The sequence below is a fragment of the Roseburia sp. OM03-7AC genome (assembly GCF_003462625.1).
GTDB classification, from domain to species: domain Bacteria; phylum Bacillota; class Clostridia; order Lachnospirales; family Lachnospiraceae; genus Roseburia_C; species Roseburia_C amylophila.
The window spans coordinates 1-57671 of the sequence record NZ_QTZJ01000001.1; the positions used below are offsets into that span (position 1 = coordinate 1).

At 37.7% G+C, this 57671-nt stretch carries 63 protein-coding genes and 2 pseudogenes (1 of these 65 running past the window's edge); 61 read left to right on the plus strand and 4 right to left on the minus strand.

The window, feature by feature from the left end; translation table 11 throughout:
- The 14 genes and pseudogenes from DXB39_RS14695 to DXB39_RS00075 form a co-directional block, all read left to right on the plus strand.
- A partial coding sequence (locus DXB39_RS14695; RefSeq protein WP_199535103.1) for a hypothetical protein occupies positions 1-672 on the plus strand: 672 nt, incomplete at its 5' end.
- A gap of 13 nt (positions 673-685) precedes the next feature.
- Entirely contained in the window at positions 686-1102 is a 417-nt protein-coding gene (locus DXB39_RS00010) for an immunity 70 family protein (protein WP_117842384.1), read from the plus strand.
- A 133-nt stretch (positions 1103-1235) separates the two neighbouring features.
- Positions 1236-1376: a DNA/RNA non-specific endonuclease gene (locus DXB39_RS15305; RefSeq protein WP_442969660.1), complete on the plus strand. Its 141-nt coding sequence runs from the start codon at positions 1236-1238 to the stop codon at positions 1374-1376.
- A 410-nt stretch (positions 1377-1786) separates the two neighbouring features.
- Complete coding sequence (locus DXB39_RS00020; RefSeq protein WP_117842385.1) at positions 1787-2122, plus strand: hypothetical protein; 336 nt, start codon at positions 1787-1789, stop codon at positions 2120-2122.
- Positions 2123-2126: 4 nt separating this feature from the next.
- The gene (locus tag DXB39_RS00025; RefSeq protein WP_117842386.1) at positions 2127-2354 is read left to right on the plus strand and encodes a hypothetical protein; all 228 of its coding nucleotides are present in this window, start codon (positions 2127-2129) and stop codon (positions 2352-2354) included.
- 10 nt (positions 2355-2364) lie between these two features.
- The gene (locus DXB39_RS00030; RefSeq protein WP_118544594.1) at positions 2365-2706 is read left to right on the plus strand and encodes a hypothetical protein; all 342 of its coding nucleotides are present in this window, start codon (positions 2365-2367) and stop codon (positions 2704-2706) included.
- A gap of 194 nt (positions 2707-2900) precedes the next feature.
- Positions 2901-3011 (plus strand): annotated as a pseudogene (locus DXB39_RS15310) (IS200/IS605 family transposase); the annotation flags it as partial.
- A 692-nt stretch (positions 3012-3703) separates the two neighbouring features.
- Positions 3704-5200: a hypothetical protein gene (locus tag DXB39_RS00035; RefSeq protein ID WP_117901593.1), complete on the plus strand. Its 1497-nt coding sequence runs from the start codon at positions 3704-3706 to the stop codon at positions 5198-5200.
- Between the two features lie 11 nt (positions 5201-5211).
- The gene (locus DXB39_RS14855; RefSeq protein WP_117901594.1) at positions 5212-5919 is read left to right on the plus strand and encodes a PoNi-like cognate immunity protein; all 708 of its coding nucleotides are present in this window, start codon (positions 5212-5214) and stop codon (positions 5917-5919) included.
- A gap of 1287 nt (positions 5920-7206) precedes the next feature.
- Positions 7207-7446, plus strand: coding sequence for a DUF6572 domain-containing protein (locus DXB39_RS15235; protein ID WP_334294233.1), 240 nt, complete (start codon positions 7207-7209; stop codon positions 7444-7446).
- Between the two features lie 24 nt (positions 7447-7470).
- Entirely contained in the window at positions 7471-8049 is a 579-nt protein-coding gene (locus DXB39_RS00060; protein ID WP_199535090.1) for a hypothetical protein, read from the plus strand.
- Positions 8050-8441: 392 nt separating this feature from the next.
- Positions 8442-8594, plus strand: coding sequence for a hypothetical protein (locus DXB39_RS14705; protein ID WP_158565924.1), 153 nt, complete (start codon positions 8442-8444; stop codon positions 8592-8594).
- A gap of 383 nt (positions 8595-8977) precedes the next feature.
- A complete protein-coding gene (locus DXB39_RS00070) occupies positions 8978-9247 on the plus strand; it encodes a type II toxin-antitoxin system antitoxin SocA domain-containing protein (RefSeq protein ID WP_117842060.1) in 270 nt (89 codons plus the stop codon).
- 67 nt (positions 9248-9314) lie between these two features.
- Positions 9315-9989 carry a YoaK family protein gene (locus tag DXB39_RS00075; protein WP_117842059.1) on the plus strand — a complete coding sequence of 225 codons (675 nt, stop codon included), beginning with the start codon at positions 9315-9317 and terminating at the stop codon, positions 9987-9989.
- 2 nt (positions 9990-9991) lie between these two features.
- Here the strand turns inward: DXB39_RS00075 and DXB39_RS00080 are convergent, their stop codons facing one another.
- Positions 9992-10354 (minus strand): metal-dependent transcriptional regulator, encoded by a 363-nt coding sequence (locus DXB39_RS00080; protein ID WP_117842058.1) that lies wholly within the window; start codon positions 10352-10354, stop codon positions 9992-9994.
- A 219-nt stretch (positions 10355-10573) separates the two neighbouring features.
- Between DXB39_RS00080 and DXB39_RS00085 the strand changes: the two genes are divergently transcribed.
- The 5 genes from DXB39_RS00085 (at position 10574) to DXB39_RS00105 (ending at position 13811) form a co-directional block, all read left to right on the plus strand.
- On the plus strand, positions 10574-10786 hold the full coding sequence (locus DXB39_RS00085) for a FeoA family protein (protein ID WP_117699278.1): 213 nt from the start codon (positions 10574-10576) through the stop codon (positions 10784-10786).
- A gap of 19 nt (positions 10787-10805) precedes the next feature.
- Positions 10806-11027: a FeoA family protein gene (locus tag DXB39_RS00090; RefSeq protein WP_022242378.1), complete on the plus strand. Its 222-nt coding sequence runs from the start codon at positions 10806-10808 to the stop codon at positions 11025-11027.
- Positions 11028-11188: 161 nt separating this feature from the next.
- Positions 11189-13354 carry a ferrous iron transport protein B gene (gene feoB, locus DXB39_RS00095; protein ID WP_117842057.1) on the plus strand — a complete coding sequence of 722 codons (2166 nt, stop codon included), beginning with the start codon at positions 11189-11191 and terminating at the stop codon, positions 13352-13354.
- A gap of 28 nt (positions 13355-13382) precedes the next feature.
- Complete coding sequence (locus DXB39_RS00100) at positions 13383-13520, plus strand: FeoB-associated Cys-rich membrane protein (protein WP_117842056.1); 138 nt, start codon at positions 13383-13385, stop codon at positions 13518-13520.
- Between the two features lie 18 nt (positions 13521-13538).
- Positions 13539-13811: a Fur family transcriptional regulator gene (locus tag DXB39_RS00105; protein ID WP_117842055.1), complete on the plus strand. Its 273-nt coding sequence runs from the start codon at positions 13539-13541 to the stop codon at positions 13809-13811.
- A gap of 82 nt (positions 13812-13893) precedes the next feature.
- On the opposite strand, the gene DXB39_RS00110 is transcribed toward DXB39_RS00105, so the two are convergent.
- Complete coding sequence (locus DXB39_RS00110) at positions 13894-14997, minus strand: CPBP family glutamic-type intramembrane protease (protein ID WP_117842054.1); 1104 nt, start codon at positions 14995-14997, stop codon at positions 13894-13896.
- 390 nt (positions 14998-15387) lie between these two features.
- On the opposite strand from DXB39_RS00110, the gene DXB39_RS00115 reads away from it, so the two are divergent.
- From DXB39_RS00115 to DXB39_RS00210, 22 genes and pseudogenes are all read left to right on the plus strand, one after another.
- On the plus strand, positions 15388-16095 hold the full coding sequence (locus DXB39_RS00115; protein ID WP_117842053.1) for a hypothetical protein: 708 nt from the start codon (positions 15388-15390) through the stop codon (positions 16093-16095).
- A gap of 50 nt (positions 16096-16145) precedes the next feature.
- Positions 16146-17168: a hypothetical protein gene (locus tag DXB39_RS00120; RefSeq protein WP_117842052.1), complete on the plus strand. Its 1023-nt coding sequence runs from the start codon at positions 16146-16148 to the stop codon at positions 17166-17168.
- A 17-nt stretch (positions 17169-17185) separates the two neighbouring features.
- Entirely contained in the window at positions 17186-17896 is a 711-nt protein-coding gene (locus tag DXB39_RS00125; protein WP_117842051.1) for a hypothetical protein, read from the plus strand.
- A 40-nt stretch (positions 17897-17936) separates the two neighbouring features.
- Positions 17937-18629 (plus strand): hypothetical protein, encoded by a 693-nt coding sequence (locus DXB39_RS00130; protein ID WP_117901595.1) that lies wholly within the window; start codon positions 17937-17939, stop codon positions 18627-18629.
- Between the two features lie 92 nt (positions 18630-18721).
- Positions 18722-19423, plus strand: coding sequence for a hypothetical protein (locus tag DXB39_RS00135; protein WP_117901596.1), 702 nt, complete (start codon positions 18722-18724; stop codon positions 19421-19423).
- 48 nt (positions 19424-19471) lie between these two features.
- Complete coding sequence (locus DXB39_RS00140) at positions 19472-20182, plus strand: hypothetical protein (protein WP_117842048.1); 711 nt, start codon at positions 19472-19474, stop codon at positions 20180-20182.
- A gap of 63 nt (positions 20183-20245) precedes the next feature.
- A complete protein-coding gene (locus DXB39_RS00145; RefSeq protein ID WP_117842047.1) occupies positions 20246-20944 on the plus strand; it encodes a hypothetical protein in 699 nt (232 codons plus the stop codon).
- A 549-nt stretch (positions 20945-21493) separates the two neighbouring features.
- Positions 21494-21649: pseudogene (locus DXB39_RS15315) on the plus strand (RHS repeat-associated core domain-containing protein); the annotation flags it as partial.
- Positions 21650-21682: 33 nt separating this feature from the next.
- Positions 21683-22405 (plus strand): hypothetical protein, encoded by a 723-nt coding sequence (locus DXB39_RS00150; protein ID WP_243006036.1) that lies wholly within the window; start codon positions 21683-21685, stop codon positions 22403-22405.
- A gap of 161 nt (positions 22406-22566) precedes the next feature.
- The gene (locus tag DXB39_RS00155) at positions 22567-22989 is read left to right on the plus strand and encodes a hypothetical protein (protein WP_147339152.1); all 423 of its coding nucleotides are present in this window, start codon (positions 22567-22569) and stop codon (positions 22987-22989) included.
- A gap of 50 nt (positions 22990-23039) precedes the next feature.
- Entirely contained in the window at positions 23040-23678 is a 639-nt protein-coding gene (locus DXB39_RS00160; protein ID WP_117842044.1) for a hypothetical protein, read from the plus strand.
- A gap of 31 nt (positions 23679-23709) precedes the next feature.
- Positions 23710-24177 carry a hypothetical protein gene (locus tag DXB39_RS00165; protein WP_117842043.1) on the plus strand — a complete coding sequence of 156 codons (468 nt, stop codon included), beginning with the start codon at positions 23710-23712 and terminating at the stop codon, positions 24175-24177.
- Positions 24178-24354: 177 nt separating this feature from the next.
- Positions 24355-25728, plus strand: a complete 1374-nt coding sequence (locus DXB39_RS00170; RefSeq protein WP_117842042.1) for a hypothetical protein — start codon at positions 24355-24357, stop codon at positions 25726-25728.
- Between the two features lie 23 nt (positions 25729-25751).
- A complete protein-coding gene (locus DXB39_RS00175; protein WP_117842041.1) occupies positions 25752-26195 on the plus strand; it encodes a hypothetical protein in 444 nt (147 codons plus the stop codon).
- A 31-nt stretch (positions 26196-26226) separates the two neighbouring features.
- Positions 26227-26391 (plus strand): hypothetical protein, encoded by a 165-nt coding sequence (locus DXB39_RS14710; RefSeq protein WP_158565926.1) that lies wholly within the window; start codon positions 26227-26229, stop codon positions 26389-26391.
- A gap of 93 nt (positions 26392-26484) precedes the next feature.
- Positions 26485-27123 carry a hypothetical protein gene (locus DXB39_RS00180; protein WP_117842040.1) on the plus strand — a complete coding sequence of 213 codons (639 nt, stop codon included), beginning with the start codon at positions 26485-26487 and terminating at the stop codon, positions 27121-27123.
- 100 nt (positions 27124-27223) lie between these two features.
- Positions 27224-27859, plus strand: a complete 636-nt coding sequence (locus DXB39_RS00185) for a hypothetical protein (RefSeq protein ID WP_117842039.1) — start codon at positions 27224-27226, stop codon at positions 27857-27859.
- A 286-nt stretch (positions 27860-28145) separates the two neighbouring features.
- A complete protein-coding gene (locus DXB39_RS00190) occupies positions 28146-28427 on the plus strand; it encodes a hypothetical protein (RefSeq protein WP_147340198.1) in 282 nt (93 codons plus the stop codon).
- 13 nt (positions 28428-28440) lie between these two features.
- Positions 28441-28953, plus strand: coding sequence for a hypothetical protein (locus DXB39_RS00195; protein WP_117842038.1), 513 nt, complete (start codon positions 28441-28443; stop codon positions 28951-28953).
- Positions 28954-28977: 24 nt separating this feature from the next.
- Entirely contained in the window at positions 28978-30378 is a 1401-nt protein-coding gene (locus DXB39_RS00200; protein WP_117842037.1) for an SseB family protein, read from the plus strand.
- 593 nt (positions 30379-30971) lie between these two features.
- Positions 30972-31931, plus strand: a complete 960-nt coding sequence (locus tag DXB39_RS00205) for a hypothetical protein (RefSeq protein ID WP_117842034.1) — start codon at positions 30972-30974, stop codon at positions 31929-31931.
- A gap of 1 nt (position 31932) precedes the next feature.
- Positions 31933-32478: a histidine phosphatase family protein gene (locus DXB39_RS00210; protein ID WP_117842035.1), complete on the plus strand. Its 546-nt coding sequence runs from the start codon at positions 31933-31935 to the stop codon at positions 32476-32478.
- Here the strand turns inward: DXB39_RS00210 and DXB39_RS00215 are convergent.
- Positions 32473-35181, minus strand: coding sequence for a tetratricopeptide repeat protein (locus DXB39_RS00215; RefSeq protein WP_117842036.1), 2709 nt, complete (start codon positions 35179-35181; stop codon positions 32473-32475). The genes DXB39_RS00210 and DXB39_RS00215 overlap by 6 nt on opposite strands.
- 304 nt (positions 35182-35485) lie before the next feature.
- On the opposite strand from DXB39_RS00215, the gene DXB39_RS14860 reads away from it, so the two are divergent.
- Positions 35486-35635, plus strand: coding sequence for a hypothetical protein (locus tag DXB39_RS14860; RefSeq protein WP_022243978.1), 150 nt, complete (start codon positions 35486-35488; stop codon positions 35633-35635).
- A 109-nt stretch (positions 35636-35744) separates the two neighbouring features.
- Here the strand turns inward: DXB39_RS14860 and DXB39_RS00220 are convergent, their stop codons facing one another.
- Positions 35745-36683, minus strand: coding sequence for a tyrosine-type recombinase/integrase (locus DXB39_RS00220; RefSeq protein ID WP_117842070.1), 939 nt, complete (start codon positions 36681-36683; stop codon positions 35745-35747).
- A gap of 178 nt (positions 36684-36861) precedes the next feature.
- Between DXB39_RS00220 and DXB39_RS00225 the strand changes: the two genes are divergently transcribed.
- From DXB39_RS00225 to DXB39_RS00315, 19 genes are all read left to right on the plus strand, one after another.
- Complete coding sequence (locus DXB39_RS00225; RefSeq protein WP_117698030.1) at positions 36862-37221, plus strand: ArsR/SmtB family transcription factor; 360 nt, start codon at positions 36862-36864, stop codon at positions 37219-37221.
- A gap of 13 nt (positions 37222-37234) precedes the next feature.
- Positions 37235-37453 (plus strand): cation transporter, encoded by a 219-nt coding sequence (locus tag DXB39_RS00230; RefSeq protein WP_117842033.1) that lies wholly within the window; start codon positions 37235-37237, stop codon positions 37451-37453.
- A gap of 10 nt (positions 37454-37463) precedes the next feature.
- A complete protein-coding gene (locus DXB39_RS00235) occupies positions 37464-39338 on the plus strand; it encodes a heavy metal translocating P-type ATPase (RefSeq protein ID WP_117842032.1) in 1875 nt (624 codons plus the stop codon).
- Between the two features lie 189 nt (positions 39339-39527).
- A complete protein-coding gene (locus tag DXB39_RS00240) occupies positions 39528-40226 on the plus strand; it encodes an ABC transporter ATP-binding protein (RefSeq protein WP_117698032.1) in 699 nt (232 codons plus the stop codon).
- An 8-nt stretch (positions 40227-40234) separates the two neighbouring features.
- Positions 40235-42496: an ABC transporter permease gene (locus DXB39_RS00245; protein WP_334294232.1), complete on the plus strand. Its 2262-nt coding sequence runs from the start codon at positions 40235-40237 to the stop codon at positions 42494-42496.
- Between the two features lie 216 nt (positions 42497-42712).
- Entirely contained in the window at positions 42713-43330 is a 618-nt protein-coding gene (locus tag DXB39_RS00250) for a DUF3793 family protein (protein WP_117842031.1), read from the plus strand.
- Between the two features lie 12 nt (positions 43331-43342).
- On the plus strand, positions 43343-43774 hold the full coding sequence (locus DXB39_RS00255) for a flavodoxin (RefSeq protein ID WP_022243985.1): 432 nt from the start codon (positions 43343-43345) through the stop codon (positions 43772-43774).
- 149 nt (positions 43775-43923) lie between these two features.
- Complete coding sequence (locus DXB39_RS00260; protein ID WP_117842030.1) at positions 43924-45207, plus strand: M14 family metallopeptidase; 1284 nt, start codon at positions 43924-43926, stop codon at positions 45205-45207.
- 32 nt (positions 45208-45239) lie between these two features.
- Entirely contained in the window at positions 45240-46211 is a 972-nt protein-coding gene (locus tag DXB39_RS00265) for a leucine-rich repeat domain-containing protein (RefSeq protein WP_117842029.1), read from the plus strand.
- A 48-nt stretch (positions 46212-46259) separates the two neighbouring features.
- The gene (locus DXB39_RS00270; RefSeq protein WP_022243988.1) at positions 46260-47555 is read left to right on the plus strand and encodes a vWA domain-containing protein; all 1296 of its coding nucleotides are present in this window, start codon (positions 46260-46262) and stop codon (positions 47553-47555) included.
- 29 nt (positions 47556-47584) lie between these two features.
- The gene (locus DXB39_RS00275; protein ID WP_117842028.1) at positions 47585-48913 is read left to right on the plus strand and encodes an AAA family ATPase; all 1329 of its coding nucleotides are present in this window, start codon (positions 47585-47587) and stop codon (positions 48911-48913) included.
- A gap of 41 nt (positions 48914-48954) precedes the next feature.
- A complete protein-coding gene (locus tag DXB39_RS00280) occupies positions 48955-51543 on the plus strand; it encodes a translation factor GTPase family protein (RefSeq protein WP_117842027.1) in 2589 nt (862 codons plus the stop codon).
- Positions 51544-51770: 227 nt separating this feature from the next.
- Complete coding sequence (locus DXB39_RS00285) at positions 51771-52064, plus strand: hypothetical protein (RefSeq protein WP_117842026.1); 294 nt, start codon at positions 51771-51773, stop codon at positions 52062-52064.
- Positions 52065-52147: 83 nt separating this feature from the next.
- Positions 52148-53023 carry a shikimate dehydrogenase gene (gene aroE, locus DXB39_RS00290; RefSeq protein ID WP_117842025.1) on the plus strand — a complete coding sequence of 292 codons (876 nt, stop codon included), beginning with the start codon at positions 52148-52150 and terminating at the stop codon, positions 53021-53023.
- Between the two features lie 15 nt (positions 53024-53038).
- The gene (gene aroD, locus DXB39_RS00295; protein ID WP_117842024.1) at positions 53039-53812 is read left to right on the plus strand and encodes a type I 3-dehydroquinate dehydratase; all 774 of its coding nucleotides are present in this window, start codon (positions 53039-53041) and stop codon (positions 53810-53812) included.
- 61 nt (positions 53813-53873) lie between these two features.
- Positions 53874-54386 (plus strand): shikimate kinase, encoded by a 513-nt coding sequence (locus tag DXB39_RS00300; RefSeq protein WP_022243993.1) that lies wholly within the window; start codon positions 53874-53876, stop codon positions 54384-54386.
- The gene (locus DXB39_RS00305; protein ID WP_330415592.1) at positions 54386-55558 is read left to right on the plus strand and encodes a class I SAM-dependent methyltransferase; all 1173 of its coding nucleotides are present in this window, start codon (positions 54386-54388) and stop codon (positions 55556-55558) included. Before DXB39_RS00300 ends, DXB39_RS00305 begins: the two co-directional genes overlap by 1 nt.
- Positions 55536-56894, plus strand: coding sequence for an RsmF rRNA methyltransferase first C-terminal domain-containing protein (locus DXB39_RS00310; RefSeq protein ID WP_117842023.1), 1359 nt, complete (start codon positions 55536-55538; stop codon positions 56892-56894). The genes DXB39_RS00305 and DXB39_RS00310 overlap by 23 nt, the downstream gene beginning before the upstream one ends.
- A 157-nt stretch (positions 56895-57051) precedes the next feature.
- On the plus strand, positions 57052-57671 hold the 5' portion of the coding sequence (locus tag DXB39_RS00315; RefSeq protein WP_158561831.1) for a phosphatase PAP2 family protein. 82 nt of this gene lie beyond the right edge of the window; the window shows 620 of its 702 coding nt (coding positions 1-620); the start codon lies at positions 57052-57054; its stop codon lies beyond the right edge, outside the window.

The following is a 57671-nucleotide window of genomic DNA, read 5'->3' on the forward strand; positions in this document are numbered from 1 at the left end:
TCCCTGATACTGACCGGAGGAATGGCAGCAAATGCAGCAGTAAGTGCAGGAACATCCATCGGCAGGGCAGTAGTAACAGAGTATGCAAAGCAGGGACTGACGGTGGCAGCGAGCAGCTATGTGGACAAGAGAATGACAGAAGCAACCAACAGTCCACTGGCAGGCTTTGTAGTTGGATCACTAACCGGAATGGCAACATATGGAACGCTCAGTGAGACAGAGCTGGAAGTAGTAAATAATGTAAAAAGACCGCAGCAGTTGGGAAATGTTGGGGAGAGTGGTACTTCTTTAACAAAGAGACCATCTTGGAGACAAGCTGAATTAGATGCAGCAAAAGATTTCCCAGATTATTTAGAACAAAAATCATTCATAAAGGGAAAGGAAGTTCCATATGGAACAAAAGGAAGTGTTAGACCGGACTTGTATAAGGATGGATTCAGTATAGATGTAAAGAATTATCAAATTGAAACTGCATCTGGTAGAAGCAACTTGGCAAGAAATATTGAAAAACAATATTATCAAAGAATAGGTAATTTACCAGAGGGAACAGAACAGTCAGTATTAATTGATATACGAGGTCAAAATATATCGCAAAATAATCTTAATGCTTTATATAATGATATTGTGGAACGAACAAGTAATGGAATAAAAGTGAGATTTAAGGAAAGTTAAAGGAGTATATGATATGGCAGTTGGATTTAAAGTTGGTTTTTTATGGTATCAAATAGGTAGTGGAGATTTTTTACATTGTTTTTTTTCGACAGTTGCTGTAAATTTAGAGAATAATAGTTGGGGAAGTAGATTTCCGCTGATAATGAATCAATTGTATCAGGGAAGTCTTGAGAGTGAAAATGTAAGTAAAGCGTTAATAGAATTGAATACAATTAAAGAAGAATTAAGGAAAATATCACCTAATAAAGTAATTTGGGATATAGATGATATTAAAAAACTGCCACCATGGGGCGATAATATTAGTAAGGACATAACTGATTTATCAAATTATTTTGTGACGAGTGATGGTGAAGATTTTTTAACATTGTTTAAACATGCCTTAGAGAAAAGTCAGGAGTTAGGATTACCAATAGAGATAGAGTCGTTATAGATGAAAATGGTTTTATAAGTAACAAAACTATCAGAAAACTTGATTAATATAAAATTCAGATGGTTATAATAGACAGGCAATTAGAAAATGATATGTAAAAAATGTAAAGGAAAAATGAAATGAAGTATCGAAGGTGCTACGCAAGGCTGGAGATAGGTTTGGCGGTTCACCAAATTTGGATAATATAGTATCTCAATCAAAAGATGTTAATTTGAGTCAATATAAGAAAATAGAAAATCAATGGGCAAAAGCTATAAGCGAGGGAAAAAAGTAAAGGTAGATGTTAAGGTTAAAACGCATTGTTTTCAGGAAAGATTGATATTATGAGAACGATGCGTTTTGCTTATCTGGAATTATATTGTAATTTTGGTCTCCTTGATAGTGAGTGGTGTGATAAAGTTCGAGAATTAAAAAATGAACATTACAATAGATTGGAAATAGAAGAATGATAGGAAATGAAGAGTTTTTGCAGTTGCGAGAGGTGGGTTAGGCGATTTCATCATTTATGATGCAGATGTTCAATTAAAAAATCAGTTGAATGAGAAATATAATGACGAAGTAAAAAGAGTTTGGAACATTATGAAAGACTATATTTAATATTGACTTCGTATAAGAATATCTGAAATCACAACGGAATATAGTTCCTGCTCTTGCTGTGTAAACTTCAAATAATCAGCATCCTGCATGTCAAAGGAAGATGCCCAGAAATATCTTGATTTTCTTGAGAATGGAAGCAAGGAAGGGCTCACAGAGGCAGAAATAAGAGGAATCGGAAAGGTAGACGAAGCACTTGCATTAAAGAAAGTAAACCCGGAGGAGCTGTTGGAACTTAGAAAACAGCAGCTGGGGAATGTAGGGGAGAGTGGTAGAAAGACTAATTTTGATAATGAAATACCTAGAAGTGGGGCTGAATGGAATGAATATTTAAAGGAAAAGTATGGTGCAGATAATGTACATTGGAATATTAATTCTGTTGATGATATTTTTAGGGATCCAACACGTTTGAAAGGATATTGCTGATGAATTGCAGAAGGTTCTTGGAAATGATTGGACAAGAGGTGTATATGGAAGCAATGGTGGCGGTTGGAAATTAATGAATGGTGATGTTTCTATATTTTATCATCCAGGCGGAGGCAAACATGGAGGTTCATATTATGGAATATCATCTGGGGCTACTGGAAAAATAAAGGTAGTAAATCCTGAAACTTATATCCCGCTGAAAGGTGATAGAGCAACTATAATTTATGATTAGAGGTATTGAGATGATAATTTCATTAGAAGAAAGATATGAAAACTTTAAAAAAACAATTCAAGAATGTGGAAGTTATTTGTTGACAGAAAGTGATGATACAATTAAACATAATCTATTTGAGGAATTTTCGATAGATGCGATTAGTTTTCTACATGAAGATACATTAAATCTTCTTTTGGATGAAGGTATGATTAATGATGATATACTAGAAAAAAGCATAGAGTTAAGAAATTCATTTATACAATTAGAAAAAAATGTAGAGTTGCTTAGTGTAGAAGCGGTAAGAACAGTTGAAGAATGGAAAAGATTATTAAGAACATCGGATGAAATAAGAAAGTTACTTTATTGGTAAGGTGATTAATTTTCTAGGTGAAAAGCTAGTTAATAACTGTGCAGAAGTATTTGCAACTAATAATGCATTGTTAGGTGGAGCCGATATTGATAATATATTTTTAAATACAAGAAATTTTGGAGTGAAGAATATGATCCACTTTGTGATAATTGTAAAATAACTTTTGAGAATTTTAAGTTGCAAAAAAATAAATAGGATATTATGTAGAAACAATCGGTAATATCACAGACGAAGCAGTACAAAAATATATAAAAGAGCAAGCAGAGGAATCGAGAAAAGAAGATTCAAGAAGTACCGCTTTATAGCGGACCAGTAAAAATGATTGCGACACCGCCCTTTTGGGCGAGCGGTAACATAGCTCTTTGGAGGGCTTATAACAAACCATCAGTTGAACTGGTGGTTGCTGACTTAGAAAAATAACGAAATAAAAAACGAAATAGCAGCGGTATTTAAAAACGAATTAAATTTTATTTGGTACACAATCGAATGGTGGAGGTAGTAAGGCATATTAATGTGCATATAAGTGTAAGAAATAGTAACAGGAATAACATTTACAGAATAGGAATGGCATCATTATGCTGATAAAATTAGATACCAATGTTTATACATCAAAGGTAAATTCTTTTTCAACGGTATCCGGTGAGGTAGAAGGAAAATAGCTTACAGTTCCGAATTTAAATGTATCAATGGACGCCATGACAGCGTACCGGGCGGGCTTTTCACAGTTAATTGGTCTGATGAGTTATTATTAGAGCCTCCTGACGCAGGATGTCGGGAAGCTTTTCACACTGCGTGATGAACTGGTTGATGCAGAAGCTTCTTTGATGAAAATGATAAAGACAAAATAGGGAGAGTGGAGAAAGTTATGGGATTTCAGGTAAAATATGAAGAAATTACCAGCATTCGGGAACTGATTCTGGCACAGATTGACTGGTGGATAGAACAGATAGATGCGGTAAGAAGAGTATTGTAGAGATTGCTATCATGTCGGAGATGCATGGAGGGACAGGAGGAGAACATTCAGGGAGCAAGATCAGACTTTGATGTGGTAGCAGAGGAAGTGGCGGATATTGAGAGAGAACTATCTGCTTATCTTGATGTGGGCAGATTTTCTACAACCTGTATGGAAAGCTGCTTTGACAATGCGCTTGCCGGAGTGCAGAATGTCCGCACACAGATAGGGGAATATGAAGAGGCACACAGCCATGCAGATATGTATCCCATCGATATGATGGCAGGCTATCTTCGCAGTATTATTGGTGGACAGTTAGGTGGCAGTAGTGCTACAATCAGTGCATATGATGCATCGGTTGTGAATGCAACAGAGTCTTTTCAACTGGCACAGATGATGGATGGAATGTTAAGTACATATCTCGAACAGGTGAAGGACAGGGTAAACTCCTGTGAGGAGTTCTATGAACTGCAGCAACAGCAGTGGCAGGAATCTATCCGGCTGAGAACAGAAGAAGGCATTGTGAAGACGATTGCCGGAGTCGGAACCATGATTCTGGGAGGAATGCTTGTCGTAGCAACCTGTGGTATGGCACTTCCACTGGTGACAACCGTTGGAGTTGTAGCAATTGGATTAGGCACAGCTTCATATGGATGTGCAAATGCAGTAGAAGGAAGTCAGGATATATATGCGGGAGTGACAGGAGACCCAAGGCTGGTATCGGTTAATCCAATCCGTGATACAGTATTTGCCAGTAATCCGGACCTCTATTATTTAATAGGAAATGTTTTGACAATCGCTGCTTCTCTGATACTGACAGGAGGAATGGCGGCTAATGCAGCAGTAAGTGCAGGAACATCCATCGGCAGGGCAGTAGTGACAGAGTATGTCAAGCAGGGACTGACAATGGCAGCCAGCAGCTATGTGGAAAAGAGCATGACAGAAGCAACCAACAGTCCACTGGCAGGCTTTGTAGTTGGTTCATTAACCGGAATAGCAACATATGGAACGCTCAGTGAGGCAGAGCTGGAAGTAGTAAATAACGTAAAAAGACCGCAGCAGTTGGGAAATGTAGGGGAGAGTGGTATAGACTTTGTATACGATATTGTAAAGGGGGTAGAGAATGGAGATGTTCCATTAAGTAATAACATTCAAAAAGGTAATTATGGTGAGATGAAGATGGATGTGTATTTTAAAAGTCAAGGATACGAGAGAATAAGTCTCGATAGAGTGACCGATTTGAATACTCCAACGCATCATGGAATTGATGGAGTATATTATAATCCAGATGGTCATCCACCATACATAATTGGAGAGGCAAAGTATGGTAGCTCAAGGTTGTCAATACTGGCTGATGGAACTCCACAGATGAGTGATAAATGGATAATTGATAGATTAGAAAATGCTGTTGGTGAAGAGATTGCCAATGATATTAAAATGGAAATGATTTTAAATCCAGATAATGTAGGTTCTACATTGGTTCATGTCTCATCAGATGGTGGAATTGATATAACAGAATTAATTGATGGAATCAAACAATAGGAGAATGAAAAATGAGAGATAGAATGAAAGATGAACATTATTTTAACACTTTAATCCAAAAGGAAAGAAAATATATAATAATGTTCGAAGATGCCGTAAAAAAAACAGCTCTTGAAAAAGGAGAATTAGATAGAAGTACTCGTAATGGATATAGTATTTTAATTAATTCCTATGAAAAAGAAATCAATTTATTATATTCTTCAGGAGAAAATTTGGAAACGATTGAAGAATGTTACAAAAAATTATTGTTTTATTATAGCAAGATGTGGGACAGAAAATATGGCTATATTGAGTTGGTAAAAGTGCTTTCATTGGGAGTATTGTTCAAAGTTAATAGGAGTGACATATTTGAATTAGAGCAGAGGCTTATATCTGAAAAGTTTGATGACTATTTAGTCAATTTCTTGATTAAAGAAATTGATTCTACTTGGGAGAGAGAAGGAGTTGAGTTTGAATTTGAAGTATACGAATGCTTAAAAAAAATTTTGGATAATGATGAAATAATAGCTTGTGAAGCATTGAAAGAGTATTTACAGGAAAAATGGTACGAAATACATAGGGAATGTGCTTGGTATGATAGTCATAAATCAAGCAAAAATGTGTATTATGGGTATTGGAGTTTTGAAGCAGGTGCTATTGCTAAAATACTAAATCTGGATGATAGTAGCTTAAAGGATGTACCATATTATCCCTATGACTTGGTTCACTATAAAAAATAAAATTTATTATGGTTGTACAAGACAGTTTCAACTTTTGTGTAAATCATATAGTGAAATAATTAATATAGTTGGTATTATTCTGAGTATTGCCCCAATCCAAAGACAGGTGCTATATCTAAAACGAAGGGTAGAGGGCATGGACAAGCCAATATTGAGTTTTTAGAAACTAATGGACTGGAATACAATATTTCCAGATGCTACGTCGCAACCATAAAATATAAGGAGAAATTTCCTGATTTGGACATAACAAAAGATATCGATTTGGCAGAAGAGTATATTTCCGGGAGCATTACCCAGCCAGAAAGTATCTAAAGGGTAAGACCGTGGAAGATTTGTGTAAGGAATTTGTTCCAGTAAGCGATAATAAATGTTCTATAAAGATTTGCGGAACAAGTCCCCGTATGTTGGAGTTGCTAGTAAAATTTTGCCGAGGTGGGAATACGAAACAAGCCTTTCTGGATGTAAAGCTGTTCCTGCGAAAACTCAGGAGATACCTTGCCAAGCAGATTGATATTACTGCTGGTATGAACCTATATTTTTTCGGTTGAGATAATGAGTATGGAAGACTTTTTATGTGGGTTGTTAAGTAAGGAGATAGTATGTCCTATTTTTCCTGATGATTTCATTTTAGAATAAATTATTATGAAACAATATAATTTTAATTATGTGAGAGTAATAATTTTTTGATATTTTCCTTAACGCTTTAAAACACCCATGTTACAATGGTATGCAACAGATGGAATATGGGGATGAAAATTTCTCATTCTACCTAAACAAAAACACATAATAGGAGAGGTTCCGTAGCTGCTATGGGCTATGGTGCATCTCCTATTTTTCTGTTACAGGGCAATCCAGATGATACAGGTATCATCAAAGGGTATACCAAGACATTCAGCTTTTCGAGCGTATTATGAGAAACGTAAAGCAGAATGTAAATCTAGCCAGCATTGATTTGTATATCCCAACGTTTAATCGGTGTTATTTATGGGATGTTAAAGAACAGTACGGAGTACCGTATGCCGATAGTGGGAAATGATGGTGGAGATAGGTAGAGAAAATAGCAAATATGTGGTAAAATTTTAGGCAGATGCAATGGTCAGCAGAAAGACAAATTGATGTTGGTGAGGTAATAGATACTCTTAAAAGCAGAGGTTTTTTATTAACTGATAAAAATATATATTTCTTAAAAAAATATGGATTATTAGAATTTGAATTGGAAAATAGAATGAATTATTTAAAGATACAGTTCATAAAAATTTTAATCCATTAAAAGCAATTGGAAAAAATCTGTATAAAGAAAGTTTAAAATATTTAGAAGATGAATATCATCATTTGTTAGCATTACAAGAAAAAATTAATACATATATATCTTTTCTTGAAGAAAAACAGTATAATGAGATATACAAAGAGGATGATATAGAGTATGGAATTATTGAAATTCATTTTTTGTATAATATTACATCGAATGCAGAGAAGTTTTTACAGTCGGTTCAAAATGTAGTCGCAGAGCTTGGCATTAAAATATAGTATTCTATTTCAGGAGAATAAATTATGAAACTTGATAAAAATCAACAGAAATTGTTAATTAGTTCAATACGTACAATTGTAAAGAAAAAGGGGTATAGAATAAGGGATAATAGTATTTATACAACTCGGGAAAATGCATATATATTTTGTGATTTTCTTATTGTTAATTCTCAGAAAATGATATATCGGATGTATATTAAAGAATATGACTATGATAATATTTTCTGGAAAATCATGCAAATGGAAGATAATGCGAAGCATAGTGATTCTTTAAGAGCATGTGGAGCATTTAGGGCACCGTCCGTATTATTGAAAAAGGGTGAAATGGAGCTTACAAATCAGTATGATGAACAAGCAGAATACCTTGTAGGGTTATTAGATGAGTATAGTCATAAGTTTATGCAGAATTATAATATTGATGAATACATAATTCATGAAGAAAATGATGTGGACGATAAAATATTGGAGTGTTTAGCATATTTGCATATGGGAAAAACGAAAGAAGCTATAGAAATAGCACAAGATTCGATTGCAAAGGGGGATGAGGGGGAATATAAAAATGAAGGAAAAACTTTTTTTGAATGGCTTTTATTAGAAGTGTAGAATATTTAATTTTCGCAACTTTTGTTACAGTGTAGATTATTACTAATTAGGATTTTAAAATATTTAAATATAAGGGAGGAAAAGCAATGAAAAAAGTGTTTGAAGATTATTTTTCAGAAATACAGGCGGATATGGTGGCAATATGCCTGTAATATGTGGAAAAAAGAGCAGAGAGGATTTATATTTATTGTTCTTGCGAAAAAGGTATGCTATCAAGTGGTTTCTTTTTTTAAGTTAATGGTAAAATTGTAAAGAAGAATCGGCTAAATGATGTTATAGTAGAGGGGCAAAAAGAATACGATGTTTCGATACCTAGACAATCGCAAGCAGTTAATATTATTAATGATGATATCGTGGCTCTCAAAAAGGTATGTCAGGAACATCAAAAGGAAATGCCAACGCAGATTAAACTGGTATATGATGTTGCAGCTAATAGATTAAATGCAGATTATAAATATGACATAATATTTAGCAATGATAAAAAGAAGACCGCATATGATGTTTTAGAAGAATGGTATCAGTTAGAAAAAAGTAAAGAGGAATAATTCTGGAAAGTTGGCACGGAAAAATGGACAATCCTCTTGATCCCCAAAGATATTGTAAACTGTTTTCCATTGTTGTAAGTCAATACAAGAATAAAACATTTATATATGCTACTGATAAAGAGGAAGTGTTTATGAAATGGTATGATGAAATAGCACACCGGAATTAAAAAATATTTTGATAGAGAGAGTATTTGTTAAACCAAAATGGTGAATACAGATACTCTTTTTTGTGCTGGAAATAAGGAGTCTATCCATTTATTTAATTATATTATTACAAATTTGGGGGAGGTTCCCCCTCTTGCATTAGAAAAATTATTAGCATTTTCGAATGGCGTTAATTATGCGTTAAATGGAAAGAGATTATTATTAGAGGAGTGTCAGGCATGAATGCATGCATGTTATCGAAGCTTACTGCTGATGAAATAAAAGCAATAGATTTAGTAATTAAAACATTTGGAGTTTATTCACCAAAAACACTTGAATTAATCAGTCATTCGCAAGCCCCCTGGATTGAAAAAAGAATTGCATATAAAGATGATGAGCCGGGGAATGAAGTAATAGATGAAACATCTTTAAAAAAATATTTTGTGGATAAGCAACTGAATACAGAAGAAAAAATAGTTTCGTATATTATGGCTACGTTAAAGATATAGTTTGAATCCCACCCCTTGACACCCATAGTATAATAAGAAGAAAACCAAGGATGAGAGGATGATAATTATGAGGCGTTCCAGACAGATGTCGGAATCAATAGAACTTGGAATCGTGCTGGCGTTGGCTGGAGGATTTATGGATGCATATTCCTATATGTGCAGGGATGGAGTATTTGCTAATGCGCAGACGGGAAATATGTTATTGCTCGGAATCAATTTATCGGAGAGAAACTGGGGAATGGCATTGCATTATCTGTTCCCGGTGCTGGCTTTTGCAATCGGAATAGCATTGGCAGATGTGGTGCGGATGCACGCAAAAGATAAGAGCCTGTTTCACTGGCGGCAGCTTTCTGTATTGTGTGAAGCACTGGTACTATTTGTGGTATGCTTTTTTCCACAGAGCATGAATCTGGCAGCCAACAGTCTGACTTCACTGGCATGTGGCATACAGGTGGAGAGCTTCCGGAAGATTCATGGAAACGGAATTGCAACCACGATGTGCATCGGAAACTTAAGAAGCGGGACACAGAACTGGTGTGACTATCATTATACGAAGAATAAAGAATCCGCATTTAAGGGAATGCTGTATTATGGCATTATCCTGATGTTTATAATAGGGGCGATTATTGGAAATGCTTTTGTGAAATTACTGGCAGAAAAGGCAATTCTGATATGTGCAGCCGTGTTGTTCATGGCATTCATTATGATGTTTGTAGACAAAGAAAAAGCTTTGGAGCAGTAGTATTACTGCTTCAAAGCTTTTTTGATTGCGGTAAAGCTTTCTTTACTGATAACATGTTCCATTTTGCATGCATCTTCTGTTGCGATTTCCTTTGGCACACCAAGACTTACTAACCAGGTAGAAAGAAATTCATGACGTTCATAAATCATTTCTGCAATTTCACGACCGGAGTCGGTAAGATAGATGAAGCCGGAATCGGTTACCGTAATATGATTCTTTTCTCTTAAATTCTTCATTGCAATGCTGACACTGGATTTCTTAAAGCCAAGTTCATTGGCAATATCTACAGAACGAACCACAGGAAGCTTTTTGCTCAGCATAAGAATAGTCTCAAGATAATTTTCTGCTGATTCATTTGTTGCCATATAACAACACCCCCATTAACGTTTTTTCTATAATAATACATGAATTTAGGTAAGTATAACATATTAAGCCGAACATATCAAATCATAAAGTGAATCTAAAAAATGTTTCTTAATGATAAAAATTTCTCAAAAACGTTCTTGACAACTAATGGTAGTTAGAATATACTAACCAATGAAATGAGAAAAAATTAACAATAGCACAATAGAAAAGAGGAGAGTATGATGCCTTTATCTATGGTAAAAGAAGGAGAGCCGAACGTAATTAAGAAGGTCGGTGGTAAAGAAGAAACAAGAAGATTTCTTGAGAACCTTGGCTTTGTTGCCGGTGGTACAGTAACAGTAGTATCTGAGGTAAATGGAAATATGATTGTAAATGTCAAAGAATCCAGAGTAGCAATTGGAAAAGACATGGCAAATAAGATTATGGTGTAACAGCCAGAAGGAGGAAATTATGAAGACATTAAAAGAAGTAGCCTGCGGTCAGACCGTAAAGGTGAAAAAGCTGTCCGGAGAGGGACCGGTAAAGAGACGTATCATGGACATGGGTATTACCAAGGGCGTGGACGTTTATGTAAGAAAGGTTGCTCCACTCGGTGATCCGGTAGAGGTGACAGTTCGTGGCTATGAGCTTTCTCTTCGTAAAGCAGATGCAGAAATGATTGAAGTAGAATAAATTTTTTTTGCATATAGGTTAGTAAATGCTAACATAAGGAATGCTAAGCTAACATTGAAACAGCCCGACTAACAAAAGAAATATCGGACTAACAGCATAGAAAGGCTCTATGCAGGAAATTCAAAAATGATAAAAGAAAGAAGAAAAGAGGAGTAAAAAAGATGGCGATTAAAATTGCATTAGCAGGAAATCCCAACAGTGGAAAAACCACATTATTTAATGCTCTGACAGGTTCTAACCAGTTCGTAGGTAACTGGCCGGGCGTAACTGTAGAGAAAAAAGAAGGAAAGTTAAAAGGTCATAAGGATGTAACAATCATGGACTTACCAGGTATCTATTCCTTATCACCATATACACTGGAAGAAGTTGTTGCAAGAAACTACCTGATTAACGAACGTCCGGATGCAATCTTAAATATTGTAGATGGAACAAATATTGAAAGAAACCTTTATCTTTCTACACAGTTAATGGAACTGGGAATTCCGGTTATCATGGCTGTAAACATGATGGACTTGGTAAAGAAATCCGGAGACCAGATACATATCGACAAGCTTTCTAAAAAATTAGGATGCGAAGTAGTTGAGATTTCTGCATTAAAAGGAACCGGAATCATGGCTGCAGCAGAGAAGGCAATCGAAGCTGCAAAACAGAAAGCCGGAGCTCCGGTACATGAGTTCTCGAAAGAAGCGGAGGACATCATCCGCAAAGCAGAAGAAAAATTAGGAAGTGACATTCCGGAAGAACAGAAACGTTTCTTCGCAATCAAACTTCTTGAGAAAGATGATAAGATTGCAGAGCAGATGAAACAGAAAGCAGATGTATCTGCAGAAATCAAAGAAATGGAAGATGTATTTGATGATGATACCGAAAGTATTATCACAAATGAAAGATATGTATATATTTCAAGCATTATTGGTGAGTGTATTACCAAGAATGGCAAGAAAGCACTTTCTACTTCCGATAAGATTGACCGTATCGTAACAAACCGCTGGCTGGCACTGCCAATCTTCGCAGTAGTTATGTGGATTGTATATTATGTATCTGTAACAACAGTAGGTTCCATTTTAACAGACTGGACCAATGATACTCTCTTTGGTGAGTGGATTATCCCGGCAGCACAGAACTTCTTTGAAAATATCGGATGTGCAGACTGGCTGACAGGTCTTATCGTAGATGGTATTATCTCCGGTGTTGGTGCGGTTCTCGGATTCGTACCGCAGATGCTGGTATTATTTATCTTCCTGGCATTCTTAGAGTCCTGCGGTTATATGGCTCGTGTCGCATTTATCATGGACCGTATCTTCCGTAAATTCGGTCTTTCCGGAAAATCATTTATCCCGATGTTAATCGGTAGTGGTTGTGGTGTTCCTGGAGTTATGGCATCCAGAACCATTGAAAATGACAGAGACCGTAAGATGACAATCATGACAACAACATTTATCCCATGTGGAGCAAAACTTCCAATCATTGCATTGATCGCAGGTGCATTATTTGATGGAGCTTCCTGGGTAGCACCAAGTGCATATTTCGTTGGTATCGCAGCAATCATCTGCTCCGGTATTATCTTAAAGAAAACAAAGATGTTCGCTGGAGATCCGGCACCATTCGTTATGGAGTTACCGGCATATCACTGGCCAACAGTTGGAAATGTATTAAGAAGCATGTGGGAGAGAGGCTGGTCCTTTATTAAGAAGGCTGGTACCATCATCCTCTTATCAACTATCGTAGTCTGGTTCTTAATGAACTTTGGATGGACAGACGGAAGCTTCGGAATGTTAAGCTTCGACGGACTGGAAGGAACCGCTCTGGAAGCAGCTCAGGCAGAATGTATCTTAGCTAAGATTGGTAATGCAGTTGCATGGATTTTCGCACCTCTTGGATGGGGCAACTGGAAGATGACCGTTGCAGCAATTACCGGATTAATCGCAAAAGAGAACGTAGTAGGAACAATCGGACAGTTATTCGGATTTGCAGAAGTTGCAGAAGACGGAGCGGAAATCTGGGGTAACCTTGCAAGCAGCATGACTGCACTTGCAGCATATTCTTACTTAGTATTCAACTTACTGTGTGCACCATGTTTCGCAGCAATGGGAGCAATCAAACGTGAGATGAACAATACAAAATGGTTCTGGTTCGCAATCGGATATCAGTGCATTCTTGCATATGTTGTATCCTTATGTATCTTCCAGATTGGTTCTTTGATTACAGCAGGAACATTTGGTGTTGGAACAGTAGTAGCATTCCTTTTAATCATCGGATTCATTTATCTTCTGTTCCGTCCTTATAAGGAAAGCCAGACCTTAAATGTAACAGTAAAAGCAAAATAATTCGCCATAACAGAAAGGAGTGATTACGGTGGGTACAGTTATTGTAGGAGCTGTAGTTGTAGCAATCGTTGCACTTATAATTCGAAGCATGGTTAAAGACAAAAAGGCAGGAAAATCACTGCAGTGTGGTGTGAACTGCAAGCACTGTGATGGACATTGCCATTAATCTAGATTGGAGGCAGGCATGACGCAGACGACACAGACCAGAGACAAGATAATTAAGATGCTGAAAGACCGGGGATGCCGGATGACAAAGCAGCGTCGTATCCTTTTGGATATTATCTTAGAAGATAACTGCTCCAGTTGTAAGGAAATTTATTACAGAGCGTCCAAGAAAGACAAAAGCATTGGAACAGCAACCGTATACCGTATGCTCAATGCATTGGAAGAGATTGGCGCAGTTACAAGAAAAAATATAATCGTAGTAAATCTGGATGACAAGGCAGAAGAAGCATAGCCCTCGTATCCGAAAAAATTTAAACAATGTAGACAATGTAGAAGAAAAGCCCGGAGCAATCCGGGCTTTTCATGTTGAACTTTTACATAAACTGCGTCATCATATCACTGGAATAGACCACGCTGAGAAGAACCACAGCAATGGCAGAAAGGATAATTCCTATGATGGAAGTAATCATTCCGGCAGTAGCCATAGAGTTATTATATGGCTTGGCTTTCTTGGAAAGAATTGCTGCAAAAATGCCCACAATACCAAGCCCAATCAGATAGCCGATGCAGGAAAGTACCAGACTGATAATGCCAAGAACAAGAGATACAATGGAAAGCATCTTAGCTTCGTGTTCATCATCATAAATCGGAACGTTGTTGTAGAGCATCTCTAAGCGGATGCGTCTGGATTTACGCAGCATGACAAACATCGGAATCGCCAGCATGATAAATGACAGGGAATTAATTGCGGAGAAAGTATTGATCTGGGACACAATATTTCCAGCATCGAAAATTCCGGTGGAAAGCAGGCTGGCAAAATCAACAAGGGCATGGAAAATGACAAGCATCCAGAAATTGCGGGTAGATGCATATATCGTACAGAATAAAATACCCATCAAAGCAGCAGAGATAACCTGAATCAGCGCACTTGTAAATTTCACTCCGGAAAGGATATTTACAAAATGCATCAGACCAAAGAGGACGCCGCCTAAAACAATGGCACCGGTAATTCCTTTTCTTGTTTTTGGAAAACTGTTCAGTAACAGATTAAAAATGACACCTCGGAAGACCAGTTCTTCTACCAGTCCAACCAGAAAAATAGCAACTATATAGAATATAATTTCCAAAGCAGGTCTTACATTTCCAACTTTTGACATACCGCAAAGATAAATCTGTGCAATAAGGCTGAACAGACAGTAAACCACAAAGAAACCGCCGGTATATAAACTTCTGAGCCAGCCGGCAACATTTTCCGTAAAGATGCGGGTATAACCAATCACAAGGGTTATAATCAGGAAAACAATCAGAATGATAAATTCTGCGATTGCCTGAAGCAGGTAGTCGTTTTGTTCATTTAATCCCGGAATTTTTCCTAAAACAAAGCCAAGCCCCAACAATAACCCGGTAAAAAGAATAACCGCTACAATAGACAGCACAATTCCAACGGGTGCTGACAGATTTTTAAATTTTTCTTTCATTGTAAAATACCTCTCCTTAGTAAATGAATCAAATATGCGTCCATTATAGCATATATTTCCGGAAGTACATAATGAAATGTAAAAGTTATATAATTCGCTTTTGTGAAAATTATACAAATACAATAGTGTGTTTTATCTAAAATGCTAATTGACAGAAAAAAGTAAAATGTTTAAGCTATTAAGTGATTGTTGAGTAAACAATGGGAGTGTGGGCTATGAAAATAACACTTACATCTTTTATAGAATAAGGAAGTTCATATATGTCGGAATTCTCCGGCAAGTATCCCAAATAATTTATAAAACAATTTAATATAACATAATTGCAAAAATAAGTTGGGAGGATTGCCTGTAAAAAACAGGCAGTTCTTCTGATAAAAGAGGAGCTTAAACATGAAGAAAAGTAATGTGGCAGGGTTAATTGTTATAGCATTATTTGTAATCGGAATAGCTGTTGCATTGATGCAGTATAAAAGAGAACAGACATATTCGGATGAACAGAAAAATGTTCTGGCGTCAGAAAAAGTAGTATTGAGTGCAGATGAGAATTTGTTTGGAATGACAACAACAGATGCACCGGAAAATTATGATATTATCAAGGATTATTATGAGAATTATGATAACGCAGGATTGGAAAAGTATGTTATTCCAATTGCGTTTATGGATGAAGAATCATACATATTTGGAATAAGAGAAACAAAGTATTGCCAGTATGTTTATATAGATGATAGTCAGGATATAGTAGTAGAAATGACTAAGGAGCAAAGGGAAAAATGGATAAGTAAGTTAAAAGAAAAAATAGATGATATATTACAGCAACAAAAAGAAAGTAAAGTATACAATTTTAATTTTGAGAAAGATTATAAAACTTTGCAAATTGATGTTACAAAAGAAGTATTAGACCAAGAGAAAATGACTTCTTTTATGTCTTATCTTACAGCATTGTTATATCATTCGGAGATATATCAGGTCCTTAATGGAAATACAGATTGGGCAGTTCAGGTTATTACAGAGGATTGGGACACCGGAAAAGAATTAATTAATATAGAATATCCGGATGAAGGATTCCGTTTATCGGATGAAAATTGGGAAAATATATAAATTGCTTAGTATGATATTAAGAATGTTTTGATATAAGAGGAAAGAAAAATATGACGAGAGATTTTTCGCCAGGGGCAAAAGAACTGTTAATGCAAATTTTTTCAGATGTGCAGCAGGTTGATACCAGATATATCGGAACAGTTGCAGGACTGGTAACAGCAGGAAATGCAATAATTACATATTTTACAGATTTAGCAGATAATATTAATCCGAATGGTGGAAATCTTGATATAGAAAAATTAAGAACAACACTGGAGGCTGACAGGGAACGATTAGACCAGATGCAGCAGAGTGTTGTAAGAAATTTAATGAAAGATGGAAAGGCAGAAGAAGCAGCAGAGTATATTATTTCCGTTTCAAGATTAAATCTGACGTATGATGAATTTGAAGCACTTTCTAAAAAGGAGCAATTAGAGTATATAAACCGTATTGCAGCATGGGTACTATCAATCATTCCGGAAGTAGAATTAGAGGATGGATTATATGAGGTTACAGTTCCACTAGGGGTAGATATGACGGCAACCTATTGTGTCAGCGTGAAGGGAACAACAAATTTTGGAAACCAATCAACGATTAACTTTGCAATAGAGAAACAACAGATAATGCTACAGTCTTTTAAAATATCAAGTGAATATTTGTTTGATAATAAACTTTCAGTAGCAGGAGAATTGAGCGAAGATGGTGAGGCTTCAGTTTCAATTATTGCAACCGAAGGAAATATGGAAGTGTCATTAGGACATGGTATATCACTAGGAACATCAAGTGTGAAGTATGAAATTGAAAAAACTCTTGAAGATAATGTAAAAGTAGCTTCATCTATTGAAGTAAAAAAAGCAAACAATACAGAAATGCCAGAATGGGAGGCAATTCCAATAACGGTAAAAGAAACAGCTATGGAAAGGAATCCTATACCAGAACATGAGTATCAGATAGATGGAGAAAAGGTTCGCGATTTAGCTATAGTTTTAGGAATAGCATATGGCTTGTATTTTTTGACAAAATGGGCAGTTGCAGTGGCATTTATGGCACCCACGGGTGGAGCGTCAATAATGGGGGCTTTGGTAGCTCCATAAGGATTAGGAAAAGAAAAATGAAAAAGAAAAACATAGTAAGAATAATCATTATAGTATTATTTGTAATCGGAATAGCTGCAGCGCTGATGCAGTATAAAAGAGAACAGACAGCATTGGAACAGCCAAAGGTTGGGGAAGAACCGGAGACAGTAGTATTAAGTACGGATGAGAATCCGTTCGGAGTAGAAATAAAAAAGATAAATGAAAATTATGACCTGACAAGGGATTATTATAAAAATTACGATGATACAGGATTGGAAGAATTTAAAATAACAGGGATTTTTACAAATGAAAGAGAATATATCGTAGAATTGCGGAAATCAGGATATTGCAAGTATGCCTGGCTAGATGAAGAAGAGCAAGTAGTATATATTGAGATGACTCAAAAGCAAAAAGAAGAATGGATTGACAGAGCCATAGATGAAATTGATAAAGAGTTGAATTCACTGGAAAGCGAAGAGCTATATAAATTTACAGTTGAAGATGATTATACAGTTATCAAGTTGGATATAGACCAAAGTGCATTGATTGATGAAATGGGAGAAGCACTAATAGTATTAATTTATGATTCTGAACTATATCAGATTTTTAATGGCAATGAGAATTGGTCGATTCATATTATGGTAAATGATATGGAGACACAGAAAGAGATGATGAATATTCAATTTCCAAAAGAAAAATTTCGTCTATCACCAGATATGTGGGAAAAAGTAAAAACAAACGAATGATAAGGAACATATATTTTGAAAATATAGAAGGAAAAGAAAAATGAAAAAGAAAAACATAGTAGGGATAATTATTATAGCATTATTTGTAATCGGAATAGCTGCAGCATTGATGCAGTATAAAAGGGAACAGACAGCATTGGAACAGCCAGAGGTCAGGGAAGAACCGGAGACAGTAGTATTAAGTGCGGATGAGAATCCGTTCGGAGTAGAGATAAAAAAGATAAATGAAAATTATGATCTGACAAAAAATTATTATAAAAATTATGATAATAATGGATTGGAGAAATTTGTTATACCTAATATTGCAATAGATGAAAGGACATATATTGCCGAGTTAAGGGAATCAGGATATTGTCAATATGGTTATATAGATGAGGAAGATAATATAATAGCAGAAATGACAGAGCAGCAGAAAGAAGATTGGATTGGCAATACAGAGGCGGTTATTCATAAAACAGTATTATCGGCTGATGGAGAAGATTTGTATAAATTTGCTGTATCAGAGAATTATACGATGATTGAAGCTGATGTATCAATTAATGCACATGCTACGAAAGTTATGGATAATATAATGCGTTTGCTGGAGGAGATTGAAATATATCAGATACTTAATGGAAACGATAATTGGACAGTTAATATAGTGACAAAAGATTTTGAAACGGGGCGAGAACTTTCTAATATCAATTTCCCTAAGGAAGAATGGAATTTGTCAGCAGAAATGTGGGATGAATAAAATAAAATGCAGTAACAGAATAATCTTAGTTTATTAAAGATAAGCGAAAGGTTTGAAATATAACAATTATATACTTTAGAAGGAAAAGAAGAATGAAAAAGAAAAACATAGTAGGAATAATCATTATAGTATTATTTGTAATCGGAATAGCTGCAGCGCTGATGCAGTATAAAAGAGAACAGACAGCATTGGAACAGCCAAAGGTTGGGGAAGAACCGGAGACAGTAGTATTAAGTGCGGATGAGAATCCGTTCGGAGTAGAGATAAAAAAGATAAATGAAAATTATGATCTGACAAAAAATTATTATAAAAATTATGATAATAAGGGATTGGAGAAATTTGTTATACCTAATATTGCAATAGATGAAAGGACATATATTGCCGAGTTAAGGGAATCAGGATATTGTCAATATGGTTATATAGATGAGGGAGATAATATAATAGCAGAAATGACAGAGCAGCAGAAAGAAGATTGGCTTAATTATACAGTAAATGATATCAATAGAATTATAGGACAAGGTGAAGAAGGTTTTTATAGTTTTAAATTTACTCGTAACTATGAAGAACTTCAATTGGAAATTTCAAAAGAAATACTAAATGGAAAAACAACAACACATACAGCACTCGTTATGTCATTGATATATGATTCTGAAATATATCAGGTATTGAATGGAAAAACAGATTGGGCAATACACATTGTTGGAAAAGATTTAGAAACAGGTGGTGAATTAATGAATATAAATTTCCCGGAAGAGGGATATCATATATCTATTGAAAATTGGGACAATATGTAAAATGGTAATTATTTTATACAAAAGATAGGAAAGTGAAGATACATAATAATGAAAAAGAAAAATGTAGTGGGGATAATCATTATAGCATTGTTTGCAATTGGAATAGTGGCTGCACTGATAGTATATAAAAAGATGCAGATGGTGCCGGAAAAATCACAGGTCGGGGAAGAACCGGAGACAGTAGTATTAAGTGCAGATGAGAATCCGTTTGGAATAGAGATAAAAAAGATAAATGAAGACTATGATTTGACAAGAAATTATTATAAAGATTATGACAATACAGGACTACAAAAGTATATCATTCCAGTTATTTTTACAGATAAAAGGACGTATATTGCCGAGATGAGAGAATCCGGATATTGCCAATATGGATATGAAAGTAAAGAAGAGGGACTGGTTGCAGAGATAACAGAGCAGCAGCGAAAAAATTGGCTGGAATTGACAGAAAAAGATATGAAACGGGTAATAGAGCAAAGTCAGGATGAAGAGCTATATCGTTTTAATATTAGTGATGATTGTAAAACGCTATATATGGAAGTGTCAAAAGAAATATTAAACCATCAAAATATCGCCACGATACATTCGGGTTTACTTATGACATTAACATATGATTCAGAAATATATCAGGTGCTGAATGGAAACAAAGACTGGTCATTACAGATTATCGTAACTGATATGGAAACAGGAAAGGAATTGGAAAATATAAAATTCCCAGATGAGGATTATAACTTATCAATTGAAACCTGGGACAACTTGTAAAAATAGGTGGAGTATCAATAGCAACTTCAGTGGTATTATCATAAGAAAGTGGAGAAAATAAGAATGAAGAAGAAAAACATAGCAGGAATTATAGTAATAGCCATATTGGTAATAGGAATTGTGGCAGCACTTGTAATACATAAAAGGGTGCAGACAGTACCGGAAAAAACAGAAACAGGAGAAGAAGAGGATACAATTATATTAAGTGCAGATGAAAATCCGTTTGGAATGGAAATAAAAAAAATAAATGAAAATTATGATTTGACGAAGAATTATTACAAAAATTACGATAACACAGGATTACAGAAATTTGAAATTACAGCTATATATACGAATGCAACAGATTTTATAAAAGAAATACGTGGAGCAACTGAGTATTGCCAGTATATATATTTGGATGAAGAAAAGAACATTATTATAGAGTTGAATGAAAAACAAAAGGAAAAATGGATAAAGAAAGCCGAAGAAAATATTAGTAATGAATTAGAAAAAACAGATGAAGATGAATTGTATAAAATATCGGTTTCGGATGATTATACCGAAGTTAATTGTCAGGTAGCTCAGAAGGCAAACGGACTTACATTTACGGCAGAACTAATGATTATATTTTTTAATTTAGAAATGTATCAGATATTAAATGGGAATGCAGAGTGGTCAATTCATGTTGTTGCAAAGGATTTATCTACAGGAGGAGAGTTGGTAAACATTGATTATCCGAAAGAGGTGTTTTCTATAACAGAAGAAACCTGGGACAACCTGTAAAAAATGAAATTGAATGGGAGAGAAAAATATGATGAGAGATTTTTCACCAGGGGCAAAAGAACTGTTAATGCAATATGTTGATGATGTTATTGCTTCCGGTGTATGGGAAACAATTGGGAATGGAAAAGGAGAGTTTAATTAGGCGGGACAGGACTGGTTGAGCAAACTTGGTATTTCAGACTATTTGGATAATATGGAAGGATATTATCAGAATATTATAAGCAAGCATTCTACAACAAAAGAAGAGATTGAGCAAATTTTTTCAGATGTACAGCAAGTTGATACCAGATATATCGGAACAGTTGCCGGACTGGTAACGGCAGGAAATGCAATAATTACATATTTTACAGACTTAGCAGATAATATTAATCCGAATGGTGGAAATCTTGATATAGAAAAATTAAGAACAACACTGGAGGCTGACAGGGAACGATTAGACCAAATGCAGCAGAGTGTTGTAAGAAATTTAATTAAAGATGGAAAGGCAGAAGAAGCGAGGAGGTCTACGGATTTGACGAATTTGGTAATGATATCAGGACGGCAAAAGATATCTTTAAAGATTCTTTACAAAGCTTCGGATTTACCGGTTATCAGATGGACAGCGTTGGTGTACTATACTTTGCACAGGCAAGACGATATGATGCTGGAGTTGGCAGATTTATCAGTGAAGACTTTATAAAGGGACATATTGCTGCACCATATACAATGAACCATTATAACTATTGCTGGAACAGACCGTTGGATTTGGTTGATTTGAATGGAATGGCACCAGTAATGAATATAGTAGACGAGTTTAATAATATAGGAAAAAGTAAGTCGGAAGAAAAAAGCTTGATAGATTTTCCTGACGAATTTTTGGGTGGAATGAACAAAGAGGAGAATTCAATTCCAGAGGAGTATGATATTAAGAAAATATTAGAAATCCCGATGAATGAAATCAATGAGCAGGAAAAAGCAAGTAATAATGATAATGAGAGTAATAATACGAATAAAAATGCTGATAGTGAAAAAGATATTCCAATTGGTGTGCTGGGATTATCAGGAAGTATTGGGGCTGGAGCATATATGAGTGGAAGTGTGCAAGTTGTGTGGGATTTAAATGGTAATATTGCATTACAGGTTTCTGGTGGAACTGGAGCAGAAATCGGTCAATCCGGAAATGGAAGTATTTTTTTTGGGGTGTACAAGGCACAGGCAATAAGTGAATTGAATGGTTATGGGTTAGAGGAAGGTGGAACAATAGGTGAAGGTTTAATCATTGGCGGAGGCGCATGGCAAGCGTGTGATGATAATGGAGATGTAAAACATAATGGAGGATATATAAGTGTTGGACTAGGGGAAGAGGGTACTTTGGCATCTGGTCATGTAACTATGTCTAACACTTGGACAGTCTGTTCAGGTAATATATTTGAATGGTGGAATAGTTTGTGGGAAGGAGAAGAACAAGGATGCTTAGAATAAAAAACAGGAAAGAGCAACTCATGAAAAGATTTCGTTGTTTTTCAATAGAAATAGCAATTTTTTGGACAATTATTTTAATATATACTTTAATAAGTAAACATTATGTGCAGTATTATCAGATACATTTGTCACAGGTTGCTGCAAGCATACCGAAGGAATATATGAATAGTGAAGAGTCTGAGCGTTACAAAACGGATAATGAATTTCTGATACAATCAAAGGAAAACACCTATATGATTTATGGAATTGAATTGTCCAATGTTGATGAAAGCAGCTTGATAACTTTCCTGGATGAAGAGGATTTAAAAAAGTTAAAGTCAGCAAATTCATTCAGTCAGATATTAGAGGGAATCCAGGATGGAGTAGGATTCCTGTGGGGAGATGTGACCGCAGGAAATACGGAGAAACCATCTTATATAATTTATTATTTCTCTTCGGTAGAAAAAGGGCAGGATGAAGATTATCAGGTATACATTATGTTTTATATAAAGGGAGACTTGAAATATATGGAGATATGTATAATGGATGAAGAGCATGCTTTATCAGAAAAACAGAAAGAACATATGGAATTGTTTACCAGATGATGTTAAAAGGTGACTTGGTCAGTTGCAGACTTCAATATGGAGATGAGGCTATGGTGAAAAAGGGCAAAGCAATTTTAAAACAAACAGGAGCAGGAATTTTTTCATATGTTTTGTTCTGTTTAGGTGGAGCATATGAGAGTTATTATCGTGGAGCCAATATGGGCTTTACAGCATGTATAGCAGTGTGTGTAATAGCTTTTATTATTTTGGGGGCAGTAGTTTCATTTATAAGAAAAGAATATGATTATAGAAAATACAATGCACATATATGTTTATTTATTTCGCTGGGACTTTTGATACAAATAATGGTGCAGGGAAATTTGCCGCCTGAAAAAAGCACAGCAATTTGTATTATAAGTTATGTGATTTCTATAATATTGGGAATTTGGGGGGCATTATTAACAACTGGAAAAATAGTAATAAAAAATAAAAATGTAAGAAGTACGTTAAAAATTATAGAAACAATGAGTTTATTTTTATTAACGTGTTTGTGTGTGGTAGGAAGACGATTTTTTGGACGCAGAGGAGCAGTATTATTCAATGCATTAGGAAAACAAAAAAGTTCAGTATTTTTTTGGTGTTGTATTATGATTGTAATGATGGTTGCAGCATTTATAAGTGCATTTGTAAAAGTAGATATAATTGTGAGACCAGACTTTTATAAATCCAGAAATGAAAATAGTAATTAAAACATTACTTTTATAGAATGGGGGAAAAAAGATGGTAAAGAGTAAAAGAAGAGCAAAGGTAGTTATAAGTATTATTGTTCTTATTTTTATAGTATTAGTTATATTTCTTAAAATGAAATACGGTACATATGGATTACATGATTTTAATTGTTTTTTCCGTCAAAGCAAACAGGAAATTTTAGAAAAAGAAGGTGACCCTGTTAGCAGAGAAAAACTATATGGAAACTGCGAGGATATTAAATTTGAAGATATAGAATATACCTTTATTGGAAATTATATGGAAAGTGTTAGAATTACGGATCCTGATATTCGATTTGGAATACTGCAAATTGGGGTAGGCTCATCAAAAAAAGAAGTTATGCTGGCATATGGATTAAAGGAAACTTTAAGTAATGAGGAAGAAAACGAATATGCGGTTCAAAATGGTATTTATTCAACATCATTCTATTTTGATGAAAATGACAGAGTATATAAAATTGCATGTGGAACAGGAGTATAGCGCGGAATGAATTCAAGGGAGAAGAACAAGGATGTTTAGAGTGAAATATATGGAGATATGTATAATGGATGAAGAGCATGCTTTATCAGAAAAACAGAAAGAACATATGGAATTGTTTACCCGCTGATAAAGAAAAATGCAAATACATTAGGACAAGCGGCAAGGGGATGAATGGAGATGGCAACATATTATGCTTTTGTTATTTATTGTATGGAAGTGATTGCTCTTTTAGGATGGATAATAATTTTATGTAAAGCCAATGGCGGAATTATATTTGAAGTGCAAACTTTTCGAAATAGTCAAAAAGAGATAGAGGTATCACCAAGAGGAGTCAGAATTTTTTCTAAGTGGGTTGGAGGAATATCCGGGATAATTATGATTGGCATTTTGGGAAAGGTGATTATGCCGGACATTCTATGGATACCGAATATATTGAAAGAAAAGTCTGCTGCAATGCCAAAAGAATCTGCTATGCTTACGGGAGTGATATTTTCGAATTATAAAGGAAAAATAGCATTTATTTGGATAGTAATTATTATTATGTTATTTGTTATGATAGAAAAAAGGGTGTTACGAACATTAACAAAAAGAGTGAAGGAAAAGAAAGAGTATACCGAAATCTATTTATGGGGAAGGGAATACTCAATTTTGCTTTTGCTGCAGGCATTTGTAACATCTGTATGTTTGCTTATATTGGTAGGCTGCCTTACAGGGGGCTATACAAAATCTGTTGAGAAAATATGGAAAGTTTCTGTATGGGTTGCGTATGTTCTGGTATTCATTAACGGAATGTATGCACACCAGAAATTATTCATTTTTAAGAATGGAATTGTTACATATCATAAGTATCGAAAAGAAAATTTTGGTATAAAAGAAGATTTGGAAATTGTTATAGAAAAAAGTAATAGAGTACAAGTCAAATTTAAGGGGAAAGAAATATCGATATTAGAATGTACAGCAAATTCAAAAAGAGAATTAGTAAATGTGCAGGAAATGCTGTTGGCAAGCAGAAAAGAGCGTATAGAAGAAATTGGAACAGATGCGAAAGTGGCTGCAGAAAAGGAGAATGATACAGTTGATGAAACGAAAAAGCCAGAGCGAAAAATAGATTTTACTAGTCTCCCAAATAACGGCAAAGTGCAAGTAGCAAAAGAGCGATTTATGATATACGAAGAAAAAAACAATAAGAAGATACTTTATTTATGTAAGGGAACTGAGAATTGGTATATAAAGAGTGCAAAATGGAGTATAGAGAGTAATGGTAATACTTTAAATATTAAGAAAAAAATTACATTTGCTCAAGCATTCTATATCTCCTTTATGACAGGTTATATTATAATTGCGGTATTGGCAATGATGTTGGGGATAGTTGCACTTTTTAGTCAGGATATGGTTTTTACGGAGAAAGCATTATTTGTTTGTATGGCTTTAGTAATGGATTCTTTGTGTATTTTTTTATGCTATATAGTGAATAAGACTTTTAATATAGAGCCTATTAAGTATCTATATAAATATTTGGACGATATTCAAAGGGAGTATAAAGGTGTATAAATTCAAGGGAGAAAAATTAAGCAATGCAGAACAGATATATTATTATGTTAATAATTACAACAATTGTAATGATTTTAGCATGTAGAGTGAGAAACTGTGATGAGAGATTTAGGAGAATAGTGATTAATGGGAAAATAAGGAATTTGTTTCTATTTCCAGTAGCAGTTTACAATCAAACGACAATTTTTTCCATGGTTGTTTGTGTGAGTTATGAAATGCTAATTGGTGTGGCATTATTTTCTATCTATTTGCTTAATGCAAAAGCATCAACGGTATGCTTTTTTTGGGGAGCTTTTCAAATATTTTTTGCATGTGTGGCTGCGACAGTGGAATGCTTTGCAGAGTGGAAAAAACAAGAAGAAATGAAAGAAAAAATCAAATACTTTATATTATCCATTTGTTTTATGATTGCATCCATTGCTTATTTAGTAATGGAAATTTGTGAATATTTAGAGCCGGTAAACTGAAAAATTGCATGCGGAGAGGTTAGGAGAACAAATGCAAAAGAGTAAACAAAAAGTGGGCCTTATCTACCAGAAAGATGTAATTGATGAAATAATGGAAAAATACACAGGAAATATATATATTACAAAGTCGCTATATCTAAATTTTAAAAATGAAATAGATGAAAGAGCAGCAACAAAGTCAATACATATTATTTGAATTATGATGAATGGGATGGAAATGTATTTGAAGCACAAACTTCTGTGAATAGTTAGAAGGAGATAGAGGCATCGCCAAGAGGGGCAGGATACAATGGAAAAAATACAGGCTTTTTTAAAGACAAAAAAGAAATACGAAGCTAATTTATGGAATGATCAGATAGGATTTTTCCTAATAACAATTATCTTTTTAGGGGTGCAAATATTGAATTCATGGAAGGTATTGGCAGTCTGTACCATAATAGAAATTTGTCTTCTGATTCTTTGTTGGAGGATGGAGAGGAAAAAATATGGAAGTGTATTTTGCAGTTTTGTTCATGGAGAAATTTTAGGGCTGATTTTTTTAGTAGATGGATGGTGCTTTATTGGGTTAATGAGAAAACCAAATAATTATTTAATGATAGGAATAGTGGGAACAATACTGATTGCATTGTGTTATTTTGGACGCTTTTGGTTAGTAAGAAAACGAATACATGACGGATGGTATGAAAACGGAAAGAAAAAAGGATCAAATGGTAAAGAAATTGCCGCATCAGTTGCAATAATGACTTTTATGACACTAAGATTATGCAGAAACCAAACCGGGTCGAAACTGGAAAGCATGGGTCAAAATGAGACATATGCAATTGTAGTTGTACTACTTTTTGCACTTGCAATGTTCACCTCTTTGTGGGTCGATGCTGGTATGATGTATTATTATTTCAGAAAATATGAACGGGTTAATAAAAAGTAGAAACATTTTGCCTTGATAAAAATGACAGAGTATACAAAACTGTAGGTGGAACAAGAGTATAGTTCATTTTAAAATTAGTGATTAGAGCTGGTGAAAACAGATGATGAATAAACAAAAATATTATATTTCAGTAGTATATCACAATGTAATGAGAGGGCTGGCAATATATTGTGGTCTAATTTTAGGAATAATTGTTATATTAAAACTTGCTGGTGACAGATATGGAATTGTGTCAATTCTTGTCCTGCTTGAATACGTAGGGATTGCGTTCTTATTAGTTTATGGAATCGGGTTCTTCATAGATGGATATTACATTCAGGATGAGAAAATAGTTTATTATCATAATTTTAAAAGACGAAAGAAAGATTTATCTGAAGTGAAGTCAGTTATAATATCCAATATCTATCTTTATCGACGAAATTTAAGAGTAAATATATATAAAAATGGCAAATTCGTTCATTGTCCGTGGATAACACTCTTTTTTGAAGAAATTGATGCGGGATTATTGGTTAAAGATAGAAAAGAACTAAATACACTGAAGGTTGAACATCAATTATACAAGAATTGTTCTAAATATGGTTTCATTTATAAAAATAATATGGACAAGTTTTTAATGAATTTTACCGGAGAGGTATATATAGCTAAAACCGTATATTTAAATTTTGAAGAAGAAATGAAGAAATTATTTGGAGCAAAGGTGATATATATTATTTCGGATATGGGAGGAGAGAATTAGAAGAGGAAAAGTTGTTTGGTATTTTTACAAATCAGATAAACATAGTTAAAAGAAATGGAACAGAATATCGATTCTTTTTAGAAAAAAGGAATAAGGTAGTAGAGTTTTTACAGACGAGGTGATAAAGAAAATGCACTTATTCATAAAATGTATTATGTTTTCTGTCTGGATGTGGTTTATAGTTAGGTTTTCAGAAAAACCGTCAGGCAGAAGAAAAATTTGGATAGATAATCGATTCTTATATGTATTTACCTGGTTGTGGCATTCTTATGGAGAAATTTCGATTATGGGGTTGATGTATGCGATAGGTGTACAGGTAGTTGATATTATTGGAGTCGTTTTTTATTTATTGATGCCATTAAATAGAGAAATAATATGCATTTATTGGTTAAAGTTTCTTTTGGGAGTTCTGTTTTGGGCTGCTGGAATTGGAATATTTGATATGGCAAAAAATGCAGAAGAGAAAAGAGAAAAAATTCTACTGTATTTTAGTTGTTTTTCAGTTTTAGCTTTTGGAATATGGTATGCATTATATTTAATACTGGCGGATTTTATAGGATTATTTTAGACGAGGTGATAGTATGAAATATTTTTTAATTATATTAATAATTTTAGCATTTGTAATAGGAATTTTTGATTTAAAGTTTATGCTTGAATGTAAGAAAGAGCAGAAAAATAATAAAGCAGAAGCATTTATCTATGTAGGGGATAAAAAAATAATATGGATATTTGGAATTCTGTTTTATATAATTAGCGTTTTGGAATGGGTGATTCTGTTATTTTCATTAGAAATAGCGTCACTATTTCTATTTCTTTTTTGCTGCTGTATGGTTCAACTTGGTTTTGCAACATTTTTGTGTCAGCATTTTACATATTCGGCAGTATTTATAAAGAAAAATGAAGTATTTTACTATGCAGAAAGAAAACTAAAAAATATCCCAATCGGGCAAATCACCGGGGTTAGTGCAATGCCGGGAAATGTGGCATATCTGTTTTTTAATGAAAAAAAGGAAAGACTGTTTGAACTTCAAATGAAAAAAGCTAATGCGAGAAAAATGCTGGAATATATCATAGATAGACAGCAGAACAATTAGAACAACGAAAAGGAGCCGGTTGCAATGGGAATCAGGGAAAAGTTACATCTTTTTAAGAATAAAGATAATGCAGTGGAAAATAGTTCCAAAGAAGCAGCAAGAAAGTGTGTATTAAAAGTACAGGATAAGTTCCGCCTTAGAAATACAGATGATATCGTGGTTGTAGGTGAACTGAAGGGAAAAATACAGGTGGGTGATGCTGTCTACATGAGTAATTTTTCGGATGATGATGGAGAAATACTGGTGACAGTAGTGCTCGGAATAGAAGTTGGACAGGGAAAAACTGTGCGTGAAGCAGAAAACTGTCGGGTAGGATTGAAATTGGAGCAGACTGGAACTTATCCGATAAAATGCGGAACAATGATATATTCAAGAGCGACAACTGTAGAAGAAGTACATGATGCCTATATTTCTGGTCTGGGAGATACTTATGTATCGTCAAAACAACTGGTACTTTCACAGAAAGAACTTGATGAGTTAAGCATTACGGATTGTTCAGAAATCTGGCGTTTGTATGCGTGGTATAAAACGAAAGTAATTCCGGCAAAGGATGATGCTGAAAAAGAAGAAGTCCGAAAGAGGATTGGTGTAATTGCAAAAGCCCTTGTTCAAAAGGTATTGGAAGCACCTGCTATTTATTGCGTATACAGTAAAATCACAGGAGAGCCGGCACTTTTTTCCCAGACAGTAGACCGACAGGATGGCACATATATGTGTACACCACCTGATATCTGGATTCTGACTAAGGCATATAAGGATATGTTTAAAGTCAGATTTCCAGAAGAACGGTATGAAATCAGAGAGATTAAAAACGATGATTCCCATAAGGCAATTTACAATTTCCTTGGATACTGTTTTTATATGAACGGTGCCTGTGGAGTCAAAGTGGTAAATGAAAATACGGCAATAGCAGCACCGGAATTTGTTCCGGAGCCGGACTACAGCAATATACCGGAAATTAGCATTCCGGTTACCAACCCTGACCTGGTAAGATGGATGCTTCTGATTGCCCAGCTTGGACAGCCGGCAACAGACGAGCAGAAACTTATTTACAAATTATATTTTAGATTTCTGTCCATAGAAATGACAAAAGCCAGGTTTATTATTCCAACTAAAACGTCAGAAGATTTTCCGGAGCCGGATGAAAATGGCATGACAGTACTGAAAAAGGATATGCAGATTTCACTTCCGACTATAGAAGGAAAGCACAATAATGCAGCGGTCAGAATGTATACGGACTGGAAGCGGCTGCAGGATGCTATGGGGGATGGCTGGAAAGGAATGGTACAGTCGATAGAAGGAATCATTGACCAGTTTGACTGTGCCATCAATCTGACGGAGCATGAGAAAGCCGGCTGCTATGTAGACAAGGAAATGTTCCGGGAAATGCAGTCCTTTGAGAAAGATTTCCAACAAAATAATTGACAAGAAATGACAAAGAGAGTAATCTATTAACAGAAAAAGTAATTTGATGAATGGGAGTATGAGTTATAAGCGATAGTTAGTACAAATATCACATAATTCAAATATGTTGGAATTCTCCAACAGTTATCCCCATTTGAGACTAAACTAAAATACATAGGTAGTGTAACTGATGCTGTGAAATATAGTTCAGTGTTTATTTGTGTATTTGGAAAATTTGTATTCAATAATAGCCAGATGAGTGGAGAGAAATCGTTGAGGGGTCTGGTTGATATGAAAATGATGGATAATCCGGTATTATCTGTTGAATTTCATAGAGCTGCTAGATAATAAGATTTTTTTCTTTGTGTTGTTTTAGATGTGGGTGTTATGCCGAGCAATAAGGATGTAAACAATTGTAAATTATCTATAACATGTACCGAAAATTAAAATTTAAGTTACTAATTGCTAATAGAAAAGAGGGATAAACTATTAAACAAAATATTAAATATTATAATGAATCTATAAAACATTTTATAGACTTAAGTACTAAAGATGCTACTGCTAATATAGCAAAAGAACATGGGATTATAGGGCTTACGCGTTTAAATATCTGTATGGAAAAATTGGACTTAGATATTTCAAACAATTTTTTCATTGCATTGCCTGATTTCACTTATACAAGAAACGCTCTACGCTGGAATGCAGGGTTCCCGTATGGATGTATTATCAATATAGGGCAGACTATACCATTTATACCAATTGATTTTCGGCCAAATTGTTGTGGTATTATTTTTGCAGAAGTCCCAAATCAGGATTACGATATTGAACAAATCCAAAAAAAATATTTAGAGATTATAAATTCATATGATGATATTAATCCAAATGATTTTAATAAGCGTAATCATTTCTTTGGACTTTATTATAACGCAAAGAAAAATACATATTACTTCTTAATACATGGTTCTTTCTCTTTTGCAAAAAAGTCCTTATATAGCGAAAAAAATGACGATTTAATGGCAAAGGTTTGCAGCATTGATATCTTAGGCACACCTTTTCATTTTTTAAAAAATGATGACGCCTCTTTATATTATAATAAATATTTGTATTTTGAAAAAAAGTCTATGTATTACCGTGAACTAATTTTAAAAGAATTGTTTCCTGAAGCACAAATCTTATTTCATCGTACGCATGAAGGCTTTATGGATATGGGAACAATCCTCCTAGGAGCATATGCAGATAATCTTCCTTTTATGTGCCCAATTATGTTATCGCCAGAAGAAGATTTACCTATAACTAATATAAATGAACCAGTTGAAATATCCCCTAATAAAATATTGTTTTGTGCTCCTCATGGCGGGGGATATGCATTATCTTCTGTTATCAGTTCCGAAAAATGTAATGGGTCTGCTAATAATTATATAGTGACATATACCAACAAATCAAAGATGTTGACCAATAATATTATTGATATGCCTTTTTATTATAGAGGCGATTCTGCCTATAAATGGTGCAACGAATATAAAAAAGGAGTTATTGTTGACAAGCTAACACCTGTGTTCAACTTAAAAATTTAACATGAAAAAGAAATTATATGTTCTTAGACATTGTAAGACGTTATTTAATGAAAAAAATATTGTTAGCGGGCAAACGGATTGCCCGCTACTAGAGTACTCTGTTAACTACTCCATTTTAAGCAAAGAAAGTCAGTTGGAATCATATATACTGATCTCTTCACCATTAAATCGATGTGTCTTAACAGGAAAAATACTACAAACGCAATCCGGGCTTCAAATCTCTTCTTCTACAGATTCGCGTATTATTGAAAGAAATATGGGGATTCTGGAAGGTAAAAAACGATGCGAATTATTTAAAGAATATCCAGATTACTTTTTTAATGGGCATTTTAAAGAATATATGACACCTCCTATGGGAGAAAGTTTTGATGAATTCAAATTTAGAATTACCTCTTTCTCACATTCTATAGAAAAAATGCTTTTAAAAAATAATATTATAATTTGTTCACATAATCAAGCATTAAGAATGTTAACTGCTATTATAAAGGATAAGCAGTTCGAAGATATTCCTAAATATCCTAATGGATTAGTTCAGAAATTATTATAAATCATCTACATTTATTCTCAAATTTTTTAGCTCCGAAGTTATGATGCCTGCTTCTATTAGCAAGGTAGATGTAATAGCTTTATTATTATTATGTAACCGCTCAAATAAATTTTTTATGTGCTTAGATAAATATTTGCTGTATATATCACATTGTTCTAATACACTACGTTCTAAGAATTGTTTAGTCAATTCATACTGCTTTTTTGATTCATTATGTAAATCAGTATAGGTTCCTTCTGATAGGCGAACAATGGTATCAATTCGAAAAAGCAACTTTTCATTTGATGCAATACATAAACAATCATATAATAATTCTTCGATATTGATTTCTTTATAATTTATCTCATATTTCATTATATTTTTAACTAAAGTCAAATTGACAGCTACTACTTCTTTAGCTAATCCAAGTTCTTTTGCAATATTCTGTGCCTGTTCTATATAAAATATCGCATCCACAAATTCATGTCTTTTAAAATATACGTTAGCCATTAATTTATACGCATACATAATTCCTCGTTTATCGTTATAAGACTCTTTAATCGAAATACTTTTTTGTAAATAGTCTATACTCTCATCTAACTCATCCAATGCAAAGCAACATTTAGCAATACGATAATATGCAAACGATTTTCGCTTTGGGGTTATTAGTGTTTCCAATTCCGCTATTTTTAAAAAGGTGTTTTTACTTTCTGGATATAATCCTTTGCAACATTCTATCATCGCAATTCTATGTATTGTTTTTACTGCTAAAGAAGTATTATTATTAGAAATCGCAAATTGATAACTAAGCAAATATATCGTGAGAGAAGTTTCCAAATCTCCTCTAATATAGTAAACTCTTCCTATAAGAAGCAGAATTTGTATTCGAAGTTCTTCTTTCATCTGTTCAAAAATATATTTTCTGTTATCATAAAATGAGAGTAATAATTTGTCATATAAATCACAAAAATAGAAGCACCTTAATTGAACATAATATATGCTTTCCCATTGTAAAGAACAAAAATCAATATCCTTTTCTATTATTGTCAGATATTGAACACATAAATCATATTGCGACAGCCGCTCTAATAAAATTATTTTCATTTTACATAATTCTATTAAATACTCATTGTCAGTCGAAATTTCTTCCATTTGTTGAACAAGTTTTAATGTTTTCTTAATCAGCTGATGATGTAAAAGTCTAGGAAATGATTTTTCCAAAAAACAGTATGCATTTTGTAGTAGCTTATGCTCATTGTATATGCTAATAATGTCCAATACAATATCAATCTCGGTTTCAGATATTATTGTAAGATCATTTATAATTTCTTGAAAATCTTCATTATTCAAAGTATAACTTTTAAAAAATGGTTTATATTTGTCGTGAACATGATAACTATTCCCTCTATTCTCAACTAATCTTTTTTCCACTAACTGTGATAAGTTTTCAAGTAAATTCAATTTAGAAAAGTATTTTTTTTCAATTGGCAATGATGCATAAGTCAAAATAAACAATACCCTTTTCTCACTTGGGCTTAAATAATCTATAAAGCCATGCAAGTATGTATCATTTGATTCAAGATTGTTTTGGTTTGTTTGACTATCTACCAATATGGCATAACCAGGCAGACCATTATACTGATTTTTGATTAAAGCCGCAATATCTTTCCTTGATATCCCAATATGATGAATAATTATTGAATCAAGATCCTTCTCTTCTAAGCCCTCTAGTACCAATATTCTTAGATTGTTTTTAATGTTAACTGTTTTAGGAAAAATATTAAACCAACCAATAAAATAAATTCTATTTGTTTTAGCCGTTATAATAGTTTCAAATGTATTTTTTAAAATCATATTCTCGAAAGAACATTTATGAACATTATCTATTATAATAATCGGACGAAAAAGCTTTAACAAATACATTAATATGCTTATTAATTCATTTGATAAATAAAAACCATGGTTCTGTAAATAATTTTTTAGATTGCAATCATTGTAGTGTATTTCAAAAAAGTGAGATAAAGAAAAGAAAAAGGAACTGATTTGCCGTTCACTTTCTTCATCATAAATAGTATGCCAAAAAATATTTTCTCCATTTTGGTTATATACATAAGCTATATTTTTTAATAATTGTGTCTTTCCACATGCAGAAACTCCTTGAATATAATAAGCTAAATAGTCGTTCCCCATTAAAATATTTCTTTCCCATTCACGATCCGCAAGATAGTGATCTGTATATACAATTTGATTATCGTATTCTAATTCTACTAAATTCGTATGGTTTGAATTTTTTAACGAATCTATAATACGTTCCTTTAAATTAACTAAAATATCTGATTTTTCTTTTTCTAATTCTTCATTATATTTTTCTATATTTAATTCTTCTTCAAATAAAACTGAAATGCCATATTCTTTGCAAAATAAATTAATATAATCTTTAGTGGAAGGCGTTAAGTAAGGTTTAATCCATAAATATAATAATGCAGGTCGGTGGATTTTTGCCCAGTCTAGACTTGACATTATATTTTCTTTATTTACAGACTGAGCATAACATTTACATTCGACAATAACATCATAAATCATTGTCCCGATTTTATATTGTAATAATATATCCCTTCCGCGATCTGGTCCCCCATCATAATGAGAAATGGAATAAGGATTTGTGGTATACAATATTTGACATACATTACTTTCAAATTCAGTTCCTTTATCAACTGTTATCATTTTCAATTCCTCTACCTTCTAAAGCAAAGACACACATCCTACATATTTGGATAATTTACAATTGTTTACATCCTTATTGCTCGGCATAACACCCACATCTAAAACAACACAAAGAAAAAATTCTTATTATCTAGCAGCTCTATGAAATTCAACAGATAATACCGGATTATCCATCATTTCAAGCCATAACAATCCATAATTAACAATTCCAAACGGCACTCGTTTAAATTCCACTATCCTCATCTGTCATTTCGTGTTACAATAATTTCGCACAGAAAAATCCACATGAGAGGATGTGAACATCATGTGTAATTTGAGTCAGGGAATAAAAGAAGATGGGATGGCAGAAATCTTTGCACGCATGAGCAGAAAAGGTTATTCACCAGAGCAGATTGCAGAGATGACAGATACAGACGTAAGAGAAGTAAAAGCACTCCTGCAAAGAATAAAATAGAAATATAATATAGAAATATAATATAGAATAAATATCCCCCCTAAAAGGACTGTTAGAAAGGCAAAAACACCGTAAAAATACTGCCAATTCTAACAGTCCTTTTTATCTTTTACCCCACCCTGAAATCCTTCCTCGGATGCTTATTCATCAGAATGTCCCGCTGCTTTGCTGTGGAAACATGGGTGTAGATTTCCGTGATGTGGATGGAACTGTGACCAAGCATTTCCTGGATGTAGCGGATATCCACATCGGCTTCTAAGAGGCTGGTGGCGAAGGTGTGGCGGAACATATGCGGAGTGATGTGCATATCAATGGAAGCAAGGCTGCAGTATTTCCGGATGGTTCGGCGGACGTACTGGTCGGAGAGCGGACGTCCTGCCTGGTTGACGAAGAAGCGGTTGGTACGCTTAATATCAGGAAGGTAACATTTCCGGTATTCCAGCAGGGTGTGGACAACATCGTCATTGCCAATCTGGAGGAGCCGCTCTTTGGAACCTTTGCCGAAGATAAGCAGAGTCCGGTTGGAAAGGTTGATGTCATCCGGTGTGATGGAACACAGCTCAGAGATTCGGATGCCGGTGGCGAAGAGCAGCTCGATAACAGCAGCATCCCGGAGCGCATTTATACGCTGGAAATCGGTGGCAGCGTGGGAGTATTGGTGATAGATAGAAGATAAAAGCAGTTCAATCGTAGGAAGCGGGATGGTTTTGGGCAGAATCACCGGTTCCCGGAATTTGATATGCAATTTGTTAAAAGGGTTGGAGACAATGCGGTCGCGGTAGTCGAGGTAGTGGAAAAAGGCTTTGAGGGAGGCAAGCTTTCGCTTTACGGTTTTGGGCTTGAATTGTTCATGAAGGGTGGCAACATAGGACTCTAATATAGCAGGAGAGATGTCAGATATACTGGAAGCAGAAGGAAAAGCAGCCGCAAGGCTGGTACCAAACTGTGTAAGGTCGATGCGGTATGCTTTTAAGGTTTTACCATCAAGGCGTTTCTGGGTGCGGCAGTAGGTTAAATACTGGTTCATTTCAACGTTAAAATCATGCATAATAAATACTCCTTTGTATGTGGCAGGAGGCTGTCCTGCCTGAATATAGATATAAGAGTATATCATAGAAAAATTTTTTATAAAAATTTCCAACTTCATATTGACAAGTTGATATCCTAAGCGTATTATGAACATATGAACAAATGCTCATATGTTAAAACGACCTGGAGGTGAGAAGATGGCAATGAACGATGTAGAATGCTGCGAAGAAAACTGCATTCATGCAGAGCTTCTTAAGAAGGCACGGGAGAAGATGCCGGATGAAGATGAATTATATGATCTGGCAGAGCTTTTTAAAGTATTTGGTGATTCTACCAGAATCCGGATCCTGTTTGTATTATTTGGCTCGGAAGTATGTGTGTGTGATCTGGCAGAGACGTTGAACATGACGCAGTCAGCAGTATCCCATCAGCTTAAGATTTTAAAACAGGCGAAGCTGGTAAGCAGCAGGCGGGAAGGTAAATCCGTATTTTATTCACTGGCAGATGAACATGTAAGAACCATTATCGACCAGGGCAGAGAACATATTGAAGAATGAGGAGGATATTATAATGAAGAAAAAATTTAAATTGGAAGACTTAGACTGTGCAAACTGTGCAGCAAAAATGGAAGAAGCAATCAAGAAAATCCCGGGAGTCAATGATGCAGTAGTAAGCTTCATGACACAGAAAATGACCATCGATGCAGAAGATGAGCGTTTTGAAGAAATTATGGATGAAGTAGCCAAAGTATGTGCAAAGGTAGAACCGGACTGCCGGATTCTGCGATAGGAGATAGCTTATGACAAAGAATCAGAAAAAAATGCTGGAGCGTATTCTGGTTACTGCAGTGCTGTTTGTAGCACTTCTGGTATTGGAACACGTTGGTGTCTTAGAACAGATTACACAGCCAGTCCTGATTTTTATTATTTATCTGGTACCATACCTTTTGATTGGCTATGATATTATTTTTAAAGCGTTCCGGAATATCAGTCATGGACAGGTATTTGATGAGAACTTTCTGATGATGATTGCAACGTTTGGAGCATTTGGAGTACGGGAGTATTCCGAGGGTGTTGCAGTTATGCTGTTCTATCAGATTGGAGAACTTTTCCAGGGCTATGCAGTTGGAAAATCCAGACAGTCCATTGCAGATATGATGGACATTTGTCCGGAATATGCCAATGTGGAAGAGGATGGCAAATTAGTCCAGGTAGATCCGGATGACGTGGAAATCGGCACAGTCATCGTGGTAAAACCGGGCGAGCGTATTCCGCTGGATGGAATTGTAGTAGAAGGTGAGTCCATGGTCGATACCGCAGCACTGACCGGAGAATCTGTTCCAAGAAGAGCAGCAGAAGGTGATGAAATCATCAGCGGCTGTGTCAATGGAAGCGGTACTTTAAAGGTAAAAGTAACAAAAGCATTCGAAGATTCCACAGTATCCAAGATTCTGGAACTGGTGGAGAATGCCAGCAGCAAGAAAGCAAGAGTGGAGAACTTTATCACCAGATTTGCAAAATATTACACTCCGGTTGTTACCATTGGAGCAGTAATTCTTGCAATCCTGCCACCGATTATTTTAGGCGGCGGCTGGGCTGAGTGGATTCAGAGAGCCTGTATTTTCCTTGTTATTTCCTGCCCGTGTGCCCTTGTAATCTCCGTCCCATTGGGATTCTTCGGCGGTATCGGAGCATCTTCTAACTTAGGTGTTCTTGTAAAAGGAAGTAACTATTTAGAGGCAGTGGCTGAGATGACCACTATCGTATTTGACAAAACCGGTACACTGACCAAAGGCGAGTTCAAGGTATCTGAGGTACTTCCGGTAAATGGAAGCAAAGAGGAACTCTTAGAGCTTTCAGCCCATGTAGAAGGATATTCCAATCATCCAATTGCTAATTCCGTGCGTGAAGCCTATGGCAAAGAACTGGATATGAACCGGGTAACCGGAACAGAAGAAATTGCCGGACATGGAATTCATACATTTGTAGATGGAAAAGAAGTATGGCTTGGAAATGCCAAAATGATGGCAGCCCGGAATATTTCCTATACCGAAAACAGTAGTGCCGGAACCGTAATTTATGTTGCGGTAGATGGAGCATTTGCCGGAACCATTGTAATTTCCGATTCCATTAAGGAGGGCGTAAAAGAAGCTATCCATAGCATGAAGAAGGTAGGCGTGAAGAAATGCGTTATGCTGACCGGAGACCGTAAGGCAGCAGCACAGGCAGTAGCAGATGAACTGGGACTGGATGAAGTGCATGCAGAATTACTGCCGGGTGACAAGGTAAGTGAGGTTGAGGCACTTCTGAAAGAACAGCATGAGAAAGAAAAACTTGCATTTGTGGGTGATGGCATCAACGATGCACCGGTACTGACCAGAGCAGATATAGGAATTGCAATGGGAAGTATGGGGTCTGATGCGGCAATCGAAGCTGCAGATGTAGTTCTTATGGATGATGATGTGCGAAAGATTGCATCTCTTGTGAAGATTGCAAGAAAGACACTTTCCATCGTGCACCAGAATATCGTATTTGCACTTGGCGTAAAAGCAATTGTGCTGATACTCGGTGCATTTGGTATTGCCAATATGTGGGAAGCAGTATTTGCAGATGTAGGTGTATCTGTCATTGCAATTTTAAATTCCATGCGGACACTGCACATTGCAAAGAAATAGTATAAAGGCGTTTATTGAGAAAAAGAATCAGTAAACGCCTTTCTTTTACCAAACGGATAGGCTATACTAACAAAAGTTACAAAAAGCTAACAGGAAGTTGGAAATAGTACAGCATTGGGAAAGAGGGAAGCAGGAGTAACAAAATAAAAGAACTGAAAAAAGAGTTAGAAAAGAAAAAGGAGGATGAATATGTTTCTGGAGATTCAGGATTTGAAAAAAAGTTTTGGACAGGGAGAGGCAAAAACAGAAGTTTTGAAGGGAATTAATTTCTCTGTTGAAAAAGGTGAAATTTGCGTATTGTTAGGACCGTCTGGTTCCGGTAAATCAACACTTTTGAATATTATCGGAGGAATTGACAGTGCAGACAGCGGCTATATTTCCATCAATGGAGAGAAAACAGCAGATATGAACGAAAAGGCGCTGACGAATTACCGCCGCCGCCATTTAGGATATGTATTTCAGATGTATAATCTGATCCCAAACCTCAATGTGAAGGAAAATATTGAGGTAGGAGCATATCTGAGTGATAAATCATTAGACATTGACGAATTGCTTAAGACACTGGGACTTTATGAGCATCGTCATAAGCTGCCAAACCAGTTATCTGGTGGACAGCAGCAGCGTACAGCCATTGGTCGTGCCATTGTAAAGAACCCGGATATTCTGCTCTGTGATGAGCCGACAGGAGCACTGGATTACAATACATCCAAAGAGATTTTGAAGCTGATTGAGGATGTAAATCAGAAATATGGAAATACCGTTATTATGGTTACCCATAATGATGCCATCAAAAACATGGCAGACCGTGTCATTAAGCTGCGTGATGGACAGATTCGAAAGGATTACACCAATGAAGTGAAGATTCCTGCACAGGAACTTGACTGGTAAAGGCGGTGATGAAAGTGAAGAGTCCATTAAGAAAACGAATTCCAAGAGAATTGAAAACAGATTTTGGAAAATATCTTGTGATTTTCCTGTTCCTGATAGCTACTATCGGATTTGTATCGGGATTTCTGGTGGCAGGAAGCAGTATGATAACTGCCTATAATGAGAGTTTTGAAAAGTACAATATTGAAGACGGTAATTTCGAACTGATGGAAGAAGCTGACGATACGCTGCTTACAGAACTGGAAAAAGAAGGCGTAACAATTTATGAGAATTACTATCTGGAAGAAGAGGTGGTAAATGGAAAGTCAGACAGTACCCTCCGCATTTTTAAACCAAGAAACGAAGTGGATAAAGTATGTCTGATGGATGGAGAAATGCCGCAGCAGGAAGATGAAATTGCAATTGACCGGATGTATGCGGACAATAATTCCTTAAAAGTAGGAGACACCATTAAAGTAGGCGGCGAGAAAAAGACCATCAGTGGTCTGGTGGCATTATCAGATTACAGTGCTCTGTTTTCCGATAGCAAGGATCTGATGTTTGATGCCATAAAATTTGGCGTTGCCATTGCCACAGAGGATGCTTTTGATGCTTATGGCACCGGCAATCTCCATTACAGCTATTCCTGGAAATATGAAAAAACTCCGGCTGATGATACGGAAGCAAAAGAGAAAGCAGAAGATTTTATGAAAGTGCTGGGCAGTAAGGCGGTAATAGTAGCATACATACCGGCATTTTCCAATCAGGCAATTCATTTTACGGGAGATGATATGGGTGGAGACAAAACAATGGTAATGACGTTGTTATATATCCTGATAGCGATTATGGCATTTGTCTTTGCAGTTACCACCAATAATACGATTACAAAAGAAGCGGCAGTCATCGGAACGCTGCGTGCATCCGGCTATACCAGAGGAGAACTGCTGCGGCATTATCTGCATCTTCCGGTACTGGTGACAATCGTAGCAGCAATTATTGGAAATATACTTGGCTATACCGTATTTAAAAATATGGTAGCAGATTTGTACTATGGAAGCTATAGTCTGCCGACCTACCATACCATCTGGAATGGGGATGCGTTTATCCTGACAACAGTGATTCCGGCAATCATAATGATTGTTATAAATCTGCTTTTGATTTCTTCCAAACTGCGTATTTCACCACTGAATTTCCTGCGCAGGGATTTGAGCAGAAGAAAGCGGAAAAAAGCAGTAAAACTGCCGCATTTCAAATTCTTTAACCGGTTCCGTATCCGTATTATTTTACAGAACCGTGCGGGCTACCTGACTTTATTTATCGGTATTGCTTTTGCAGAAATTCTGTTAGTTTTCGGCATGATGATGTCACCACTTTTAGAGCATTATCAGGATGAAGTGCTGTCCCACATGCTTGCAGATTATCAGTATGTATTAAAAGCACCGGTTCCAACGGAAACAGATGGCGCAGAGACTTATCTTGCCGGTAGTTTAAAGACAATGCCGACAGAATTCAACAGCGAAGAGGTTAGCGTCTATGGCGTTGAAAAAGACAGTGCTTATGTTGATATTGATTTCCCAAAAGAAGGTGTCTACATTTCGGATAGTTATGCAGAAAAATACCGGCTCGCAGAAGGCGATACCATTGAGTTAAAGGAAACTTATGGAGATAAGAAATACAAGTTTAAGGTGGCTGGAATCTATGAGTATCCGGCAGCAGTGGCAATTTTTATGCCGGAAGAGGAATATCGGGATGTATTTGACAAAGAGGAGGATTATTTCAATGGATATTTCTCCGATAAGAAGATTACCGATATTGAGGATGCCTATATCATGACGACCATTACAGAAGATGACCTCACCAAGGTATCAAGACAGCTTGATGTATCTATGGGCGGCATGTTCTATCTGATGAATGTATTTTCTGTTGCACTGGCAGCAATCCTTATTTACCTGATGACAAAGCTGATTATCGAGCAGAATGCTTCATCCATATCCATGGTTAAGATATTGGGTTACAACACCCGAGAAATCGGGAAATTATATCTGACAGCCACCACCTGGATTGTGGTGATATCCGTTATCCTGGGTGAAGCAATTGCTACCGAGACCATTAATGTCATCTACCGGGCAATGATGAGTGATTACTCCGGCTGGCTGAGCATCTACTATGACCCGAACATCTACTGGAAGATACTGCTTATGGTGCTGGCAGCATACTTCGTAGTGGCATTGTTCTGCCTTCGGAAGATTCGGAAGATACCGATGGACGAAGCTTTGAAGAATGTAGAGTAGAACTTGAAAATGTAATATTGCAGCGAAACTGCTGGTATTTTTATACAAGTATATTTTCATCCCACCCAGCCAAACTAAAACCATATCAAACTAACTGAAATTCTTAATATGATAAAGAATTCTCACCACGCACATTTTATGTTGACAACAGAAATGTAATTAGTTATGATAAACACAAGTTAGGAATAGCTAACTAGAGCGAAAGGAAAAGAAGATATGAGTACAGAAATTCTGGAAATTGTACAACAGATGGATTTACACAATGCAGAGACGCAGTTAGCGTTACAATGTGCCCCATTGATCGCAGGAGTAAAGATATCCAATCTCTTAGTCGTTTCAACAGGCATGGAGGATGCGGTAAAACAGTGCCTGAGAAAATCCGGAATTTCATTCCTGCTACTGCTCAGGACCAGGGAAAAAGCTCGTTACCTTCTTTTCCGGAAGAAACCGTTGGAGGCGTATCTGATGCGTAAAGAGATACGGGAGCTGTTGCAGGAGTCCGGTTATCAGGACTTTACGCTCGGAAATATTCTCAGCACGTTTCAGAAACGTTACCAGGGTTATATGTGCGGCGAGCCGGGCTTCCCTCATGAGATGGGAGTACTGCTTGGCTATCCGGTAGAAGATGTAAGAGGATTTATGGAACAGAATGGACAGAATGCACTCTATCAGGGTTACTGGAAAGTGTACGCACATGTTCCGGAAAAGAAACGTCTTTTCGCACGCTATGATATGGAAAAAGAGACCATCATCCAGCTTCTCTCCAATGGAGTGGGAATGCGGGACATCATTGGTATTTATAATGACAGCATGCCGCAGAAAGCGGCTGTTTAGGAGGTAGAAAAAATGAGTAAGATTCAGGTAGTTTATTGGACACAGTCAGGAAACACACAGGCAATGGCTGAGGCTGTTGGAAGAGGAATTGAAGCAGCTGGCAAAGAAGCAGAGGTTGTTGATGTAAGTACAGCTGATATGGATGCATTAAAAGCTTCTTCCGTATTTGCAATGGGATGTCCTGCAATGGGTGCAGAAGTCTTAGAAGAAGGCGAGATGGAGCCATTCGTTGAAGAAGTAGAAGGCTTTGCAGCAGGAAAGAAAATCGCATTATTCGGTTCTTACGGATGGGGCGATGGACAGTGGATGCGTGACTGGGTAGACCGTATGACAAGCGCAGGAGCAACCGTTGTAAATGGTGAAGGTGTGATTTGTCAGGAAGCACCGGATGACGATGCAGTCGCTGCATGCGAAAGTTTAGGCAAACAGTTAGCAGGAATGTAAATTCCAAAAACAAAAACATTTCCGTAGGGTACAAACAAATTGTATTATATATCATAACCAGAAGAAGTCTTGCAGAAAACTGCAAGGCTTTTTCACATTTTATAAACAGCTGCATATACTGATAAGAAGGACTGGAAACAGGTGAAAGAATGAAAGTATTGAATCCGGGAGAACGCTCCGTGCTGGTACAGTATGTGCAGCTGGCATTAAACCGTGCGGGATATGATATAAGGAAAGATGGAATTTTGGGAGAGAATACCTGCAGGGCATTGCGGCAGTTTTTAAGGAAAAAGAGCGGGGAAGAATTTAACTGTAAAATAGATGATGTAGTATGGGGGAAGCTTTTTCCCTATTTAAAAGGATATACGATGCATGAAATAAAATCCGGTGATACATTATGGGGTATTGCGGCAAATTATGACACCAGTGTATCAGTGATTATGACAGCCAATCCAACAGTAAATCCGCTGGCACTGCGGACCGGAAGTATTCTTGCAATTCCATTCTCTTTTTCGCTTGTAGCAGAAGATGTGGCTTACACTTCTTATCTCAATGACTGGATATTGGAAGGGCTTACGGTACGCTATCCGTTCTTGGTTCAGGGAAATATTGGAAAAAGTGCGATGGGAAAGGAAATTCCCTATCTTCGGATTGGAACAGGAGAGCGGGAAGTCTTTTACAGTGGAGCATATCATGCCAACGAATGGATTACCACACCGGTCCTGCTTAAATTTGCGGAAGAATATGCCCATGCATTTGCAGCGGGACGCATGCTTTATACTGTGCAGGCAGCGTGGCTTTTTTATGGATTTTCCCTGTATCTTGTTCCCATGGTAAACCCGGATGGTGTGGATTTAGTGAATGGAGTATTAGAAGAGGGTGCATCCTTAGAAGAGGCAGAGCGCATTGCAGCTGATTATCCGAAGATTCCATTTCCGGATGGATGGAAAGCTAATATAGAAGGAATTGATTTGAATCTGCAATTTCCGGCGGGCTGGGAAAATGCCAGAAACATTAAATTTGCCATGGGATTTACAACACCGGCACCAAGAGATTATGTGGGAGAGGCTCCCCTTGTGGCACCGGAAAGCCGCAGTGTCTATGAATTTACAAGAGCCCATAATTTTTCGTTAATTCTGGCATATCATGCCCAGGGCGAAGTGATTTACTGGCGGTATCTTGACTATGAACCGGCAGATTCCAGAAGAATTGCAGAATATTTTGGCGAGGTCAGCGGATACCGGGTGGAAGAGACGCCCTCTACATCTGGTTATGCCGGTTTCAAAGACTGGTTTATTCAGGAATACAATCGTCCCGGTTATACCATTGAGGTGGGAATGGGGGTAAGCCCGCTTCCAATGAGTCAGTTTGCCGGAATCTATGAAGATAACCGTCTGATTTTAGAAGGCGGAATGACGGAACTTGTGCGATAACCGGGGATGTGTTATATTGTAGCAGAGAAAAGATGAGGAAACTGGAGCGTAAGATGAACACAGCATACAGCTATGAGATACAGCCGCTGGATGAATATTCCATAAGCATAGAGCGTGTATATGGGACGACACCGGTTGTTGTAATTCCAGAACAGATAGATGGATTCACAGTAAAGAGAATAGGCGCATATTGTTTTTCGGAAAGCAAACATGTTCCGGCAGATGCCGTTACCATCGGCGAAGTGGACAGTTTTATGAAGGCATTATGTGGAAATGATATCGAAGAAATTTCTTTGCCGGATTCCGTGGAACAAATCGGGAATCTGGCATTTTATAATTGCCGCAAATTACGAACACTTACCTTGGGGCGTTTCTTAAAAGAATTAGGAAGCGATGCCTTTATGAACTGCCGGAGCTTAAAGCGGCTGGTGCTTCGTTCTTCCATGGAAGAAGCCAGTGGCGCACAGCTTATCTTAAATCAGGTTCGGGCTGATTTGGAAGTGGAATTTAAGGAAGCCTTATTTTTCTATCCGGAATATTACGATTCCTATGAAGAAATCGGACCGGCACATATATTTGCACTGAATATTGCGGGGGAAGGTTTCCGGGCAAGACAGTGTTTTCACGAGCGGATGGTAGATGCCGCCGCATACGATATGATATTTGAGCGGATCTGCATTGAGGAGAAGATGTGGACTGCAGCCAGAATGGCACTTTGCAGACTGGCATATCCGGTGGAATTAAAGGAAGAAGCCCGTGAACGTTATCTTTCTTATTTAAAAGAACATGCCAGTGAGGTATGCGATGTTTTGATTCAGAAAAAAGATTTAGCATTATTAGAGTTGATATGCCGGCTTCAGGTGATGGAGCGGAGTGGAATCACTGCATTAATCGAGCAGGCGGCAGAAGCCGGCTGGGCAGAAGGCAGTGTCAGCTTAAGCAGCTGGCAGCAGAAATATTATAAGGAAGAAGCAGCTTCTTCCTGTTATGATATTGAGTGGTAAAAACAGCAGAAAATTAAGAAAATATGCAGTGGCAGAAAGGAGCAGAAGATGGCGCATATTAAGACCCAGACCGAATGGGAAAATGATATGTCTGTAAAAATCTTGCAGCATGCAAGAAGTGAAATCTATCTGGATTTGAGATATCTTGATGTGGCACTTTCTGCATTGAAGCCTCAGGCAATGGAAGGCTTAGAGACAATGGCTACGGACGGAGAGAGCCTCTTTTTCTCAGCAGGACAGGTAATACGCGTATTCCGGAATAATCCGGCATTTATGAACCGGGCGTACCTGCACACGATATTGCACTGTATTTTTTCACACTTATTTTTAAAAGGAAACAGAGATACGAAGCTTTGGAATCTTGCCTGCGATATTGTAGTGGAGCAGACCATTGACGGCATGGACAAGCCCTGTACCAGGCGCGCATTAAGCTTTCTGCGGCAGCAGACCTATGAAGCGTTGAAGGGTGAGGGGCGGATTTCTGCAGCAGTGGTATACCGCTGGCTGCGGGGAAAATCCATGGAAGAGCTTCTTACCTTAAATCATGAATTTTATACGGATGACCACCGTTTCTGGAAAGAGGAAACCGGCAATGGCGCGGCATCTGCAGCCAGAAATAAATGGAATAAGATAGCAAGGCAGACCAGTATGGCAAAGAAGCGGCATGGAGATGAGCCGGAAAAGGGAGAAGAACTTCTGATGACACAGATCAGTGCTGCGAAAAGCCGCCGGAGTTATAAGGAATTTTTACAGAAATTTTCCATACTACAGGAAGAATTAAAATGCAATCCCGATGAGTATGATTTGAATTATTATACCTATGGGCTGCGGCTTTATAAGAATATGCCCCTGATAGAACCGGTGGAGAGCCGGGAAGTAAAGAAAATCCGGGAATTTGTAGTGGTGGTAGACACCAGTTATTCCACCAGCGGCAGTTTAATCAAAGGCTTTTTAAATGAGACATTTGGCATTTTATCCCAGCAGAACAGCTTCTTTCGAAGATGCAGAATTCGGATTATCCAGTGCGATGATAAAGTGGAAATGGATGAGGTAATCAGCAGTCAGGAAGAAATGGAGCGACTGCTAAAAAGCTTTCAGGTAGTGGGCGGCGGAAATACAGATTTTCGACCGGCGTTTACTTATGTAAACCAACTAATCAAAGAAGGAAGTATCCGGCATCTGGATGGACTCTTGTACTTTACCGATGGCAAGGGCATTTATCCGGTAAAGAAGCCGGAATATAAGACCGCATTTTTATTCTTGGGAGCCTATGATGAGACGGCAGTACCGCCATGGGCAATGCGGCTGCAGCTGGAGCCGGAAGAGCTGGAACAGAATGCATGAGAGAAATAATATAGATTGGAAGAAAACAGATGAATATCAAACAGGCAAAGGAAGAAATCAAACATACCGTAACAGCATATTTGAAAAAGGATGATGAGGGCAGATATAAGATTCCTCTGATTCGTCAGAGACCGGTCTTATTAATGGGACCGCCGGGAATCGGCAAGACCCAGATTATGGAGCAGATTGCAGAGGAGTGCAAAATCGGACTGGTAGCATATACGATTACCCATCATACCAGACAGAGTGCAGTGGGACTTCCTTTTATCAAAGAAATGGAATTTGCAGGCAAAGAGTATTCCATAACGGAATATACCATGAGTGAGATTATTGCCAGCGTATACCGGAAAATCCAGGAAGGCTGTCCGGAAGGAATCCTTTTCATTGATGAGATTAACTGTGTGTCTGAGACACTGGCACCGACCATGCTGCAGTTTTTGCAGTGCAAGACCTTTGGTAATCAGGCAGTGCCGGAGGGCTGGATTATTGTTGCAGCAGGCAATCCGCCGGAATACAATAAATCGGTGCGGGAATTTGATATGGTAACCTTGGACCGTGTCCGCTGTATGCAGGTAGAGGCAGACCTTGGTGTTTGGAAAGCTTATGCCAGATCAAGACATATCCATGGTGCAATTTTAAGCTATCTTGAGCTTCGTCCAAAGAATTTCTACCGGGTGGAAGCAGATGTAGACGGCTTGCAGTTTGTCACAGCAAGAGGCTGGGAGGACTTAAGCATTTTGATGCAGACCTATGAAGAAATGGGGCTTCCGGTAGATGAAACCGTTGTAGGAGAATTTTTACACCATAAGGATGTGGCAGAGGATGCGGCAGCATATTTTGATTTATACCAGAAATATAAGGATGACTATGGAATTCCGTTAATATTGGAAGGAAAGATTCGGCCGGAAGTATTTGCCCGGATTTATGATGCAGCTTTTGATGAAAGACTCAGCGTGGTCAATCTTTTGTTGGACGGATTACAGAATCTGTTCCGAAGCTATGGAAAAGAAAAGGCTAAGACAGACCGCGACTTTGCAGCCTTGAAAGAGTACCGTAATTCCGAAGGGGCAAAGAAAGAAGTTTTTGAGGAAAAAAAGGCAGCCTTTGATATCCAGAGAAAGACATTAGAAACAATCGAAGAAAAGACCGCAGCAGCCTTAGAGCATGCGTTTGATTTTATGGAGCAGGCATTTGAGGGCGGTCAGGAAATGGTGGTATTTGTAACAGACCTTGCTACCGTGGCAGAATCCGCAAGATTCTTAGCCGAGCACAACTGCGACCGCTATTTACAGTATAATCAGGAGCTGCTGATTGGAAGCAAGCGGGCAGAGCTTTTAGCCGAGCTGAACCGGGACTAGTTGTACAGCGTAAAAAAATGTCAGAAAGGATACCTTTAAATATGAAGAAGCTGGTAATCGGAATTCTTGCACATGTAGATGCAGGAAAGACAACATTATCGGAAAGTATGTTGTATACAAGCGGAAGCATACGCCATCTGGGAAGAGTGGATAATAAGGATGCATATCTTGACAATAATGCCATGGAGCGGGAGCGTGGAATTACGATTTTCTCAAAGCAGGCAGAATTTTCCTGGAAAGATATGGCAATCACTTTATTGGATACACCGGGGCATGTGGACTTTTCTGCGGAGATGGAGCGGACCCTTAAAGTGCTTGATTATGCAGTGCTGGTCATCAGTGGAGCCGATGGTGTGCAGGGACATACCAGAACGCTGTGGCGTCTGTTAAAACTTTATCAGGTTCCGGTATTCTTATTTATCAATAAAATGGATCAGCCGGGAGCGGATAAAGAGGCTCTTTTATTGGAAATCAAGGAGCATTTGGACAGCAACTGCATTGACTTTACACAGGAGCAGAACGAAGGCTTCTATGAAGAGGCGGCTATGTGCGAAGAAGCAGCCATGGAGAAATTCTTATCGGAAGGAAGTCTTGCGTCCAATGACCTTGCACAAATGATTGCAAAGCGGGGACTTTTCCCCTGCTATTTTGGCTCTGCATTAAAGGTGCAGGGTGTGGAAGAACTGTTAGACGGGCTTTACGAATATGGCAGGACACCGCAGTATCCGGATAAATTTGGTGCTAAAATCTTTAAGATTGCAAGAGAAGAACAGGGAAACCGGCTGACTTATCTTAAAGTGACCGGAGGAACTCTTCGTGTAAAGGACATGCTTAATGGCAAAGCCGGAGAAGAAGAGTGGGCGGAAAAGGTCAATCAGATCCGTATTTATTCCGGAGAAAAATATGAGGCAGTATCCGAGGCGGCAGCAGGTACAGTCTGTGCTGTTACCGGACTGACAAAGACTTATCCGGGAGAAGGACTTGGCATTGAAGAAGAGTCCATACTTCCGGTCTTAGAGCCGGTACGCAGTGTAAAACTGGTTTTGCCGAAGGAAGTTCCGGTGGCGGTCATGCTGCCAAAATTAAAGCAGTTAGAGGAAGAAAATCCGGAATTGCATATTGTATACCGGGAAGAAACCGGAGAGATTCTCATTAAGCTGATGGGCGAAGTACAGCTTGAAATCTTACAGAAACTGGTAAAAGAACGCTACGGCGTAGTAGTGGAATTTGGAGAAGAGAAGATTATTTATAAAGAAACCATCCGCAATACCGTAGAAGGAGTTGGACATTTTGAACCACTGCGGCACTATGCGGAAGTCCACCTTCTGCTGGAGCCGGGGGAGCGCGGAAGCGGACTGTGTTTTCAGACAGACTGCAGTGAAGATATTTTAGATAAAAACTGGCAGCGGCTGATACTGACCCATCTTGCAGAGCGGGAACATAAGGGCGTATTAACCGGTTCTGCCATTACTGATATGAAGATTACCGTAGTGTCCGGCCGGGCACATCCAAAGCATACCGAAAGCGGCGATTTCAGGCAGGCAACTTACCGTGCTATAAGGCAGGGACTGATGGAAGCAGATTCTGTACTGCTTGAGCCTTATTATGCATTTCGTCTGGAAATACCGGAAGAATGTCTGGGTCGTGCAATGCATGATATGGAGCAGCGTAATAGCAGAATGGACGCTCCGCAGATAGAAAATGGAATGGCACTGCTCACCGGAAGCGGTCCGGTATCGAAGCTTTCGGATTATCAGAAGGAATTAAATACCTATGCCAAGGGGCGTGGCAAATTCTTCTGCACATTGCAGGGCTACGAGGTGTGCCAGAATCAGGATGAAGTGGTAGAAGCTATCGGTTATCAGCCGGAGGCAGATTTATATAATACATCAGATTCCGTATTCTGTGCCCACGGAGCGGGCTATCTGGTGCCGTGGTATGAAGTAAAAGAGCACATGCATATGCCATCTGTTTTAGAAGAAGATGGCGGCACAAAAGAAGAACGGATAAAAGTCCATCGTCCCGGCGTAGTAGAGGACTGGGTAGATACCGATGAAATCGATGCTATTTTAGAAAAGACCTTCTATGCCAACCGGCAGGAAGGAAAACGCAAAAACGGTGTTGTGCGAAAACGCAAAGCAGAAAACAATGCACCAACCGTCCGTACTTACCACAAGCCGGAAAAACTGGAACGCTATCTACTGGTGGATGGCTACAATGTAATTTATGCCTGGAAGGATTTACATGAACTGGCAGAAGTGAATCTGGATGGAGCCAGAGGCAAATTGCAGGACATTCTCTGCAACTATCAGGGCATCTTTGGTGGTGAAGTCATTGTGGTGTTTGATGCATACCGCCTGATCGGACATAAGACAGAACAGTTGGACTATCACAATATCCATATTGTCTTTACGAAGGAAGCAGAAACGGCAGACCAGTACATTGAACGCTTTGCCCACGAAGATCACAATCATTATGATGTAACGGTTGCAACCTCCGATGGCTTAGAGCAGATGATTATCCGCGGTCAGGACTGTAAGCTGATATCTGCCCGGGAGTTTGAACAGGAAGTAAAACGGGCGAATAGCACCATGTGGGATAATTACCGGAATGGACAGAATATTTTCTGATAAATATTGCCATGGCATGGAAAAAAAGCTATGATAGAAAAAGAGTTTCACTCGGGTGATTACGATAGAGGAAAACAGGATGCAACCATTGTATCTGCCATTTGACAGATGTTTCTTTTGTAACAGGAAATGTCATCGTTCTAAGACACTGCATTTTGCTTTTGTGATTTAGCCGGTCTTTCCAATGTTTGACAAGATATCTGTACGGTGCGCCGGAATGCGGATGCATGAAGCAGGCTGTTAGGGGCACTTGGAATTTCGTCGGCAAACCGGCAGCACTGGCACAGGGATGTGCCAGTGAGGCGCATCTTAAGCATGGATGCGAATATGCGCCGGTTGCCGGACGAATTCGTAACTTTATCGAAATTCTTAGTGCCCCTTGCAGGTTTGCTGTGGCATCCGCCTCCGGCGGACAGTGCAGATATCCCGTCAAAGCAGGTGGAAAGACAGTCTACTACAAGCAAAATGCGTATCTAAGAACGATAGGACATTTCCTGTTCATCAAAAGAAAACATCGTTAAATGGCAGCAACAATCGTTTGATCGTTGTTTTGCGTTATCGTAATCACCCGAACAGAATCATTTTTAGCAGAAGGAGAAAAGATATGGAAGGAAAAGGAAGAATAACAGGACATACAGGATTATTAGCATTAATCGGTTCCCCGGTAGGACACTCAGGCTCCCCGGCAATGTATAACTATAGCTTTGAAAAATTAGGATTAGATTATGCATACGTAGCATTCGACATAAAAGTAGAAGAAGTAAAGGCAGCCGTGGATGCCATGCGCCTTTTCCACATGCGTGGCTGCAATGTAACGATGCCATGTAAGACAGAAGCTGCAAAATATATGGATGAGCTTTCACCGGCAGCCCGGATTATCGGAGCAGTCAATACCATAGTAAATGAAGATGGAAAATTAATCGGACATATGACAGACGGTGAAGGATTTGTAGGCAATTTAAGAGACCATGGAATTGAGATAAAAGGAAAGAAAATCACAGTAGCAGGAGGCGGCGGAGCAGCCACTGCCATTCAGGTACAGTGTGCGCTGGACGGGGCAAGAGAAATCAGCATTTTCAATATCAAAGATGACTTCTTCGAAAGAACACTGGAAACAGCAGAGAAGATTAGAAAAGAAGTGCCGGGCATTGTGGTAAATGTGTATGACATTGCAGATACTGCAAAGATGACAGAAGAGATTCAAAGCTCTGACATTTTTGCCAATGCAACAATCGTTGGAATGAAACCGATGGAAAAAGAAAGCGTTGTGAAAGATACATCCGCATTCCGTCCGGGACTGGTGGTTGCAGATGCCGTTTATAATCCGGAAGAGACAAGATTACTCCGGGAAGCAAAAGAAGCAGGCTGCACCTGCCTCAATGGAAAAGGAATGTTACTGTGGCAGGGTGTTGCTGCATTCCGCCTGTACACCGGAGAAGAGATGCCGGTACGGGAAGTAAAAGAGAAGTTTTTCCAGTAGGATAAGGAGTAAGAAATGGAGCAGACGGTAGTCAGAATCAGGACATTGGAAATCGGAAGCGGAATGCCAAAGATTTGTGTTCCGGTTGTAGGAAAGACGGAAAAAGAAATATTAGAGGGCGCAGAGCGGGCGAAGGCTGCAAAACCGGATCTGGTGGAATTTCGTGTGGACTGGTATGAAGAAGCTGCAGACAGTAAAAAAGTAGTCGCACTGTTAGAAAAGCTTCGCAAATGTTTGGGAGAACTGCCGGTTTTATTTACCTTCCGAAGCAGCAGGGAAGGCGGAGAAGCTGCCTTAAGCGACGGAGCATATCAAAGCTTAAATGAAGCTGCAATTGCATCCGGGTTTGTGGACTGCGTGGATGTGGAATTATTTTTCGGGGATGCTGTTGTAAAGGCAGTAGTAGCGGCAGCACATAGCAATAATGTAAAAGTCATTGCATCCAATCATGATTTTGAAAAAACACCGGCAGCAGAAGAACTCCTTGCCAGACTTCAGAAAATGGAAGCACTTGGCGCAGATATTCCAAAGATTGCCGTTATGCCACAAAGCAGCAAGGATGTTTTAACACTGCTTACGGTAACGGAAAGCTGGAGGGAAACAGGGAAGACACCTGTTATTACCATGTCTATGGCAGGAAAGGGCTTAATCAGCCGTCTTTGCGGAGAAATCTTTGGCTCGGCAGTTACCTTTGGCGCAGCCGGAAAGAGCAGCGCACCGGGACAGATAGATGCAGAAGAACTGCGGCGGATATTGGAAATCATACATCAGAATAGCAATAGACAGTAAAAATAATAGAGAAGAATTTTAATCGATATTTGGAATCATACATATGGAAAGGAATTAGAAAATGGCAGAGAATATTTTTCTGATTGGATTTATGGGAGCCGGGAAAAGCACCATAGCAAAAGTATTAAAAGAGAAATTAAATGTTCCTCTTTGCGAAATGGATGAAATGATTGCAGAGCAGCAGAAAATGGCTATCTCTGACATTTTTGCACAGTATGGTGAAACACATTTCAGAGATTTGGAGACACAGCTTGTAAAAGATATTTCAGAAAAAGACGGTGTCATCGTATCCTGCGGTGGCGGTGCAGTGCTGCGGGAAGAAAATGTATCTTTTATGAAAGAAAATGGCAGAATCGTTCTGTTGTCTGCTACACCGGAAACCATTTATGAGAGAGTCCGCTACAGCAAGGACCGCCCGATTTTAAATGGCCATATGAATGTGGAGTACATCCGTGAACTGATGGAAAAACGCCGTAGCCGTTATGAAAGTGTTGCAGACCTTGCGGTGGCAACAGACGGCAGGAGTGCAGAGACAATCGCAGATGAGATTATTGCAAAGTTAAGAGAAGCATAATGGAAATGAGAGAGTATATAGAAGCAATCGCAGAAAGCTGCAGGAAGCTGATTATCAGTAAGCCTGCCACAAAGCAGGAAGAGTATCGTAAAATTATCGTACAGAAAAAGGAAGCCTTTTTCCAGATGGAAAAATATACGGACAAGCAGGTATTTCATGAGAATCTGTCCGTAGAAGAATTAGAGGCAGCATTGGAAGAACTGATGCAGAATCATTTTCGCCAGCTCAATGGATTTGATACAGAAGCAGAGCATATTCTTCTGGTATCCAAAAAGGGAGTGCCATCTTATAAAAGGAAAAAGCTGCAGAATGCAGTAAATGAGACTGCAACCCATAACCGGAAGAAAAATTATCTCTTAGAAGAAGGTAAGGTCATTCCGCCGTTGGTGGATATGGGAATTTTTACCACAGAGGGTAAAATTGTCCGTACCATGTATGATAAGTTTAAGCAGATTAACCGTTTTATTGAAATCATCGATGATTATGTGAAGGACTGTAAAAAAGAGAAACTTCATATCATTGATTTCGGCTGCGGTAAGTCCTATCTTACTTTTATTATGTACTACTACTTTACGGAAGTGCGCAAGATTCCGGTAGAGATTGTGGGATTGGATTTAAAGAAAGATGTCATAGAAAAATGTAATCAGGCAGCAAAAAAATACGGATATGACACCCTGCATTTTGAACTGGGAGATATCAATGGCTACAAAGCACCGTTCCCGGTGGATATTGTAGTATCTTTGCATGCCTGCGATACCGCAACGGATTTTGCCTTATACAATGCCATCAGCTGGGATGCGGAAATGATTTTCTCCGTGCCATGCTGCCAGCATGAATTAAATGAGCAGATGGAGAGCGAAAAGCTGCATCTGATGACCCGTTATGGCATTATCAAAGAGCGTTTTGCAGCACTGACAACGGATGCAATCCGTGCCAACCTCTTAGAGTGCTGCGGATACAAGAGCCAGGTCTTAGAATTTGTGGATTTGTCCCATACGCCAAAGAATCTTCTGATCCGGGCGAGAAAGGCAAAGATTTCAAAGGAGCATAAGCAGAAGCTTTTAAAAGAAGTGGATGCCATGTGCGAAGAATTCCAGTTAAAACCGTTACTCTACGGATTACTGCAAGTGGATGAAGGGAGAAATACGGATGCATTCAGAACAGGAAAATAATAGTTTCCCGGCAGAGTTTTTAGAGAGAATGAAGGAAATGTTAGGGGAAGAGTATCCTGCATTTTTTGAAAGCTTAGGGCAGGAGCGGCAGCAGTCGTTCCGGATTAATACAGGGAAAACCAGTGTATCAGAATTTTTACAACAGACAGATTGGAAGCTAAAACCGGTTCCATGGTGTGAGACCGGTTTTTATTATGGAAAAGAGATTCGTCCGGGAAAACATCCTTATCACAATGCCGGTGTGTATTATATTCAGGAGCCATCGGCAATGGTACCGGCAGAATGTCTTAAGGCACAGCCGGGGGATATCATCTTAGATCTCTGTGCAGCTCCCGGTGGAAAGAGTACCCAGATTGCGGCAGCTATGAAGGGGGAAGGAATCTTAATCTGTAATGAGATTCATCCGGCGAGAGCGAAGATTTTATCTGAAAATATAGAGCGGATGGGAATCAAAAACGCACTGGTATTAAATGAGACACCGGAGCATCTGTCAGAGCGTTTTCCAGGCTGCTTTGATAAAATCATGGTGGATGCACCATGTTCCGGGGAAGGCATGTTCCGGAAGAATGAAGAGGCCGGAAATGAGTGGAGCCTTGACAATGTGAAGCTGTGTGCCGACCGGCAGGACGGTATCTTAGACTGTGCGTATGAGATGTTAAGACCCGGCGGCAGGATGGTATATTCCACCTGCACCTTTGCACCGGAAGAGGATGAAGGGAGCGTGCACCGTTTCTTAGAACGTCATCCGGACTGCCAGATTGCAGAAGGAATTGACAGTGACGGCTTCATTCATGACAAAGAAGGCTGCATCCGACTGTTTCCGCATAAAATCGAAGGCGAAGGACATTTTGCAGCAGTGATAACGAAAGCAGGCGAAGGTTATGGCGGCTTTGGACTGACGGAAAAGGGCATAAAGGAAAAAGACTGCCCGGAATATCTTTCTTTTGTAAAAGAGAGTTTAAAAGAAAAACCTCAGGGAGCATTGCTTAAATTTGGAGAGCAGCTCTATCTGCTGCCGGAAGGATTTCCTGCTTTAAAGGGGCTGAAGGTATTACGGCCGGGACTGCATCTTGGCACCTTAAAAAAGAACCGTTTTGAACCATCCCATGCACTGGCACTTGCCATGCAGCCGCAAGAGGCATTTCATGTTGCCATGCTTTCTTCTGACAGCCAGGAAATCAGACAGTATCTGATGGGACAGACTTTTTCATGGGGAGGAGAAAAGGGCTGGTATTTAATCTGCGTAGATGGCTACAGCATCGGCTGGGGCAAGCTGGCAGGTGGAATCATGAAGAATCATTATCCGAAAGGGCTTCGTATGGTGGATATTATCTGAAAAGAGAGAATCTGAAAAAAGCTGCTTAAAATAAAACAAAATTAAGGAAATATTAATAAACACTGGGAATATCTGCTTGTGATTTAAAGGAAAATCGAATATGATTATTAAGTCGGAAAAAATAGAAAGTTAGAAAATTATGTGTGAAGAGACAAAGTTGGGAAAATTTTATCAAAAATACATAGCAAAATGGATACCATCATACGGACCACTGCCATTGGCATGGTGTGCCATTTTTAATACCATTATTTATTGGGGCACCCAGAGGCTGATGGCAAATGCAAAGCATTATGACCTGACCAGCAATCTGGACAGGAGTATTCCTTTTGTAAAAGAGTGGATTATTCTGTATGTTTTATTTTTTGCGTTCAGTTTAATAAATTATATTCTGGTATCGAGAGAAGATAAGGAAACATTTTTCCGTTTTGCAACAGCGGATATGTTGTCAAGAGTAATCTGCTGTATCTTCTTTATATTGCTTCCAACCACGAATATCAGACCGGAAGTGACAGGGCATGATTTCTGCAGCTGGCTGGTACGTTTTATCTATGCATCGGATGCACCGACGAATCTCTTTCCATCCATCCATTGTCTGGTAAGCTGGTTCTGCTTCATCGGGGTAAGAAAGAGCCGTAAGATACCGGGCTGGTACAAAGGATGTTCTTTTGTGATGGCAGCATTAATTTGTGCATCCACCCAGTTTACCAAACAGCATTACATGATTGACCTGGTAGCAGGCATTTTTCTGGCAGAATTCTGCTGGTTTGTATCAAAGCA

Bases quoted from the DNA above. Each gene is read 5' to 3' on its own strand.
- DXB39_RS00195 (WP_117842038.1), top strand. From the start codon at position 28,441: ATGAAATATTTTTTAATTATATTAATAATTTTAGCATTTGTAATAGGA.
- DXB39_RS00200 (WP_117842037.1), top strand. From the start codon at position 28,978: ATGGGAATCAGGGAAAAGTTACATCTTTTTAAGAATAAAGATAATGCA.
- DXB39_RS00030 (WP_118544594.1), top strand. From the start codon at position 2,365: ATGATAATTTCATTAGAAGAAAGATATGAAAACTTTAAAAAAACAATT.
- DXB39_RS00250 (WP_117842031.1), top strand. From the start codon at position 42,713: ATGAGTACAGAAATTCTGGAAATTGTACAACAGATGGATTTACACAAT.
- DXB39_RS00140 (WP_117842048.1), top strand. From the start codon at position 19,472: ATGAAAAAGAAAAATGTAGTGGGGATAATCATTATAGCATTGTTTGCA.
- DXB39_RS00090 (WP_022242378.1), top strand. From the start codon at position 10,806: ATGAAGACATTAAAAGAAGTAGCCTGCGGTCAGACCGTAAAGGTGAAA.
- DXB39_RS00185 (WP_117842039.1), top strand. From the start codon at position 27,224: ATGATGAATAAACAAAAATATTATATTTCAGTAGTATATCACAATGTA.
- aroD (WP_117842024.1), top strand. From the start codon at position 53,039: ATGGAGCAGACGGTAGTCAGAATCAGGACATTGGAAATCGGAAGCGGA.
- DXB39_RS14855 (WP_117901594.1), top strand. From the start codon at position 5,212: ATGAGAGATAGAATGAAAGATGAACATTATTTTAACACTTTAATCCAA.
- DXB39_RS00060 (WP_199535090.1), top strand. From the start codon at position 7,471: ATGAAACTTGATAAAAATCAACAGAAATTGTTAATTAGTTCAATACGT.
- DXB39_RS00245 (WP_334294232.1), top strand. From the start codon at position 40,235: ATGAAAGTGAAGAGTCCATTAAGAAAACGAATTCCAAGAGAATTGAAA.
- DXB39_RS00160 (WP_117842044.1), top strand. From the start codon at position 23,040: ATGGTGAAAAAGGGCAAAGCAATTTTAAAACAAACAGGAGCAGGAATT.
- DXB39_RS00225 (WP_117698030.1), top strand. From the start codon at position 36,862: ATGGCAATGAACGATGTAGAATGCTGCGAAGAAAACTGCATTCATGCA.
- DXB39_RS00215 (WP_117842036.1), bottom strand. From the start codon at position 35,181: ATGATAACAGTTGATAAAGGAACTGAATTTGAAAGTAATGTATGTCAA.
- DXB39_RS00135 (WP_117901596.1), top strand. From the start codon at position 18,722: ATGAAAAAGAAAAACATAGTAGGAATAATCATTATAGTATTATTTGTA.
- DXB39_RS00155 (WP_147339152.1), top strand. From the start codon at position 22,567: ATGAATAGTGAAGAGTCTGAGCGTTACAAAACGGATAATGAATTTCTG.
- DXB39_RS00020 (WP_117842385.1), top strand. From the start codon at position 1,787: ATGTCAAAGGAAGATGCCCAGAAATATCTTGATTTTCTTGAGAATGGA.
- DXB39_RS00305 (WP_330415592.1), top strand. From the start codon at position 54,386: ATGGAAATGAGAGAGTATATAGAAGCAATCGCAGAAAGCTGCAGGAAG.
- DXB39_RS00255 (WP_022243985.1), top strand. From the start codon at position 43,343: ATGAGTAAGATTCAGGTAGTTTATTGGACACAGTCAGGAAACACACAG.
- DXB39_RS00240 (WP_117698032.1), top strand. From the start codon at position 39,528: ATGTTTCTGGAGATTCAGGATTTGAAAAAAAGTTTTGGACAGGGAGAG.
- DXB39_RS00235 (WP_117842032.1), top strand. From the start codon at position 37,464: ATGACAAAGAATCAGAAAAAAATGCTGGAGCGTATTCTGGTTACTGCA.
- DXB39_RS00125 (WP_117842051.1), top strand. From the start codon at position 17,186: ATGAAAAAGAAAAACATAGTAAGAATAATCATTATAGTATTATTTGTA.
- DXB39_RS00080 (WP_117842058.1), bottom strand. From the start codon at position 10,354: ATGGCAACAAATGAATCAGCAGAAAATTATCTTGAGACTATTCTTATG.
- DXB39_RS00085 (WP_117699278.1), top strand. From the start codon at position 10,574: ATGATGCCTTTATCTATGGTAAAAGAAGGAGAGCCGAACGTAATTAAG.
- DXB39_RS14860 (WP_022243978.1), top strand. From the start codon at position 35,486: ATGTGTAATTTGAGTCAGGGAATAAAAGAAGATGGGATGGCAGAAATC.
- DXB39_RS00105 (WP_117842055.1), top strand. From the start codon at position 13,539: ATGACGCAGACGACACAGACCAGAGACAAGATAATTAAGATGCTGAAA.
- DXB39_RS00165 (WP_117842043.1), top strand. From the start codon at position 23,710: ATGGTAAAGAGTAAAAGAAGAGCAAAGGTAGTTATAAGTATTATTGTT.
- DXB39_RS00010 (WP_117842384.1), top strand. From the start codon at position 686: ATGGCAGTTGGATTTAAAGTTGGTTTTTTATGGTATCAAATAGGTAGT.
- DXB39_RS00265 (WP_117842029.1), top strand. From the start codon at position 45,240: ATGAGGAAACTGGAGCGTAAGATGAACACAGCATACAGCTATGAGATA.
- aroE (WP_117842025.1), top strand. From the start codon at position 52,148: ATGGAAGGAAAAGGAAGAATAACAGGACATACAGGATTATTAGCATTA.
- DXB39_RS00275 (WP_117842028.1), top strand. From the start codon at position 47,585: ATGAATATCAAACAGGCAAAGGAAGAAATCAAACATACCGTAACAGCA.
- DXB39_RS00230 (WP_117842033.1), top strand. From the start codon at position 37,235: ATGAAGAAAAAATTTAAATTGGAAGACTTAGACTGTGCAAACTGTGCA.
- DXB39_RS00300 (WP_022243993.1), top strand. From the start codon at position 53,874: ATGGCAGAGAATATTTTTCTGATTGGATTTATGGGAGCCGGGAAAAGC.
- DXB39_RS00280 (WP_117842027.1), top strand. From the start codon at position 48,955: ATGAAGAAGCTGGTAATCGGAATTCTTGCACATGTAGATGCAGGAAAG.
- DXB39_RS00170 (WP_117842042.1), top strand. From the start codon at position 24,355: ATGGCAACATATTATGCTTTTGTTATTTATTGTATGGAAGTGATTGCT.
- DXB39_RS00190 (WP_147340198.1), top strand. From the start codon at position 28,146: ATGGGGTTGATGTATGCGATAGGTGTACAGGTAGTTGATATTATTGGA.
- DXB39_RS00310 (WP_117842023.1), top strand. From the start codon at position 55,536: ATGCATTCAGAACAGGAAAATAATAGTTTCCCGGCAGAGTTTTTAGAG.
- DXB39_RS00220 (WP_117842070.1), bottom strand. From the start codon at position 36,683: ATGCATGATTTTAACGTTGAAATGAACCAGTATTTAACCTACTGCCGC.
- DXB39_RS14705 (WP_158565924.1), top strand. From the start codon at position 8,442: ATGCCAACGCAGATTAAACTGGTATATGATGTTGCAGCTAATAGATTA.
- feoB (WP_117842057.1), top strand. From the start codon at position 11,189: ATGGCGATTAAAATTGCATTAGCAGGAAATCCCAACAGTGGAAAAACC.
- DXB39_RS00175 (WP_117842041.1), top strand. From the start codon at position 25,752: ATGCAGAACAGATATATTATTATGTTAATAATTACAACAATTGTAATG.
- DXB39_RS00115 (WP_117842053.1), top strand. From the start codon at position 15,388: ATGAAGAAAAGTAATGTGGCAGGGTTAATTGTTATAGCATTATTTGTA.
- DXB39_RS00035 (WP_117901593.1), top strand. From the start codon at position 3,704: ATGGAGGGACAGGAGGAGAACATTCAGGGAGCAAGATCAGACTTTGAT.
- DXB39_RS00270 (WP_022243988.1), top strand. From the start codon at position 46,260: ATGGCGCATATTAAGACCCAGACCGAATGGGAAAATGATATGTCTGTA.
- DXB39_RS00070 (WP_117842060.1), top strand. From the start codon at position 8,978: ATGAATGCATGCATGTTATCGAAGCTTACTGCTGATGAAATAAAAGCA.
- DXB39_RS00285 (WP_117842026.1), top strand. From the start codon at position 51,771: ATGAAGCAGGCTGTTAGGGGCACTTGGAATTTCGTCGGCAAACCGGCA.
- DXB39_RS00210 (WP_117842035.1), top strand. From the start codon at position 31,933: ATGAAAAAGAAATTATATGTTCTTAGACATTGTAAGACGTTATTTAAT.
- DXB39_RS00260 (WP_117842030.1), top strand. From the start codon at position 43,924: ATGAAAGTATTGAATCCGGGAGAACGCTCCGTGCTGGTACAGTATGTG.
- DXB39_RS00180 (WP_117842040.1), top strand. From the start codon at position 26,485: ATGGAAAAAATACAGGCTTTTTTAAAGACAAAAAAGAAATACGAAGCT.
- DXB39_RS00120 (WP_117842052.1), top strand. From the start codon at position 16,146: ATGACGAGAGATTTTTCGCCAGGGGCAAAAGAACTGTTAATGCAAATT.
- DXB39_RS00130 (WP_117901595.1), top strand. From the start codon at position 17,937: ATGAAAAAGAAAAACATAGTAGGGATAATTATTATAGCATTATTTGTA.
- DXB39_RS14710 (WP_158565926.1), top strand. From the start codon at position 26,227: ATGCAAAAGAGTAAACAAAAAGTGGGCCTTATCTACCAGAAAGATGTA.
- DXB39_RS00110 (WP_117842054.1), bottom strand. From the start codon at position 14,997: ATGAAAGAAAAATTTAAAAATCTGTCAGCACCCGTTGGAATTGTGCTG.
- DXB39_RS00145 (WP_117842047.1), top strand. From the start codon at position 20,246: ATGAAGAAGAAAAACATAGCAGGAATTATAGTAATAGCCATATTGGTA.
- DXB39_RS00205 (WP_117842034.1), top strand. From the start codon at position 30,972: ATGGAAAAATTGGACTTAGATATTTCAAACAATTTTTTCATTGCATTG.
- DXB39_RS00075 (WP_117842059.1), top strand. From the start codon at position 9,315: ATGAGGCGTTCCAGACAGATGTCGGAATCAATAGAACTTGGAATCGTG.